This is a genomic window from Paraburkholderia acidipaludis NBRC 101816, assembly GCF_000684975.1.
GTDB classification, from domain to species: domain Bacteria; phylum Pseudomonadota; class Gammaproteobacteria; order Burkholderiales; family Burkholderiaceae; genus Paraburkholderia; species Paraburkholderia acidipaludis.
Genome location: NZ_BAXZ01000006.1, coordinates 168,746 through 221,549, shown reverse-complemented (window position 1 = coordinate 221,549; position 52,804 = coordinate 168,746). Strand labels below are relative to the sequence as shown.

Here is a 52,804-nt window from a genome sequence, read left to right as displayed (position 1 = left end):
GAGGATCGCGCCCGCGCCCGCGCACACGCCATCCACCGCGGCGATGACGGGCTGCGGGCAGTGGCGCATGGCTTTCACGAGATCGCCCGTCATGCGCGTGAACATCAGCAGTTCGGGCATCGGCAGATCGACCAGCGGCGCGATGATGTCGTGCACGTCGCCGCCCGAGCAGAAATTGCCGCCCGCGCCGTGCAGCACGATGGTCTTGATGTCGGTTGCGTAGGCCAGCTGACGAAAGAGATCGCGTAGTTCTGCATACGATTCGAATGTGAGTGGGTTCTTGCGCTCGGGGCGGTTCAGCGTGATGGTCGCGACGCGGCCTTCGACGGACCAGCCGAAGTGCTGCGCACGATAGTCCGCCAGCGTGACGCGGTTGCCCGCGAAGAGCGCTTCGGCGTTGGAACGTGTCGTCAAGATAAGTCTCCGGTGTGGCGGGAGCCGGCGCTTTGGCGCCCGGTGCCCCATGCCTGAATTGCGGTGCGCCTCAGCCTTCCAGGCTGTCGCGCAGATGCTGCTTGAGCTTGCCTAGCCGCTCGTGCATCCTCGACTTGTCGTCGAGAGACAAGCCGCCGAACATCTCGACCACCCATTGCTCGTGGGCCGCCGCCATGCGGTCGAACAGCTTGCGGCCTTCCGGCGTGAGGCGCACGGCGATCGAGCGACGGTCGGCCGGGTCCGCATCGCGCACGACGAGGCCTTCTTTCTCGAGCTGGTCGGTGATACCGGTGACGTTGCCGCCCGTGACCATCATGCGGCGCGACAGCTCGGTCATGCGCAGCCCTTCCGGGTGGCGTTCGAGCTGCGCCATCAGGTCGAAGCGCGGCAGCGTGGTGTCGAATTCGGCGCGCAGGCGGCGGCGCAGCTCGGCCTGCACGAGGTTCGTCGTGGTGAGCAGGCGTAGCCAGAGGCGCAGGCCCATGTGGCTGTCGGCGCCGGTGCTCATCTCCATGTCGACCACGTTCCCGGCCGGGTTCGCTACCCCCTTGCGCGGCGTTTTCGGGGCGGCATTCTTGCGCGCGGGCACGGGCGGGCTCATGTGATTTCTCCACCGGAAACGGAAAGGGATTGCCCGGTGATGGCGGCGGAACCGGGCGCGCAAAGCCACAGCACGGCGTTGGCGACTTCGTCGGGCGTAACGAAGCGCTGCTGAGGATTGTGGCGAACCAGGAGGCTGCGCGCCTCCTCGGCGCTGCGCGAAGTCTTGCGCGTGATCTGTTCGATCGAGGCCTGCAACAGCTCGGTTTCCGTGTAGCCCGGGCAGACCGCGTTGACGGTCACGCCTTGCGTTGCGACTTCGAGCGCGAGGGCGCGCGTCATGCCGATCACGCCATGTTTCGAGGCGCAATAGGCGGCGACGTAGGGATAGCCGACCTGGCCCGCCGTGCTCGCGACGTTGACGATGCGTCCGTGCTTGCCGGCGAGCATGGCGGGCAGCACGGCGCGCGTGCAGAGGAACGCGCCGGTCAGGTTGACGTCGAGCATGCGGCGCCACAGCGCGAGATCGGTCTGCGCGAAGGGGGCGGCCTGTGCCTGGCCCGCGTTGTTCACGAGGATGTCGACCAGGCCGAAATGTTCGGCGGCGCGGGCGAATGCTGCGTCGACGGCATTTTCGTCCGTCACGTCGACGCTCTCGCAGGCGACATATTCAGTACCGCCAAGCGCCGCGCGTTGCGCTTCGAGGCGCGCTGCGTCGCGCCCCATTAGCGTGACGCGCGCGCCGGCGCGCAACAGGGCCGCCGCCGTGGCGGCGCCGATGCCGCTGCCGCCGCCCGTGACGACCGCGTGGCGGTCCGCAAGCGTGTTCTGTGCGCTCATCACACGGTTCCTTCCGCACGCTGGGCGCGTTCGAGCGGCGAGAGCCCCGCGCTCGCGGCGGCCGCGGCCCGCTCGCGCTCGATATTGCGTTCGAGCTGGGTCTTGGCCGCCGTGTACTGGCGCGGCCACATGACGTCGAGATAGCCGATCTTCGCGGCTTCGGTCAGCGTCCACGAAGGGTTCGCGAGGTGCGGCCGCGCGACCGCGCAGAGGTCGGCGCGGCCCGCCGCGATGATGCCGTTCGCGTGGTCCGCTTCGGAGATCGCGCCCACCGCGATGGTGGGGATGTCCGCTTCGTTGCGGATGCGGTCGGCGAAAGGCGTCTGGAACATGCGGCCATAGACGGGGCGTTCTTCCTTGCTCACCTGGCCCGACGAAACGTCGATCATGTCCGCGCCCGCCGCCTTGAAGGCGCGCGCGATCTCGACCGCGTCGTCGGGCGTATTGCCGCCCTCGACCCAGTCGTGTGCGGAGATGCGCACCGAAATCGGTTTGTCGGCCGGCCACACGGCGCGAATCGCGGCGAACACCTCCAGCGGGTAGCGCAAGCGGTTCTCCAGCGAGCCGCCGTAGGCGTCGCTGCGCTGATTGGTGAGCGGAGAGAGGAAGCTCGAAAGCAGGTAGCCGTGCGCGCAGTGCAGTTCGAGCCAGTCGAAGCCCGCTTCGACCGCCAGTTCCGTCGAGCGTACGAACTGCGCCTTGATTTCCTGCAGTTCCGCGGAGCTGGCTTCCTGAGCCCACTGGCTCACGCCGCGCAGATACTGCTGCGGCGAGGCGGAAACGAGCGGCCAGTTGCCGTCGGGCAAGGGCTGGTCGATGCCTTCCCACGCCACGCGCGTCGAGCCCTTGGCGCCCGAATGGCCGATCTGGATGCCGATCTTCGCGTCCGACTGCGTATGCACGAAGTCCACGATGCGCCGCCAGGCGTCGCGCTGCTCCGTCGTATAGAGGCCCGGGCATCCCGGCGTGATACGCGCCTCGGGCGAGACGCAGGTCATTTCGGTCATCACGAGGCCCGCGCCGCCCATGGCGCGCGCGCCAAGGTGCGTCAGGTGATAGTCGCCGGCCACGCCGTCGCGCGCCGAGTACTGCGCCATCGGCGAGACCACGATGCGGTTCTTCAGCGTAACGCCGCGTACCGTGTACGGCGTGAACATGGGCGGCACGGCGCGTTTGCCCGCGCCCGCCCGCGCGGCCAGCCATGATTCGAAACCGCCGAGCCAGGCCGCGTCGCGCTCGCGCAGATTCTCGTGCGAAATGCGCTGCGAGCGCGTGAGCAGCGAGTAGGCGAACTGCTCCGGCTCGAAGTGCGCGTAGCGGTCCACGTGCTCGAACCATTCCGTCGAGTTGCGCGCGGCATTCTGGATGCGCAGCACGTCCACGCTGCGCACGCTCGTGTAATGGGCGAGCGCGGCGCGCAGATCGCCCGGACACGCGTCCATGCTGTTGGCGAGTTCGATTGCGTCCTCGAGCGCGAGCTTGGTGCCCGAGCCGATCGAGAAGTGGGCCGTGTGCGCCGCGTCGCCCATCAGCACAACGGGCGTTTCGCTGCCGCCGGCGTCACGCTTCCAGTGCACCCACTCGCGATTCACCACGCGCGGAAAGCGGATCCATTGCGAGGAGCCGCGCAGGTGCGACGCATTCGAGCGCAGCGCGTGGCCGTCCAGATAACGCGCGAAGAGCTTCTCGCAGAACGCGATGCTGTCTTCCTTGCTCATGGTGTCGAGACCCGCCGCGCGCCAGACGTGCTCGGGCGCTTCGACGATGAAGGTGGAGGTGTTCTCGTCGAAGCGGTAGGCGTGCGCCTGGAACCAGCCCCACTCGGTTTCTTCGAACGCGAAGGTGAACGCGTCGAAGAGCTTCGACGTGCCGAGCCACACGAAGCGGCAATCGCGCAGGTCGATATCGGGCTGGTACGTCGCGGCGTATTTCTGGCGCGTGGCGCTGTTCAGGCCGTCGCTGGCGATGACGAGGTCGGCTTCGCCGATATCGTCGTCGGTGATCTGCGACTCGAACACGAGCTTCACGCCGAGTGCTTCGCAGCGCGCCTGCAGGATGTTGAGGAGGCGCTTGCGGCCGATGCCGCAGAAGCCATGCCCCGAGGACCGGATCGCGCGGCCGCGGTAGTTGACCTCGATGTCGTCCCAGTGATTGAAGGCGTCGAGGATTTCCGCCGCGCTTTCGGGGTCGGCCGCGCGCAGGTTGCCGAGCGTCTGGTCCGAAAACACCACGCCCCAGCCGAACGTGTCGTACGGGCGGTTCCGCTCGATCACGGTGATGTCGTGTTCAGGGTGGCGACGCTTCATCAACAGGCTGAAGTACAGGCCCGCCGGACCGCCACCGATGCAAACGATGCGCATGCTCGCTCCTTGTTCTCGCTTCGGAATCAATTTAGGTTGAAATATTTCATATGTCAAGTAAATTGCCGAAGGAGGACGGTCTTGCCCAAGGCGAGGCGCCGGGGTTAGTCCGCCGCCAGTCGCTGTCGCGCGCTCATGAAAGGGCCAGTGGGCCGGCGCTCCGGCGCGAAGCGGCCGAAGCCCACGGGGCCGGGCATGTCGACATAGACGGCTTCCATGCCCTGCCGGCTATAGCTTTCGTGCCAGAAGCCCGCGCCGCCGCTGTCGCGCAGGAACTCGCGCCACCAGCGGGAATGCGGCTCGCTGCGGGTAAACGCCTCGAGGCTTTCGAGGTCGCGCCAATATTGGCGGATGCCGACGTGGTTGAGCGCGAAGAGGAACTGCTCGTTCGAGAGCAATCCCGGTGGCGGGTCCGATTCGATCTGCCGCAGGCCTTTGCCGATGCCGAGCACGGTGGCGATCCCCCGCAACCGGCGAACGCGAAAGCCCAGAATGATGACGACAAGGTTTGGATAGGCGCTGAGATCGACCGATCTTCGGGAGACGGAGGCTTGCATGGCGGCTCCTTGCTGTTGACGCTGTAAGCATAGTCCCAGGCGCTGAGGGCAGTACCGCCCGTCGTCACCGGTTCCCGATGCGGCTTCGCGTTCGCTGAACAGCGGGAGTTCGGAGCTTTACCAGCGTTGGTGAACGTGAGGCGCTATGTGGTGCCGATAGATCTCCCGGACGCGTTGCATTGCCTCATCCGGGAGTGGCGCGAGGCCCGCGGCCGCAGCATTCGACGCCGCCTGGGCTGCGTTCTTGCTGCCCGGAATGATGACGGAGACCGCTTCTTCCATGAGAATCCAGCGCAGCGCCAGTTGCGCCATGGAAGCGTTCACGGGTACCAGGCCGCGCAGCTCGTCCACCGCTTTCAACGCGACGTCATAGGGCACGCCGGAGAAGGTTTCGCCCACATCGAACGCCTCGCCATGACGATTGAATGCGCGATGATCGTCTGCCGCGAAAACGGAATCCGCCGACATCTTGCCCGTTAGCATGCCGCTGGCCAGCGGCACCCGCGCAATCACCGCAACATCTTTCTTGCGGGCCTGCTCGAAGAACAGCTCGGCCGGGCGTTGGCGGAACATGTTGTAGATGATCTGCACCGAAACCACGTTGGGATAGTCGATCGCCTTCAGCGCTTCCTCCACCTTTTCAACCGAAACGCCGTAGCAGCGGATCTTGCCGGCGGCGACGAATTCGTCCATGGCGTCGAATACTTCGGGACGGTAATAGACCTCCGTCGGCGGGCAATGTAGTTGCACCAGGTCGAGCGTGTCGACGCCCAGATTCTCAAGGCTCCGGTCGATGAAACCCGCGAGCGCGCGCCGGTTCAAATAGCCGCTGGTGACGTGCGGGTCGAGCCGGCGCCCGAGCTTGGTGGCCACGATGGGACGTTCGCCGCCTCGTTCCCGCAGCACGTCCCGGATGATCCGTTCCGAGCGGCCGTCGCCATAGACGTCCGCCGTGTCGATGAACGTCACGCCGCTATCGAGCGCGGCGTTCAGCGCGGCCTTCGCGTCGTCCTCCGCGACGCTGCCCCACGCGCCGCCAATCGCCCATGCCCCAAAGCCGATTTCGGACACCTTCCATCCCGTGCGACCGAATTTTCTCGTTGCAAGCGCCATTCAAGTGCTCCTCGAATACTGTGCGAAGTTATGTGGTTTGCCCATCAATGCCCTCGTGCAATAGGGCCGGTGACGTGGTGTTCGAAGTGTAGCAAGCCGGCGAACGGGGGGAGATTCGACGGCGATGCTCTGCCGGTTGTGTTGCTTGCTCTTTTCTTTGTCGGTGGCCGACGCGGGGAACCCCGGCGATGGGCCGGCGTCAACGCAGGATGCGTCACTTTTCCAGCTTGCGAAAGACTTTCCGCAAGGCGAGACCGACTGTGCATGATCTGGCACCGCGAACGTGCGCGCCGTTCTTCGCTGTGCGGCGTGCGCACCGAACCGGCGCGCAAGCGCCGGCGACTCTCGCGGACCGCAGGCGGTGCGGCTGGGGTGGGTCCGTCGCCTGGCCGAATCTCTACCGGCCGTCGCCAACGTCGGGCAGCAGGGGCTCGTGTGCTTCGTGGGCGGCGCCGTGGCATCGAACGTGGTCGATACCCTGCTGCGCGCCACGCATCTGGACACCTACTTTCCTGCGCGTCTCGCAGGTGATCTGCTCGCCATCGGCGCGCTCGTCACGCTGGCCGGCGGCGCACGCTGGCTGAAGACGGCGCGCCCGCGCCTGGCGCTCACCTGAGCTGGCGCGTGGGGGGCTTCGAAGGTGAGGGTTTGCGGGCGTGTTGTTACGCTTTCGGGAGTTCGCGCACGTCGGCGGTGGGTGTCGAGCCGAAGGCCTCGCTCAGCGCGTAGTCGATGAGTTGCCGGGCAGCCGCTTCCGGCGTTGCGAGCTGACCGTTCTGCTTCAGTTGTTCGAAGCGTTCGCGCGAGGGGAACTGGTGGGGGGCCGTGGAGCGAATCGTCGCCTGCATGTCCGTATCGACGACGCCCGGCGCCACGCTGCAGATGCGCACGGCCTGCGGCGCATCGAGCGCCACGGCGCGCGCATGATGATCGAGCGCGGCCTTGGTCGCGCAATAGACGCTCCAGCCCGCGTAAGCATTGCGCGCCGCTCCGCTCGACACATGCACGATGCGGCGTTCGGCTGCAGGACTTGCGGTCTCCTGCGAAGCGATGGCGTTCGCGAGCATGAGCGGGGCGGCGATGTTGAGCGCGACCGCTCGCGCGATCGCATCCGCTGCCTGCGCGCCGCACGGCGCGATCGGCTCCACCGTGCCGGCGTTGTTGAAAAGCAGCACGCAACGGGCCTCGGCAGTGAAGCGCCGCAGCGCGTCAGTGGAGAGCCAGCGTTCGAGGGCGGCGGTATCGGAAAGATCGAGCGTCGTCTGGGAGAGCGCGGCGGCGTGGCGGGCGGCCAGCGCCGCGTTCGTGCCCCTTCCGAGTCCCAGTACACGTATGCCGCGTGCCAGCAGGAGTTCGGCTAGCGCGGCGCCCAGACCGCGGGTGTGTCCGGTGACGATGGCGCAGATCGAGGCGTGGGAAGAGGGCAATGCGGTCATGGATTCAGGGGGGATCGAGGGGCGGGGGCGGAAAGGAAACGGGAGCTTGTGCCGTAAGAGCACGGCAGGCGGGCTATCGAAACACGGTGCAAGCCAGAAATGCCGCTCGCGATTCGGTATCATAGCGTCCGATCCAATAAGGAAAGAGATCTGGACGTGAAAGCCGCATCGCAACAACGCCGCACCCTGAGCTTCAAGGAAGGTCTGCTGGAAATCAAGAAGAGCATGGGGAAGGGCTCGGGGCAAAGTCCCGAAGAAACGCCGCCAGCGCCGGAAAGCAAGCCCGCACGCAAGGGCCCTCCCGCTCAGGCGAAGGATGGGCGCCCCCGCGCACGGCCGCAGCAGCCGGGCGGCCGGCCGCAAGGGGCCAAACCCCGTGTGCCGAAGGAGGCGCGCGAAGGGCGGGAAGGGCGCCCGCAGCAGCCCAGCCAGCGCCCGGCCCAGCAGCGTCAGCGACCCGCGCGGGCGGCGCAGCCGGCGGCCAACCTGACCGAGGAAGAAAAGGCGCGCATCGAACGCAACCGCCAGCTCAACACGGTCTGGAATGTGTTTGCGAAACAATATCCGGCGTTTCGCGATCGTCTGCCGTTGAAGATCGGCGTGGCGGAAGACCTCGTCTCGCGCCATCCGGAGTACGAGCGCACGCTGATCGTCGCGGTGCTCAAGCGCCACGTCAACCACCCGCGCTATCACGAGCGCGTCGCGGCCGGCGGTTCCCGTTACGAACTGGACGGTAGCGCTTCGGCGGGCCCGGGCATCGATCCGTCGCACGTCGGCCGCGCCAACGCGGCGCTGGCGCGCCAGAAGGCGAAAGCCGAGGCGCAGGCCAAGGCCAAAGAAGCGGGAGCCGAACAGCAGCAGCCCAAGGCCGCGGCACAGCCGCAACCGGCTACCCAGGCGGAACCGAAGCAGCCCGATGCGCAAGCACCGGTTCAAGTCGCGCCGACGGCGCCCGACCAGGCCATGCCGGCGTCCAGCGAGGCCGCGTCGGCATCCAACAATCCGCAGGAACCCCCGGCCGCCGAAGCTTGAGCGTTTGGGTGTGCCATGCCGGGCCATCGCGTGCCCGGCATGTTGGCGATGCGATAAGCCTTGGTCCGCCTCGCCGTAGCGGCACAGGCGCGTTCAGTGCATGGACGGTGCGGCGGTGGCCGTCGTTGCATCCGTAGCGGCCGAAGCCGCAGAGGCGGACGAAGCGCCGAAGCCGGCCGGAACCACGAACACAGCCGGCACCGCCGACGCTTCGGCGCTGTCTGATGCGGTCTGCGCCGCGGCCGGCGTCTCGAACAGGCGGTTGAATTCCGCCGCGCGCGACTGGATCTTTTGCGCGTAGGCCATCGACCCGCCGTAGCTCTTCATGGCCGCGTTCAGGTCGCCGCCGGCAGACTGGCGGTAACCGTAAAGGATCGACGAGCCGATATCGATATTCACGTCCGGATTGGTGAGGTCCTTCACGTGGCGCAGGAGATTGCGGTGTGCCGACGGCACGACCTGCATCAGGCCTGTTGCGCCGTTGGCGCCGTGCGCCTTTTCACGAAAGCGCGATTCGGTCGAAATGATCGCAAGCAGAATGGCAGGGGGGAGGGAGTATTTTTCGGCGGCCGTGGTGACGGCCGCGGAAATCTGCGCCGCCTTTTCCTTCGCCACGCCGAACCGGTGCATCAGGTATGCGGAGATCGTGTCGGCGCCGGCGCCGGGACTGCTGCCGGTGCTGCTGCCACTGGCGACGGGGCTTTGCTGAGCCCACGCTTGCGCAAGCAGACCCGGCAACAGGACGATCAGGCAGAGTAATCGCCTCATGGCCAGTGCGTGTCGAGAAACGGGGAAGCAGCAAGTATAACCGCGTCGGCGGCCGGGTCCCCTGTTGCGTGCGCAGGCACCCTGGTGCGGCGCAAAAGAATATCGCGGGAGCGGACGCCCGGCCCGCTCCCGCCGCTGCCGGCTTGCCCGGCAGGAGAAAGGTCGCGTCAGTCTTTTTCGACCGACGCCTTCCAGATCTCGTCGATGCTCGCGGCGAGGGCGGCGTCGAATTCGGCGTCGCTCATCGACTTCGTCAGGTCGTTGATGAGCGCCCGCGAGAAGCTCGCGATCATGCCGTGGTTGGCCGCAAGGCGCCGGCATGCGTCACTGCGCGAATAGCCGCCCGAAAGCGCCACCACGCGCACCACGCGCGGATGCTCGATGAGCGGCAGATAGAAGTCGGGCGTGCTCGGGATCGTCAGCTTGATCATGACGTCGCGCGAGGCCGGCAGCGCATCGAGTCCCTTGAGCAGTTCGTCGCGCAGCAGCGCTTCGGCTTCGGCCTTGTCGGGAATCTTGATGGAAACCTCGGGCTCGAGAATCGGGACGAGGCCGTGCGCGCCAATCTGCTCGCCCAGTTCGAACTGCTGTGCGGCGATGGCCGCGATGCCCTTGGGCGAAGCCTGTTCGATCACCGAGCGCATCTTCGTGCCGAAGATGCCCGCTTTCACCGCGCGCGCAAGCAGGGTATCGAACTCGGGAATCGGCTTCATGAGGCGCACGCCATCGGCTTCCGCGGCAAGGCCCTTGTCGACTTTCAGGAAGGGCACCACGCCGCGGTCGTGCCACAGAAATTCCGGCACCGGCTTGTCCTGCGCCTTGCCGTCCATCGTCGCCTCGAACAGGATCGCTCCGATGATTTTTTCGCCCGTGAAGGCCGGCGCGGTGACGATGCGCACGCGCATCTCGTGCATGAGCCGGAACATTTCGGCATCACCGTTGTAGGCATTTTCGGGAATGCCGTACTGGCGCAGCGCGCCAGGCGTCGAACCGCCGCTCTGGTCGAGTGCGGCGATGAATCCGGGCTTCGAGCGCATCTGCGCCAGCATTGTTTCGTTCGGCATGGCCGTTTCTCCGTAAATGGGCGCCGATCCGGCGCGATCGAGCGGCCCGATCTCGACGAGTGTACTTGCGTCTATGCCAGCCGTCCGTTTTGCTGCGCAAGAACCGTGCGCGGCGATCCCGGTTGGCGGAAACCGCGTTCTGCATAACGGAATATACTTTCGTCGACGCCAGGCGCCGGGTCGCGTGGGATGCGAGACGGACCGGAAAGCCGTGGCGCGATTCGAACGCTTATTCCTATTTCATGATGGCTGACATCGACCACAAGACAGACCGGCCCGTGCCCCACAAGGAAGACCGGCATTTCGTGACTGCGCTGGCCCGGGGGCTCGAGGTGCTGGCGTCTTTTCGCGGCGGCGTGACGACGCTGACCAATCAGGAAATTGCGCAGCGCTGCCGGCTGCCGCGCTCCACGGTTTCGCGTCTGACCATGACGCTCACGAAACTCGGCTATCTGATCCACCTGGAAGACAGTGGGCGCTACCGCCTCGGCACCGCATGTCTCGCGCTCGGCAGTTCGGTTCTTGCGCGCCTCGACGTGCGCAAGATGGCGCGCCCGCTGATGCAGGAGCTGGCCGAGTTTGCGGGCGGCACCGTGTCGCTCGGCATGCGCGACCGCCTCTCCATGCTCTACATCGAAAGCTGTCGCGGCCCCGGGGCGCTCGCGCTCACGCTGGACGTGGGTTCGCGCATTCCGCTCGCCACCTCGGCGATCGGCCGCGCCTGGCTGGCCATGGCGCCGGCGCGCGAGCGGGCCGACGTCATGGGGCAGGTCCACGAACTCGACGACGTAGCCTGGCCGCAGATCCGCCGGGGCATCGAGCAGGGCATGGAAGACCATCGGTCGCTCGGCGTGACCTGCTCGTTCGGCGACTGGCAAAAGGACGTCAACGGCATCGCACGCGCGTTCGAACCGGGCGGCGGCCTGCCGGTCATGGCGATCAACGTGGGCGGTCCATCCTCGTCGCTTTCGAAGGCGTTCCTTCTTGAGGAGGTGAAGCCACGGCTGCTGCGCCTCGTGGCTCAGCTCGAAGAGGGTGCCGTTTCGCCGCGCGAGGGGGACGAGCCCCAGGGTTAGCCCCCGCCGATCTGTCCGCGCCGAGGGTTATTCCTGGGGAAAAGAACGAATCTGCCGTTTGCATCGCGGCCGCCGAGACGCTAGGATTTCTGCAATGCAGAATTCGAGTTCTGCTTTGCAGAATTATCCCGGCGGCTGGCAAGCCGCCCGCTAGACGAGGATGCGTCGATGGGCACAAGGGATCGGTTCAGTCTGCACGGGCGCGGCGCGCTCGTGTGCTTCGCCTCCGACGCCTCGCGGCATGTCACGGGCCAGTCTCTCGCTGTCGAGGGAGGCTGGTCCGCGATATGAAGATCGACTTCCAGAGCAGTTTTAGCGGCACGCGACCGGTAGCCGAGGCGCATGCATTCGACCTCGTGCGGCTGGCTGCGTGGATGCGCGCGCACGTGGAGGGATTCTCGGGGCGTTTGCGTGCCGAGCAGTTCAAGGGCGGCCAGTCCAATCCTACCTTCCTGCTCGAAGCGGACGGCCGCCGCTATGTGCTGCGCCGCAAGCCGCCCGGCACGCTGCTGCCCTCGGCCCATGCCGTGGAGCGCGAATACCGCGTGATTCGCGCCCTGGGCCAAACCGCCGTTCCGGTCGCGAAGGCCTACGCGTTGTGCGAGTACGCCGATGTGCTCGGCACGCCGTTCTACATCATGGAGTATGTCGAGGGGCGCATCTTCTGGGATCCGGCCTTGCCCGGCATGGCGAGCACTGAGCGTGCGGCGATCTTCGACGAAATGAACCGCGTGCAGGCCGAACTGCACGCGCTCGATCCCGCCGCCGTCGGCCTTGGCGACTATGGCAAGCCGGGGAACTACATTGCGCGCCAGGTGGCGCGCTGGACGAAGCAGTACCGCGCCGCCGAAACGGAACGCATCGAGGCTGCCGATTGCCTGATCGACTGGCTGCCGCTGCACATTCCCGCTGGCGACGAGAGCTGCATCGTGCACGGCGACTACCGGCTCGACAACGTGATCTTCCATCCGAACGAGGCTCGCATCCTTGCCGTGCTCGATTGGGAGCTCTCCACGCTTGGCCATCCGCTCGTCGATTTTGCCTATCACTGCATGATCTGGCACATGACGGCCGGCGCGCGGCGCGGACTCGTCGGACTCGATCTGCCAATGCTTGGCATTCCTTCCGAACGCGATTATCTGCGGCGCTATCTGGAACGCACGGGCGCACAAGCCGAGGTTTCACCAGCGGAGTGGGGCTACTACCTCGTCTTCAACATGTTCCGCCTCGTGGGCATTCTGCAGGGCGTCGCGGCGCGCGCGCTGCAGGGCAACGCATCGAGCGCGCTGGCGCTCGAAACGGGGCGGCGCACGCGCCCGCTCGCCGAACAGGCGTGGGCGCTCGCGCAACAGGTCGACGCGACGCGTTAGGCCCCGTTCCGGCGACCACCCGGCCTGGCGCGCGCTGTATCTGCCGCCGGCGCCATCACTGCCCGGCAGACGGGCGCGCACATTCAGTGAGGAGATCGAACGGTGAATTTCGAGCATTCAGACAAGGTCAAGGAACTGCAGAAGCGTCTGACCGCGTTCATGGATCAGTATGTGTACCCGGCCGAGGCGAAGTTCTCGAGCGAAATGGACGCGGCTCGCCAGTCCGGTAACGCCTGGCAGCCGGCGCCCGTGATGGAGGCGCTGAAAGAGCAGGCGCGCGCCGCGGGCCTGTGGAATCTGTTCCTGCCGGAGTCGCAGTATGGTGCGGGTCTCACCAACCTCGAATACGCGCCGTTGTGCGAAATCATGGGCCGCTCGGGCATTGGTGCCGAGCCCTTCAACTGCTCCGCGCCCGATACCGGTAACATGGAAACGCTGGTGCGTTACGGCACACCCGCGCAACAGGACGAATGGCTGCGGCCGTTGCTCGACGGCACGATCCGCTCGGGCTTCGCGATGACCGAGCCCGCGGTGGCGTCGTCGGATGCGACCAACATCGAGGCTCGGATCGAGCGCGACGGCGATCACTACGTCATCAACGCGCGCAAGTGGTGGACCTCGGGCGCCAACGATCCGCGCTGCAAGATCCTGATCTTCATGGGCAAGACGGATGCCGGCAACGCCGATCCGCACCGCCGCCAGTCGATGGTCCTCGTGCCCATGGACACGCCGGGCGTGACGGTTTTGCGGCACTTGCCCGTGTTCGGCTACGACGATGCGCCGCACGGCCACGCCGAGGTGCTGTTCGAGAACGTGCGGGTGCCGGACTCGAACGTGCTGCTGGGCGAGGGACGCGGTTTCGAAATCGCGCAGGGGCGGCTCGGACCGGGGCGTATCCATCACTGCATGCGGCTGATCGGCCGCGCCGAGCGCGCGCTCGAAGCGATGTGCCGGCGCGCCACGCAGCGCACCGCGTTCGGCCGCAAGATTGCCGATCACGGCGTCACGCGCGAACGCATCGCCAATGCGCGTATCCTTATCGACCAGGCGCGCTTCCTCGTGCTCCATGCGGCATGGAAAATGGACACGCTCGGCAACAAGCTCGCGCGCAAGGAGATTGCGATGATCAAGGTCGCGGCACCCCAGATGGCCTGCCAGGTGATCGACTGGGCCATCCAGGCGCACGGCGGCGGCGGCGTCAGCGACGACTTCGGGCTCGCGCGTGCCTATGCGAGCGCACGCACGCTGCGCCTCGCCGACGGTCCCGATGAAGTCCATCGCAACGCCATCGCCAAGATGGAACTTGGTGCCTATCTTTGAACTTGAAAGGAATCCGAATTCCATGAGCGGAACCTTCGATCCGGCTCTTCCGTCATTCGTCAGCCTGCCCGACCAGATCCGCCAGTGGGCCGGCAGCCAGGGCGACCGCGCGGCGCTCGTCTGCGAGGGCGAGACCGTGAGCTACGCGGCCCTCGATGCGCTTGCCGACCGCTGCGCGGCGGCGCTTCAGCGCGACGGCGTGGCGCCTCGCGACGTAGTCGCCATTTGCGCGACGGGCTCGATCCGCTATGTGGCGGCCTTCATCGGCGCGCTGCGCGCCGGTGCCGCCGTTGCGCCGCTTTCGCCCACGGCGCATGCGGACAGCCTCGCGGGCATGATCGAGAACGCCGGCGCGCGGCTCCTGTTCCTCGACGAAGCCGTCGAAACGGCGCTCGCGGCAGCAACGGCGCTGCCCGCCGTCCGCGCCATTCGCCTCGACGTGAAGGAAGGCGGCAACGCATTCGACACGTGGCTCGCGCCGGCGGGTACGACGCCGCAGCCTGTCGCGATCCAGCCGGAGTGGGCGTTCAACATCATCTATTCGTCGGGCACGACGGGCACGCCGAAAGGCATCGTGCAGTCGCATGCCATGCGCTTCGCCTACGCCCATCGCAGCACTTCGCGCGGCTACGGACCCGAGGCCGTGACGCTGACCGCCACGCCGCTCTATTCGAACACCACGCTCGTGAGCTTCTTTCCGACTCTAGGACTAGGCGGCACTGTGGTGCTGATGCCGAAGTTCGATACCCGGCACTATCTGGAGCTCGCGCAGCGTCACCGCGCCACGCACACGATGCTCGTGCCGGTGCAGTACCGCCGGCTGCTCGCCGACCCGGATTTCGACCGCTACGATCTCTCGAGCTTCCAGTCGAAGTCGTGCACGAGCGCGCCGTTTGCCGCGGATCTCAAGGCCGAAGTGGTGCGGCGCTGGCCCGGCACGCTCACCGAGTTTTACGGCATGACGGAGGGCGGCGCTTCGTGCGAGCTGCGGGCCGACGAAAGCCCCGGCAAGCTGCACACCGTCGGCCAGCCGATGCCCGGCCATGAAATGCGCCTGATCGACGCCGAAGGCAACGAGCTGCCGCGCGGCAGCATCGGCGAGGTGGTGGGGCGCTCGCCGACGATGATGACGGGCTACTACCGGCAGCCGGACAAAACGGCCGAGGCCGAGTGGCACGACCGCGAAGGCCAGCGCTTCATCCGCACCGGCGACATCGGCCGTTTCGACGAAGACGGCTTCCTCGTTCTCATGGACCGCAAGAAGGACATGATCATCTCGGGCGGCTTCAACATCTATCCGAGCGATCTCGAGCAGGTGATCGGGGCGCATCCCGACGTGATCGAAGCGGCGGTGGTCGGTGTCGCTTCGGAGCGCTGGGGCGAGACGCCGGTGGCTTTCGTCACGTTGCGCGAGGGCGCGGCGACTGACGCGCCCTCGCTCATGGCCTGGACCAACGAGCGGCTCGGCAAGATGCAGCGCCTCGCACAGGTGGTGGTGGTCGAAGCGTTGCCGCGCAGCGCGATCGGCAAGGTGCTCAAGCGGGACTTGCGCGACCGCTTCGGGGCTGCGCTCGCATAGGATTCGCTTCGATAACGTGACGCGGCGCCTGCTGCGTCAGTGCTTTCCCTAGACCGCTGTTGTTACCAATAGAAATGTGTTGATATAGCGAAAATAATACGGTCGGACGGAAATTTCCCCCGCAATAAAAGGGTGCCCACACCAAGGAGACAATTGATGAGAATGTTGCGTTCGTTGTTGGTCAGCACGGCCGTATGTTCAGCGTTGATGTCTGGCGCCGCAAACGCGGAGACCGTCAAGATCGCCTTTATCGATCCGCTGTCCGGCTTGATGGCGTCACTGGGAACGAATCAGCTGCACAGCTGGCAATACACGGCCGAATGGGCCAACGAACATAACTGGGCAGACGGCACGAAGTTCGAAGTGGTCGGGTTTGACAACAAGCTTTCGCCGCAGGAAAGCCTGACGTTGCTGAATCAGGCGGCCGACCAGGGCATTCGCTACATCGTGCAGGGCAATGGTTCGTCGGTGGGCATCGCGCTGGAAGATGCGGTGGCGAAGTACAACGAACGCAATCCCGGCAAGGAAATCATTTACCTGAATTACGCCGCGGTGGATCCGTCCATGACCAACGCTCGCTGCGACTACTGGCACTTCCGCTTCGACGCGAACGCGGACATGAAGATGGATGCGCTGACGACATTCCTCGCGCGCGACAAGGACGTCAAGAAGGTCTATCTGATCAATCAGGACTACTCGTTCGGCCACGATGTTTCGCGCGTGGCGCGCGAGGACCTGAAGGCCAAGCGTCCCGATATCGTGATCGTCGGCGACGACTTTCATCCGCTTGCGCGCGTGAAGGACTTCTCGCCTTACGCGACCAAGATCAAGGCGTCGGGCGCCGACACGGTGATCACGGGTAACTGGGGCAGCGATCTCGCGCTGCTCGTCAAGGCCAGTAAGGACGCCGGCGTGACGGCCAACTTCTACACCTATTACGGCGGCACGACCGGCGTGCCGACCGCCATGGGCTCGTCCGGCGCCGATCACGTCAAGTACGTGGGCGTGTTCGGCCCGAACAGTGCGGACAACCCGCCGGTGGTCGGACAGATCATCGAAGGCTACAAGAAGAAGTACAACGACGACTACTACCTCGCCACGGCCTATACCGCCATCACGATGTTGAGCAAGGCGATCAAGGAAACGAAGTCGAGCGATCCGGTCAAGGTTGCCAAGGCTCTCGAGGGGATGACGGTCGACGGCATGAACGGTCCGGTGACGATGCGCGCCGCCGATCACCAGGCGCAGCAATCGCTGGTGATCGCCACGTGGACGAAGGTGGACGGCAAGAACGTGAAGTATGACCAGGAGAATACCGGCTATGGCTGGCGCACCGACGTCCAGCTTGGACCGACCGCGGCAACGCAGCCGACCACGTGCCAGATGAAGCGGCCGAACTAAACGCTTTCCCGCCGGGGCAACTTCACAAGGATGATCGGGCAGTGGAATTTCTGACCATCTCTCTCTTGAACGGCATCAGCTACGGGCTGCTGCTGTTCATGCTTTCGTCGGGCCTGACTCTGATCTTCAGCATGATGGGCGTGCTCAACTTCGCGCATGCCAGCTTCTACATGCTCGGAGCGTACTTTGCCTTCACCATCGCCAGCAAGATAGGCTTCTGGCCGGCGCTGGTGGCGGCGCCGGTGTTTGTCGCCTGTGTCGGCGCGCTCGTCGAACGTTTCGGTCTGCGTACGGTGCACAAATACGGGCACGTGGCGGAGCTGCTGTTTACCTTCGGGCTGTCGTATCTGATCGTGGAGGGCGTCAAGCTGGTCTGGGGGCTGGAGGCGGTGCCGTATGCCATACCGCCCGAGCTCAACGGCACGCTGTTCAAAGTGTTCAGCTCGGACTTTCCGAAGTACCGGGCTTTCATGATGCTGGTATCGATCTCGATGCTCGTGGGGCTGTATCTGCTGTTGACGCGCACGCGCATTGGCCTCGTTATTCAGGCGTCGCTGACGCACCCGGAGATGGCCGAAGCGCTGGGCCATAACGTGCAGCGCGTTTTCATGCTGGTGTTCAGCGGCGGCTGCGCGCTGGCCGGGCTGGCCGGCGTGATCGGCGGCAATGCGTTCGTCACTTCGCCGTCGATGGCCGAGTCGGTGGGGACCATTGTGTTCGTGATTGCGGTGGTCGGCGGAATGGGCTCGCTGCCGGGCGCATTCATCGCCTCGCTCCTGATAGGCATCATGCAGACATTCGCGGTCACGATGGATACTTCGCTATCCGATCTATTTGCGCTGGTTGGCATGAAGGTGACGGACAGCACGGTCCTGTCGTCGCTGTGGCGCATACCGGTGTCGCAGGTCGCGCCGATTCTGCCTTATCTGCTGATGGTGCTCATGATGATCCTGCGACCGCGCGGTCTGCTCGGCAAGCGGGAGGGCTGAACGATGAAACCGCTCATTCAGGCCGGCGCCGGTTCGACGGCGCATCACCGCCGGCTGTTTCATCCCGCTCATTCGCTGCGCTGGGTTATCTGGGGCGCTACGATACTCGTGATGCTGGTCATGCCGCTCCTCTTTTCCAGCGGCTTCGCGATGGCGCTGCTCTCGCAGATGGGCATCATGATCATCTTCGCGCTGTCGTACAACATGCTGCTAGGCCAGACCGGCATGCTGTCGTTCGGACACGCGGTGTATTCGGGGCTCGGGGCGTTCGTTGCCGCCCATGTGCTGAACATGATCGGTGCGGGAGAGTTCCCGCTGCCGGTTTCGCTGCTGCCGATTGTCGGCGGCCTGGGCGGGATGCTGTTCGGCGTGCTGTTCGGCTATGTGACCACGCGCAAGTCGGGCACCACGTTCGCCATGATTACGCTCGGCATCGGCGAAATGGTGGCGGCCAGCTCGCTCATGTTTCCCGGGTTCTTCGGCGGGGAAGGCGGGGTGCCGACCAATCGCACGGTCGGCCATGCGGTGCTTGGCATTACTTATGGTCCGGCAATCCAGGTCTACTACCTGATCGCGGCCTGGTGCCTCGTTTCGATGATTGCGATGTACGCGTGGACGCAGACGCCGCTCGGACGCATGGCCAACGCCGTGCGCGACAACCCCGAGCGTGCCGAATTCGTCGGCTACAGCACGCAGCGCGTGCGCTACCTCGTGATGATCCTTTCGGCGTTCTTTGCCGGGATCGCGGGCGGCCTTTCGGTGATCAACTTCGAGATCGTGACGGCGGAGAACGTGGGCGCCGCACAGTCCGGCGGCGTGCTGCTCGCAACGTTCATCGGCGGCGGGGCGTTCTTCTTCGGGCCGATCATCGGCTCCATCCTGTTCGTGCTGTTCGCGGTTGCGCTGTCCAACCTCACGCATGCCTGGCTGCTCTATCTGGGGCTGTTCTTCGTATTGATCGTGATGTATGTGCCGGGCGGCGTATCGAGCCTGCTCATGAAGCAGGTGCCCCTGATCGCCGCACGCAAGCTGCATCGTATGCTGCCGTCCTATGCGGCCGCGCTGGGCGCGGGGCTGATCGTTCTCGGCGCGCTGGTGCTGACGGTGGAACTCGTCTACAAGATCCAGATCGATAGCGACAACGGCACGGCCATGGCGCTCGCCGGCTTGAACTTCGATGCCGCTTCGTGGGTACCCTGGGCCGTCGCGGCGGTGCTGTGGGTGCTGGGCGTACTGGCCGGGCGGGCGGCGGCCGCACGGGTGAGCAACGCGTGGGATCAGGTGCAACGGGAAATCGCGGGGAGCAACGCATGACGGCCGCGTTGGAGTTACGTGAAGTGCGCAAGAAGTTCGGGCGCACGGAGATCATTCGCGGCGTCAATCTGGACGTCGCGAAGGGTGAGCGTCATGCGCTGATCGGTCCCAACGGCGCGGGCAAATCGACGACGTTCAACCTGATTTCGGGGCGCTTTTCGCCAAGCTCCGGGACGGTGAAGCTCAACGGTGTCGATATCGGCGGGCTGCCGCCGTACAAGATCAACCGCATGGGCTTGTCGCGCAGCTTCCAGGTGACGAACATCTTTCACCGACTTTCGGTGTTCGAGAACTTGCGCTGCTCGGTGCTGTGGGCGCTCGGCTACCGGTATTCGTTCTGGCATCGATTGGGACAACTACGCGATGCGCGGGAGCGCGCCGACGAGGTGCTCGAACTGATCGGCCTGCAGGGCCGGCGCGACACCCATGCCGGACTGCTGACCTATGCCGAGCAACGCGCGCTCGAAATCGGCATCACGATTGCCGGCGGCGCCGAAGTCATCCTGCTGGACGAACCCACGGCGGGCATGAGCCGTTCGGAATCGGATCATGCGGTCGAGCTGATACACCGGGTCACGATTGGCAAGACACTGGTGATGGTCGAGCACGACATGAGCGTCGTTTTCGGCCTCGCAGACCGCATTTCTGTGCTGGTCTATGGCGAGGTGATCGCCACCGACACGCCGGAAGCCATCCGCAACAACCGCAGCGTAAAGGAAGCCTATCTGGGCACGACGCTGGACGAACCCGCAGGTGCACATTGATGGGACCCTCCACTCCGATGATCGAAGTGCGCGACCTGCATGCGTACTACGGCAAGAGCCATATCCTGCACGGTGTCGAGATGCAGGTGGGTGAGGGCGAGATCGTCGCGCTGCTTGGACGCAACGGCGTGGGCCGCTCGACGCTGGCCAAATCCATCATGGGGCTGGTGAAGTGTGAGGGGCAAATTCTGCTACGCGGCGACGACGTGCGCGGGCTGCGGACCTTCGAGGTCGCGCACCGGGGGATAGGCTACGTACCGGAAAATCGCGATATTTTTCCCACGCTGACGGTTCGGCAAAACCTGCTGCTCGGCGAAAAGCGCAATCCGACCCAAAAGAAGCCGCGCTGGCAGCTCGACGACATGTACCAGATGTTCCCGCGCCTGAAGGAGCGGGCGGATACGCCTGCGGGTGTGTTGTCCGGCGGTGAGCAGCAGATGCTGACCTTGTGCCGCACGTTGATGGGCGACCCGGATTTCATCATCATCGACGAGCCAACGGAAGGGCTGGCGCCTCTCGTCGTCGCGCAGGTGGGCGAGTACCTCAAGACGCTCAAGGCGCGCGGGATTTCGGTGCTGCTCGTCGAGCAGAAACTGGCCATCGCGCTCGATATTTCGCAGCGCGTCTACGTCATGGGCCACGGGCAGATGGTGTTCGAAGGGACGCCCCGGCAGCTCAAGGCCGATGCCCGTGTCCGGCAGGAATGGCTGGAGGTGTAAGGCACAACATAGGCCGTCGCTCTGGCCGTTGTCTTTTTTCTGCGCATGCGCTGGAGATTGAGCAGGATTCCTTATTGTTATCGGGAGGCCGATTCGTGAAAGTCTACGAGCAACTCAGCGAACTCCAGGCCTGCGTGGGCGAAGCGCTCGGCGTGGGCCAGTGGATGACGATCGACCAGCAGCGCATCGACCTGTTCGCCGAAGTCACACACGACCATCAGTGGATCCACACCGATCCGGAACGCGCGGCAGCGGGCCCGTATGGCACGACCGTCGCTCACGGATTTTTGACCCTGAGCCTGCTGCCCGCCCTGTGCGCCAGCGCCTTCGGGGTGTCCAACATACGCATGGGCGTCAACTACGGGCTCAACCGCGTGCGCTTTCCGGCGCCTGTTGCTGCCGGCAGCCGAATTCGGGCCGCTTGTCGGCTGCTGGAATACACGCCGCTCGAGAACGGGGCGCAACTCACGGTTGAAGCCACTGTGGAGTGCGAAGGTTCGCCCAAGCCCGTCTGCGTCGCGGAGATGGTGTCGCGACGCTATGCCTGAGCGAACAACGCGACATAGACGATCGGGATTCCAAATGGAGAAGGCGCTATGCGTTTCAAGGACAAGGTAGCCATCGTGACCGGCGCGGCCAGCGGGATCGGCCGGGCGACAGCCCGACGGCTCTACGACGAAGGGGCGACGCTCGCACTGATCGACCGCAATGCCGACGCCCTCGCGACCGTGGCCGACAGCATGGAGCGGGCACGCGTCTGGTGCACAGGCCTCGACGTCGCACACGAGGACGACGTGGCGAGCTGCGTCGATCAGGTACTGCACCAGTTCGGCGCGATCGACGTGCTCTGCAACAACGCGGGTATCGCAGGCGGCGACTACTCGCCGGTCAGCGAGACCAACACCGACGTCTGGCAACAGATCCTCGCCGTCAATCTGATGGGTGTCGTGCATTTCACCAAGTGGGCCTCGCGCCCGATGATCGAGCGCAGCCGCGGCGCCATCGTCAATACCGCATCCGTGGCCGGCGTGCGTTCGGGCGCGGGCGGGAATGCCTATAGCGCCTCGAAGGCGGCGGTCATCAACCTTACGATGACCAGCGCGTGCGATCTTTCGCCCTGGCATATCCGCGTCAACGCCGTCTGCCCCGGACTGATCGAAACCGGCATGACGGCTCCGGTGTTCGAGCGGGCGCGTGCGCAGAACAAGGAAGACCGGCTTGGCTACCGTTGTGAACTGCGGCGGCCGGGACGCCCAGAGGAAGTGGCCGCCGCCATCGCGTTTCTCGCAAGCGACGATGCAAGCTATGTGACCGGCCAGGCGCTGCCGGTGGATGGCGGCAATACCGCATCGCTGAATTTGCCGGGGATGAAGGTCTGAGGCCGGTGCGGGAAAGCGAGTGGAGACGGTTGCGCTGAAATCCCTGCAGCAGCGGATTTGAAAGGTAGGGGTGCGAAACTGACGACCAGCGGCATGGGACTCGATGCCCATAGGGGTGCCGCCGTGTCTACAGGGAGATTTTCGGTGACTGGTGCGCCTGACTATCCCATCGAAGGCGGTTGCGACTGCAAGTTCGTTCGCTATCGTTTGCTATCCTCACCGCTTTTCGTGCATTGCTGCCATTGCCGCTGGTGCCAGCGTGAGACCGGGGCGTCATTTGCGCTCAACGCGATGATCGAAAGCGACCGACTCGAACTGCTGAGCGGCGAGCTTGCCTGGATCGATACGCCTTCCGAAAGCGGGCACGGGCAGAAGATTGGGCGCTGCCCGAAGTGCTCGGTGGCCCTCTGGAGTCATTACGCCGGTGCGGGGCTGCTCATCGCATTCGTTCGGGTTGGCACGCTCGACAATCCGGATCTGCTGCCGCCGGATATTCATATCTTTACCGCGTCGAAACAACCGTGGGTCGTGCTGCCCGAGTCGATGCCTGCGGTGCCGGTTTATTACGATCGCACGAAGTATTGGCCAGCGGAAAGCCTGGAAAGACGCCGGGTTGTAATGACCCGGCGAAAACCCGCTCACGTCATAATGGACGGAAAGACGATGAGCACGAAGATGGATGAAGACATCAAGTGATGGACGCCTCACGCGAGCGTGCGAGCCAACCAGGGCAGGAATCGGACATTTCTAATGAGCCAGAGCCGGACATTAGGATATAGCTGCTACAGGAAAAACTTCGATAATTTATCGGGGGTTAAGTGCTCACTGACGCACCTGTCAGGCGGCGGAAACGCGCGCTAGCAGGCGACTCGCGGCATCAGTGAGCAGGCGAAAACCCGTTGCGAACACATCCTTCAATCCTTTCAATTCCTCCTCTTTGGCGATCATCACTGCCATGACTTCGCCGAGTGAGACGTTGGCTTCGCGAGCGATCAGGGCTGCGGTTCGGTAGTCCGGGACGTGCGTTCCATGGACGTACCTGTTCAGCGTCATTTTCGTGAGACCTAGGTCACTCGCCATCGCGCTCACAGATCGGCCCTTTCTGGCTTTCGCTATCAGTTCGTCATAGTTCATACAAATCTCCAATTGACGTAACAGGTCTGTTACAGGCACCATGCGTAACAGTCGTGTTACGCGTAACTGCATTGTTACGCAGTCTATCCAGTGTCACCGAAAAGGTAAACCGGTGGAAGTGGGGCGGCCCGTTCGGGGCTACAGCCAGAAGCGGCTCCACGGAAACTATCTGAGGCGTTTATGACCAAGTGCGCAGCTGACGTTGTGACGCCCGATCTGTTCGACGGTCATCTGTCGGTGCCGGTCGTCGTTCGCGCGGCTGATGTGCGTCGTAGGGACTATCAGTCGGTGCCGGTCGCAGTCGTCGCGGAGTTGTGTGAATGGTGCGGTGTTGACCGTGCGGGCGGTTGTGGTGCCTGTAGTGATTTGAAGCATTCAACGCGTTAGGCGTTTTTGGCGGTGGCTAGTCTGCCGCTCTTTCTTGCCCCGGGTGGGCTTATCCAGTGTGCATAGCACTACTAAGGAAAGGTGATTGATATGAACAAGCAAAAGCTGACGATTCTCGATGTTGCGCACCGTTCGGGTATCGCGAAAAAGACCGGTAACGCCTGGGCGATCCATGAAGCGCAATGCATTCTGGAGCAGGAGAACAGCGAGGGTAAGGCGCTGCTCGTCGGCACGCTCAACCTGCCGGATACGTTGAAGGATTCGACGCCTGGCGACTACCTGGCCGAGTTCTCGTTCTTCCGGTCGATGGACGGCAAGCTTGAGCCGCGTGTCGTGTCGCTGGTGCCGTTCGGCATGCCGGTGGCGAAGGCGAAGCCGGGCGCGGGTGTGGGGGCGTGACGGCATGGATTTCGCGCGGCTGTCGTCGTATGCGGTAGACCCGGTTTCATCGCAGCTCGCGTATCTGAACGTGCTGCTGACGGTTTATCTGATTTGCAAGGGACTGAACTATGTGGCTCGCACGCTGTTGCGCCGCGATCCGCCAACGAAGTCGAATCGTTCGAAGCTGGCCCAAGCGGACGGTTCCAAATCAACGGGCCGTGTTTCCTGAGAGGTTCGCTATGAAGAAGGTGTTGCAGAAGGTGGTGATGGTTGGTTCGGTGGGCGTGGCGTTCGCGGTGGCTTCGGTCGGTGCGTTCGCCCAGGCGTCGGGGGCGTCGATCAACGATTCGGCGATCGTGGCGTCGATTTCGGGCGTCTCGACGAACGTCCAGGACGTCGGCGCTGCGGTCTTGGCGGTGGTGGCTGTGGTGTTCGGCTTCCGTCTGCTGAAGGGCTTCATCGGGCGTTGATCGCTGCGTCTGTCGTGTTAGGGCGGTGTCCGGTGTGCGTCGGGCATCGCCCTTTTTCTTGGGGGGGCATCGTGGCTGTGGTGCGTGAGGCAATGAGGGAGTGGGCGTGGTTCATTCGGCTGGTCGTGGGGCTGCTGGTTGCGCTGCTGTCGTCAGTTGTTTTTGCGCAGGCCTCGGGCGCGCAGTTTTCGGGTGTGGTGTGTGGTCCGCAGAATCTCGCGGGCGTGACTTACGTGCAGGCGGCGGGCCAGTCGGTGAGCTGCGGCAGTGATTCGTCGGGTAACGGGCTGGTGTTGCAGGTCTCGACGTTGGCGGACGATCAGCCGGTTGAGGGTGGCGAGCAGGTTGGGCTCGATATCGGTGCGGCTGTGCTGTCGGTGATGGCGGCGGCATGGTGTGTTCGGGTGTTGCGGCGGTTGGTCGATAGCGGCGGCGAAGGGGAGGCGTGATGGTCTGGTTTTATGAGTGCGTCGCTGCGGTCGTGGCGACGTGTTGGGCGGTGGGCTTGATCCTGTTTTTGTGAGGGGGGGGGCTATGCGACTTCGTGTGTTCGTGCCGATGGTTGCGGTGCTGCTGTTCGGAATCGTGTATACGGCGCCGCGTGAGCATGCGTATGCGCAAGCGGCGGCGGCGGCTCCGGGGATGGGGGCGGCTCTTGCTGAGGTGGTCGAGTCTACGCTTGAGGCGGCGGGATATAGCGCGACTGATGCGGTTGTCGAAGCGACGTTGGCAGCGATTAGCAGTGAGGCTGCGGCTGCGGCTGGGACGGCTGCGGTGGCTGCTGGTGTGACGGTCGCGGCGTTGCCGTGGGTTGCGGTGGCTGCTGCTGTGGGTATGGCGGCGTTTCTTGGGTCTGATTCGGTGCCGTTGGGTAGTGGCGGTTCGCAGTTGTGGCAGTTCAATAGTGATGGGACGGTGACGGTTTCTCCGTCGGCCGGGGCGTCTGCTGCTTCTGGTGCGTCGTCAACCACTGGCTCTACCACTGGTGAGCAATTCAGTCCGTTGGTGGCTGGTGCTACGCAGTGGTGGGGGGATTCGGCGGGCGATAACAATTCGGGCGGCAGTACGCCGTTAGCGGCGGCGATTGCTTATACGGTGTATTGGACTGCGTCGGCGGTGGCAGCGGGGCTGAGTGAGTCCTGGCAGGTTACGGCCACTTCCGATTCTCAATGCACGTCGGTTTCCGGTGGAGATATGAGTTGCCCGGCGGTTATGACGAGTAACGGTACTCAGACGAGTCATCCGGTTACGGTCTCGCCGCGCTCCTATGCGTCGCCTTTTGGCTGCGATTCGGGTATTGCGACGACGGCGGGGTGTCAGGCTGATCCTTATGCACCGCCGCCGCCTACGCCTGTCACCGGGTCGGCGTCGTCTGCTGCCGCCAGTACACCGGCAGGTGATGACGGCGATTTGTTGAGTCCGACTATTCTGGCTGCGTTGGCAAATGCGCTCTGGCAGCAAGCTTCGGAGCAGAGTGGCTATTCGGGTGTGCCTTATCCGGCGAGCTCGCCGGTAACGTCGTCGCAGGCGAGCGATGTGGAAAGTTCGCTCGGGTCGTCTGCACCGACTATCGGTAGTGCGGTGACCGGTGCGGGGTCTTTGACGGGGGCAACCGGTTCGTCGCCGTTTACCGTAACTGCGCCGAGTGGTACGTCTACGGGTACGTCGACGGGCAGTAGTGGTACGACTGGCGGCGGCACAGATGGGACGCCAGATCTGTGTCAGCTTGATCCTACGGCGTCGGCGTGCGCGCAGTTGGGTTCGCCTCCAGCATCGGGGGTGATTCCGTCAAGTTCGGTATCCGTATCAATGTCGCCGTGGTCGATAGGTCCGGCGTCTGGCACGTGTCCGTCACCGATTACGGTACAGGTGTTTGGCACTTCGTTGTTGTTTGATTACTCGCCGATGTGTACGTTTGCGGGTCGAGTTGAGCCGGTGGTGCTGGCTGTATGTGCGTTGGCGGCGGCGCTGATCGTCGTGGGAGGGTTCAAGTCATGACCTGGGCAGCGTGGCTGCTGGCGCTGGTGCAGCCGCTTATCGTGCAGGCATTGGTGGCGCTGGGCGTCGGCGTGTTGACGGTTTCGGGTATTGATGTGGCCGTCAACCAGGCCATGAGCTGGTGTACGTCTGCGGTCGGGGGCATTCCCTCGGACATGCTCAATGTGATGGCGCTTGGGGGCCTGTTTCAGGGTATGTCGTATATCGGCGGCGCGATCAGCGCGCGTATCGCGATGGCCGGTGTGGCTGGCGTGCTTAAAAAATTCTTCCTGGAATAAACGATGATCACGTTGATCACGGGGACACCGGGCAGCGGCAAGACGCTGTACGCGGTGTGGCTTTTACAGCGGGAGCTGAAGGCGGGTCGGCGGCTGGTTGTCGATGGGATAAAGGATCTGGCGCTGGATCATGAGCTGGTTGATGAATTGTGGGTTCGTGACTGGTGGAATCGTTGTGAAAGCAACGACATTATCGTTGTTGATGAAGTGCAGCGCATCTGGCCGCCGCAGTCGATCAGTGTGAAGCCGGGGGAGGACATTGAGAAGTTGCACGTTCATCGGCACAAGGGTGTCGATTTCATTCTGATCACACAGCATCCGCAGCGGCTTCACAAGACGATTCGCGATCTGGTTGGGCGTCACGTTCATGTGCGGCGGTTGTTCGGTCTGAAGCAGGCGATGGTTTACGAGTGGGACCATTGCCATAACCCGAACGCTGGCTTTCGCGATGCGGTCAAGTCGCGGTGGGGTTATCCGAAAAGCGTGTTCAAGCTATACACGTCGGCCGAGGTTCATACGAAGCAGAAGGCCGTTATTCCGAAGGCGCTGTACATGATTCCGGTGGCGCTGGTGGCGGCTGTTTTTTTCGGCTGGCGCGGCCTTCATGAAGCGTTTCCGAACACGTTTGGCGATAAAGGCGCTGGCAAGGCGTCGTCGCATGATGCGGGTGGCGGTGTGAAGGGGGGTGATGCTGTGGATTCGAAGGCCGCTCCGTCGAAGGTTTGGCGGGTTGCTGGTACGTATGCGGTGGGTGAACGTGGCTTTGTCTTGCTTGCGGATACTGAGGGACGCTTTCGGGCAGTGGCGAGTGATGGTTTCAAGGGTGATTCGCTGCGCGTTGAGGGTGTGGTTGACGGTGAGCGGGTCGGTGGCTGGACGGGGGGTAGCGAGCGTGCTGAGCCGAAGGGGGCGGGCAAATGAAACGGTTGCTGGTGTGTCTTTCGGCGCTGCTGGCCGTGTCGTCTGTTTCGGCGGTGGAGGCGGTGCCGTCGTTGCCGCCGTTGCCGGTCGTGGCCTCGGGTGCTGGTGAGCCAGCTCCGGTTTCTCCCCCGTCGCTGCCGCTTGCCCCGTTGCCGCGTGTCAAGGGTGGGGCGTTCGATCTGCGTTTCGTCAACGTCGGGCAGTTAGTCGATCTGCTCTATGACGACGCCATGCAGGTGCCGCATGTGATCAGTTCAGATGTACTGAATGATCAGCGGGTCGTGTCGTTTCAGTATCGTGGTAAGCCTGATGAGCTGCGGGAGTTCGTCAAGGTGTTTCTGGACTCGCTTGGGTTCAAGGTCGTGACAAAGGATGGTGTTGACTTCGTGAGTCGCAAAGACGCGCTCGACGGGAGTGAAGCTGAGCGGCGCGCGTTTGTCTATCGGCCCAGGTATCGCAGTGCGGCGTATCTGGCGAAGCTGGTGCAGCCGTTGTTTGCTGGCCGTATGTCAACGCAGGAGCAGGGCGTGGGTTCCCCGGAAGCGGCGGGGGCGGATGGCGCGGCTCTGGCGGGTCCGTTGGTTGCGTCGGGCGCTGCTGTTTCTGGCGTAGCGCAGGAGGCGGGTGTCGGGCGTCCTGTGGGTTTGCCGTCGTCTGTTTCGTCGGCTGACGAGCTGGTGTTTTTTGGCAAGCCTCGGGAGATACACGATATTGCGAAGGTGTTGCCTGAGCTGGATACGCCTCCGGGTGAGGTTGTGGTGCGCGGGTGGGTCTATGAGGTGTCGGACACGCAGGGCACGAATTCGGCGTTCCAGATTGCGGGCAAGCTGCTGAGCGGTGTGTTGAATGTGTCGAACGGTTCGACGGACGTTGATCCTAATGCGCTGACGTTTGGCGCGTCGTATCTGAAGCTGGCGATCAGTGCGCTGTCGAGCGATTCACGGTTTCATGAGGTCAGTGATCCTAACGTGCGTGTGCTGTCGGGCGAAAAGGTGGAGCTGAATGTCGGCAGTCAGGTTCCTACGCTTGGGGCGGTCAGTTATCAGGGGGCCAGTGGGACACCGGTGCAATCGGTCGATTATCAGGATGCGGGCGTGATCTTCGAGGTGCAGCCGACTGTTCTTGATGACGCGATACAGGTCAAGCTCGATGAGCAGATTTCGTCGTTTGTGGCGACTACCACGGGCGTTAACAATAGCCCAACCAAGAATACGCGTGAGATGACGACGACCGTGAGCATGAAGGATGGGGAGGTGATCGTCCTGGGCGGGCTGATGCAGGATTCGACTGCGGCAGCGGTGAGCCATGAAGGCTGGTTGCCGCATTTCCTTGACGGCAAGTCCAGTTCGAAGGCTCGAACTGAGGTCTTGCTGGTGTTGCAGGTTCGGAAAGTGGATCGCGTGGAGGGGCTATGAGCCGTGCGTGGGCAGTGTCTAGTGCTTACCGGCGAACGTGAACGCGGCGTATAGCGCTGCTGCAAAGGCGATCCAGGCTAGTGCCGCTAGTGGGCCTCTGAATTTTCTTCGCCTGTCGGTTTCTGTGGCGATTGATTCCAGAAGGTTTGGCCTATGTTGTCTCTGCGCTGTTTGTTGTGCTGGTTTGCGGTGTTGATCCCGATACCAGTCACGGTCTTCGATGCCCATGTTGTTCCCGGGTTTGATTTGGTCGTCGCTGATTCTAGCAGTTCGTTTTAAAGATGCCCTTTGCATTGGGCGTCTAGCGTCGGGAGTGTCCGGCCGGTGATCGGCGCTGCTGGTACGGCTGCGGCGTGTCTGCGGTAGTCGTGGCGGTTGTCGCGCGGCTTGGCGCGGCCTGCCGGGCCGAGTAGCGGGTAACGGCGCGGCGGCGTAACGCAGACGCGGGCCGTGAGCGCGGCAACCCCTCACTGCAAAGCCGCTTTTGGTGGGCGTGTGAATGGCGTTGCGGCTCGCGTAGGGCGTCTGTGGAGGGCTGGCCGGTGGTGGGTAGGGGGAAAGTATGGCAGGCGCGCGCGGGCCGCACGCGAGCGCTTGCGCCGCAGCGGCCGGCGCGCGAAGCGCGCCTAAACTTGAATCAGGGACACTTAACGTACAGCCAGCACAGACAAGGCTTTGCGGGCAGTGACACTCTGGTTTGAATGGGTTGGGTGGCGAGGTCGAGCTACAAAAAAAGAAACCCCGGTTGTTTGCAGCAACCGGGGTCAACGCAGCAGCATTACAAGGGGTGCTTGCAATGCCGAGTGACATTGTAGGGGATTTTTCAGCGTTCCGGCGTGAGTGGGTGGTGCGCGGGCGCAACTTCGGCGACGGCCAGGTCGAGATCACGGCGACGCGCTTTGACCGCTACATGGGTGCGCAGCGCCTTGGCCTGATGCCCAGGGCGAAACGTGGCGAGTCGGAGAACAGCGAAGACAACCTGATGGACGCGGCGAAGCGCGCAAAGCAGCAGGTGCGTTTGCGGTGCAAGGCTATCGGCTGTGATCGCATGATCACGCTCACTTACCGTGAGAACATGCAGGACAAGGCGCGCCTGAAACGCGACTTCGATGCGCTCAGACGGCGGCTGTCACGGCTCGGCGACTTTCACTACGTGGCGGTGGCTGAGCAGCAGCAGCGCGGCGCGTGGCATCTTCATGTGGCCGTGCGTGGCCGTCAGAACTACCGGGTGCTGCGGTCGATCTGGCAAAGCATCGTCGGCGCGGATAACGGCAATATCCACGTGCGCAATCCGTTCCGTGAGAAGGGGCTGCGGCACAAGCTCGCGGGCTATCTGGCGAAGTACATAACGAAAGACTTCGCGGCGCACCAGTTGAACGAAAAGCGGTACTGGACGAGCCGTGGCGTGGTCGTGCCGGAGCGTATGCCGATCGATCGCATTCTGAGCGATGACCCGGCGGTCGCCCTGAAAATCGCGTTTGACGCTGCGCGGCGTGTCGGTGCGCCGCTTGACCGGTGCCAGGTGTTCTGGCGGCAGGAGCTGGGCGTGTTCTGGCTATCGACGCGTGAGGCTGCGTAGCGGCTTCCTCGTAGCGGCTGTCGTTGGCTGCGGGCGTCTGGCGTGGGTCGATCACCTCGAGCTCGTGCTGCGGGCGCTCGTGGCCCATCTGGTCGAGCCGAAGTTCGTACTCGAGTGCCTGTAGCCGGAGCACGGCCACGGCCCAGGGCGGGATGACCTTGTTACCGGCCAGCCAGTCGCGGATCGTGCGTTCGCTGCGGTTGAGCATCTGTTTCAGGTGCCGCATGGGGTATCGGGCGGCGTAGTATGCAAATTCTCTCGGTGACGCGCAGTTGTGGCGCGTCAGTATTTTTCTGGTGGTTGGAGTCATCTTGGTCACCTCGGCGGCTCGCCAGTGTCTGGCGGCGGTCGAAAAAAAAGCCGCTTGAATGCGGCTTTTCGTTGCGAATTGCGAAGTGAGCACTCAACCTTTCGTTTTTCTTATCACCGATCAAAACGGTTGATAATTTATCTTATGTAAAATCGTAGGGGCTAGTTCGAACAAGCCGTAGCGCTTTCGACAGCTAGAAGTTAACTGTTTGTAATAATACTTACAAAAATTTAACAGTTAGCCTCAACTGCACTGCCCATGAATGCTGTAGCACCCCGTCACGGCGAGTTGTCCGATTTCCTCGCGCTCTCAAACGGCCTGTCAATCGCGCGTATCGCCGATGTTCTCCGCTGCTGCACGCGAACCGTCCGGAATTATCTCGCCGGTCGTTCGCCGATCCCGTGGCACCGAATCGAGCTGATGCGTTTGCTCGTGCGCGAGGCGGCCGCGGCATCCTCCCAAGCCCAGACACAGCCTGAGCTCGACGAAACCGGCGTCGCCGCCAACATCGAGCCCGATCCCGATGCGCCTGACGTGCCGCCGGCGGAAATGCTGGCGTGGGTCGGCGTCCACGCTCCGCATTACCTGTCGAGTCAGCGCAGCTTCGAGCAATATGTCCGGGGATGGCGAGTCGTCGAAAAAATCCGCCGCGCGAAACACGAAGGCTCATTTGCCGACGTGCTGGCTCGCTGGCGAGTGCTCGCCGTCGAGTTGCCAAAGGCTTGGCGATCCGGCCGCCTCTGGCGCGACCTGGGACCACCCGCTTACCACAAGGCCTAAACCAGCAGGCTAATTGGCATCGGAACCAAAGAGGTCGTCGACGATCTTGCGCGCCGCGCTGTACCCGCCCATCAGCGCATCGGACTCGGTGGCGAATGGACGGCCGGCGACCTCACCGAATCGCAATGGCGAAAATGCGGCAACTGTCGCTCCCGCCCGAAATATTCTCACTACCGCGACGAATCCCGAATCGGTCGGCCGGGGTTGGGGCGCCCGCGTCTTGAATTCCGTTTCGGTAGCGACTTCAAGCGTATAGCCGTGGTATTCGTAACTGCGCATCATCTCGGGGCTTGATTCATTTCAACAGTCGAACGATTTCGTGCGTCGGCACGCTTGCCGCGAGCGTCAAGATTTTCGCAGGTTTAAACCAGCGACATTGCACGATCTCGTTTTGTGGTTCTGGTCTCGTGTCTCGCGGGAGTTCGGCGAAAAATACATGATGGCGCTTGTTGATCCCGCCGAACTGGAACAGATAGGCCAGTGCATGACCGGCAATTGTGGTCTCTTCCGCAAGTTCCCGGTAGGCGGCCTCAAGCGGCGATTCTGAACGCTTGATCGTACCACCCGGCAAGGACCAACGCGATCGCCCCCGTGCGACAAGCAGCACCTTGTCGCGTTGAAAGCACACGATGGTCGCCCTTTCTCTCATCTCGTTCCCTGTTTCAATTCGGCGCCCTATTCTTTAATCAGGCATGATTCGTTGGCACAGGACTTAAGCCTTCGGCCGCCCCCTATCCGATGTCATTGCTGGGCGTCTGCAGTTCAGGGAGAGAACACAGATGAAAACCCGGTCCTCATGCAACATATGGCTACCCATCGGAGGCTTCGCGGTGGCTTGCTTGCTTTCCGTCCCTACACTTGTCCTCGCCCTGGCATGGCTGAGTATTGGCGTCTGTGCGATCGGCTACCGCTCGCTTGATACCTTCCCTGTCGAGGGGTTCTCAGTCAAATGGTTGTGCGGGCGACGTCGCGCCTGCCTTTGGTTTCATCACCTGCTCTACTGGCCGCGCCACATCGAGCCGGGGCTACAGGAAATCGCCACCCGCACCGCCAAACACGTCGCCGAAAGCTGCACGCGCTCACGCATCAAGTCGCGGTCCTCCGCGGACTTACCGTCCGGCAACCGCAAACGATGACAGCCGGCGAACGCTATCTTGCGGGCGGCCGTCGTCAGAAATCTAGTTGCGCGGCCGTGATGCCAAGCGCTGCCGCAATCTTTTCACGCGACGATTTCCGCAGACGCGCACTTGCTTCCTGCTGCGCGTAAGCCGATTGGCTCACGCCAAGGCGTGCCGCGATTTCAGCCTGGGTCAGCCCAAGGTGTTCGCGCCATGCCCGCGCCGGCGGCACATCGTCGGCCAGCGTCCGGCGCACGACATCATGCGGGATCAGGTCGCTGTCGCGCGCGTGCTGCGCCACATAGTCCGCATACGGGATGACGACAAAGGCCGGCTTGCCGTCCGGTCCCATGATCGTTTGAATGTTAGTAGGTGCGTTCATCGCGTTTCCTCACTTCCTGAATGTCGACGATCTTGATTGCCCCATCCCAATCGAACAGGATCCGATAGTTCCCTACCCTCAACCGGTAGCCGTATTCGTGGTTGATGAGCGCCTTCACGTTCGAAACATTAGGCATTGTGGCCAGACCTTCTACGGCATCAAGAATCTGCAGTCGCACGGGGCGGTCGAGCTTGCGCGCCTGCTTCGCGGCCTTTGGGCTCCAGTTGATCTTGTTCATCGGCCAAATTATAAGCAAAATATAAGTTATTGCAACCGATGAGGCCAGCTTTTTATAAGGTTCAGGCCGGCCGCCGGAAATGCGACCGGTGCCGGTCTGTCGTCGGGTCGTCGCGCACTTCGAGCTCGAGCGCGGTTGTGAACCCGCCATCGCCTAGCGTATGCGTCGCCTTCTTTACGAGCCAGGGCGTTTCATCGATCTCGGGTTTGAAGCCGGAAACCGTCACGGGCAGCTCGGGGAATACTTCCGCCTGCCCGCGCGCGAGCGTGTAGTCGAGCGTGGCCTGGCTGCGCTGCGTGCGCGCGAACTCCGCTTCGGCCGCAGCGCGTGCTTCGGCTTCGCTCGGGTAGTCCTCGGGCAATACCTTGACGTTGTGATTGTTGTCGCCGCCCACGACGACAGATTTGCGCTTGCCCTGCCCGTTCGAATGGTAATGGGCACGCACGGCCGCATAACTCTCGCGCTGTGAGACGTGGTAACGGTGCTGGTCGCCGCTTTTGCGCGTGATATTCAGCACATCCAACGCCTTGCCGCTCACCGTCTTGCCGGTGCCGATCGGCGTGAACAGAAGGCGCAGGTCTTTCACATTCATCACGGCATCGTACCGGCGCGCGAGTCGCGTCAGAAACGACATGTCGCTCTCGTGCGTCTGGTCGATATGGGCGATCGCAATCTGTGCAAGCGCATCGGCGACGGCCGGCTTGAGAGCGTGCCGGCCGGCGATCGCGTCGACGATCGCGCCGAGCGTCTGCGCGTGCCAGCTCTGTTCCCGCCGCTCGTGCATAGCATCGGTCATCGAGGCCGACCGCGCGCGGATCGTGATGATATCGGGCGCCCCGCTATGCTCCACTTCGTCAACCGTGAATGTTCCCTTGTCCACAAGGGGCTCGCCTACCCATCCGAGCGCAACCTTGATATCGGCGCCGCGCTTCGGAATCGCAAACGTGTTTTTCGAGTCGTCGAGAACAATGTCGAGCGTGTCGGCTTCGTCGGCGCGCGATTCGGAAAGTGACAGGCTGATGAGGTACGGCGCCATTGCGCCCGACAGATCACGACCGTCGAGCGTCACGCGGTAGTCGGCCTGCGGCTGCGAGCGGCCGGCGCGCGAGTGGTCAATATCCGTCATTTCACGGCCCGCTCGTTGACGGCAGAGAGCGCGTCATCGTCGACGCGCTTGAGGGTCAGCGTGAATTCGATCTTGCGCGCGACGCCTTCGGCCGTGTGGTACGTCTGCGTTTCGTCGAGGCCTTCGATGACATAGGCGCCGTACACGTTGCCTGTGCCGTCGACGAGCACCCAGGCGTCGCCCGTGTCGCCCATGTCGGCGAGCTGCTTGAGCGAAGCGCGCGAGCCGATCGACTCGCCCTGCGCGACGGTTCCATTGAGGGTGATCGAGTCGTCACCGGGGCCGGTGTACTGGCTCGCGTCACGGGTGCCCACGCGTGAGCTGGTCCGGTGCTTCCAGTTACGGCGACGCTGCAGCTCGCGGAAAGGCGCGGTGGCGAGACTGAAAACGAATTGGTCGAGGGCCATCATCATGAGCCGCTTTCCTCCTGGTTCAATGATCGGACAGGCTGGAAACCCGGCGAGAACGCTGCGCGCGCTCGCGGCGGTCCAGCTCGGCCGCGACGGCGCGCGCGATCGCCTGCGGATCGGCGCCGGCCTGCGGGTAAATGTTGATGATGGGCGCCGCCGCGCCGCTCGCGCCGGCCGCCCGCCCCGCCGGCGAAGCGACGACAGGCGGGCGGGAGTCGATCGGTACGGTCGGGCGCACGAGCGGGACCGTCGCGGCGCTCGCGCCGGTGGCGAACGCCGGTGCGCCGAAAGCGGTCGTCGCGACAGTCGCCATAGCGACGGCGGCCCTGGCGACGCGCCCCTGCTCGCCCTCCATGCCGATTGCCGCGCCCTGCGCGACGAACCCGCCCAGCTCGGCGAAAACCCGGCTCGGGCTGTGAATGCCAAGCTTTTCCTTGAACCATCCGACCGTCGAGCTGGCGACGTTGACAATCGCATCCTTGACCGTGCCGAGGCCGTTCGTGATGCCGTTCACGAGCCCCGAAATCAGGTGCGTGCCGAATTCGGCGAACTGCGCCGGCAGCGCGGCAAACCATGCCATCCCGCCCGCGAATGCGCCGCGAATGCCATCCCACGCCCACGAGGCGCCGGCGCGAATCTGGTCCCAATACGTGTAAATCAGGTACGCGCCGCCGGCGATGACTGCGACGGCCGCGGTGATCGCAAGGCCGATCGGGTTCATGAGCATCGCGCGGCCGGCGAACATCGCCGCGGTGCCGAACATGCGGAATGCGCTCGCGCCGAGGCCGAGGCCGCGCGCGAGCAAACCGCCCTGCATGCCGAGCGTCTGCATGCTGAATTTAACGACGGCCATCGGGCCGAGGATGCCGGCGAGCGCAATGGTCAGTGTGCCGATGACAACGAGGATCGCAGCGAGCGCGGCGAGTGCCGTGAGCATCACTTTCGCGGCCGTGCCGTGCTCCCTCATGAACCCGACGACCTTCGAGGTTGCGGCCGCCGTTGCCTGCAGTGCCGCGTTGTAGAGCGGTGATATCTTCTCGCCGATTTCGAGCTTGAGGTCACGGAGCTGCGTCAGCGCGGCAATCTCGCGACCCTGCGTGAGCTGTTCGCCCTTCGCGGCCGCTGCGTCGATGCCATCGGCGCCGGCATTCAGGCGCTCGTTTTTGTGAATCTGGTCACGCTGCATGTACATCGTCGTGAACAGGTTCGCGGCCGTCCGGTTGGTAAAGATCGTCGAGATCATGTCCTTTACCTTGTCCGGGTCGGTGATGCCCTTGGCCGCGAGCTTCGGCAGCAGCACCTTTTCGAGCCATTCGAGCGGCGAGGCCTTGAGCTGGTCGCCACCGGCGAGCGCGCCCGGTTTGACCTGCCTGATCGTGCCGATCTTCGTGTATTCGACCATCTTCGGATCGAGCAGGCCGAGCGCCATCATCTGTTTCGCGGCCCGTACCGTGGTTTTGCCCTGGTATGCGTTGCTGTAGGCCGACATCAGGCCCGTGCCTACGGCGTGGCCGCCCATCTCCTGAATAAGCGGCTCCATCTGGTAGTAAAAGGCATCCTTGCGCATCTGCTTGGCCGCGACGCCGCCCGTCTGGATGAAATCGCGCCACTGGTCGCCGCCGACACGGCCGCCGGTCGCCGTGATGACTTTCTGCACCATGTTCGCCTCGTCCTTGAACGTCGCTTCGTTTTTCGTGCCGCCGCGCAGCTCGATCACTTTCAGCATGTTCATGAACTTTTCTTCGTTCGCGTGGGCGTCCTCGGCGCCATACATCGAATCGTTGGCGAACTTCATTTTCGAGAGCGTCGGCATCACCATTTGCGCGTGATGCTCGTCGGCGAAGATGCTCAGGGCGTCGCGCATCATGAGCACGTTGTCGGTCGTCGCGACGCCGTACTGTTTCATCGCGCGGGCGTACTTCACGGCATCGGCCGACGCGTGATCGCCGAGGCCGAGCGCCTTGATACGCATCGCCTCGCGCTCGAACTCCTTCGACTCGTCGAGCGATTCGCGCAGGTCGCCGAAAATGTGAGTGCCGGTCGAGCGCGCAGCGTAGCCGCCCACGGCCATCCCGGCGGCGACGCCCTGCATTTTCTCCATGCTCCTGCGCGCGGCCGCGACGCGTTTCTCGCGATCGCCGATCGCCTCGAGCTTCGCCATCTGGTCTTTCATGGTTGCCGTCGTGGCCGCGATGTTGCCGCGCAGGTCGCGCTCGTGCTGCGACAGGTTGCGCGTGTTCACGCCGGCGGCCGCGAGTTGATCGCGCAGCTCGCGCACGCGGGTCGATTGCCGCTCGTGTTCGGTGGTGAGGCGCGCGGCCGCCTGCTTCGCCTTCTCGAACCCGGCCGCCATCTGGCGCGACGGGTTCGAGGTCGAGCGCATCGAGGCGGCCAGCTCGCCCACGCGGCCCCGTGCCGCGTTGAGCTGCGTGGCGGTCGCGGCGAGCCCCTTGCGCACCTCGCGGAACTCGCCGACGGTCTTCTGCGTCTTGCCCATCTCGGCCAGCTCGCGCCGCGTTTCCTTGAGCGAGCCGGCGAGCCCCTTGTTACCGGCGAGTATGTTTTTCAGGGGCTTCGTCAGGTTGTCGATCGCGTCGAACATGACGCGAAGTTTCAGGGCGTTATCCATCGTTTCCGGTTCCGCTTCGCACGCGCGCACGCTCGCGCCAGTCCATCAGTTCAGCCAGGCCGAAACTGTCCATCAGCGGCGGTTCCCATCCGAAAACCGTCGCGATATCGGCCATTGCGTCCTCTACGCGGTCAGGGAGGCCATGCTCGCTTTCACGGCCTTCGGCATCAAAAAACCGGCGAAGATACCTCCCAGCTGCACGAGGTCGGCGGGGTCGAGCTGGGCGACATCGTGCTCGGTGAGCGTCGGCGAACTGATACGCGGCAGCACCTTCGAGAGCGCCGACACGTCGAGGCTCACGAGGTCGGAGAGCGAGACGCCGCGCAGCTCGCCTGATTGCGGCTTGCGCAGCGTGATTTCAGTGATGGTCTGCTTGCCGCGCACGATGGGCGTGTCGAGCGTGAGCGTGTTCGGCTCAGCAGCGGACAGCGTGGAAACTGCGTCGTTTTCGTTCGTGGTTTTCATGGTATCCAGCTATGGGAGGTTGTGACCGTTACAGACCGATCGCCGTGCGAAGCGCTTGCATCAGGTCGGTGCCGTTGATGTTCTCGATCATGTTCACGAAGTCGATTTCAATGATCGTTTCGCCGTTCACGGTCAGCTTGTAGTAACTAGCCACGGTCGTCACCTTGAATGCGGTGTCTTCCTTGGCCTTCGCGGTGCCGGGGTCGATTTCCATGTGGCGGCCGCGCACGACGACTTCAATTGCGTCGATCGAGGTCGAATCTTCGGCCTGATAGCCGCCCGCGAAGCGCAGCAGCACGCCGTCGTGCTTGAGCGTGCCGTAAGACTGCAGGACCGATTTGAGGAAGCCGGCGGCGGTCCATTCCATCTGGATACCTTCCTGGCCGAAATCGATCTTGATCGGGCCGCTCATGCCGCCGCCCTGATAGTCCTCCATCTTGCGGGTCAGCTTCGGCAGCGCCACTTCGGCGACCTTGCCGGCGAAATTTTCGCCGTTGTGAAAGAGGTTGAACCCCTTCAGTTTGCTCGGGAGAGCCATCGAATTTTCTCCTTTGTTGTGCGATCGTTACGCGGTAACGCGCGAGGCGAAGTCGGCGAGGTAGCGGTCGGTGATGCGCTGGCGCAGCATCAGGTTTTCGAGCGGCGGCACGGGCGTATAGTCGAAATCGATATAGGCCTTACCGGACTTCAGCACGTCCTGCGTGTTCGGTTCCGAATCCCACCACGAGCTGCCGCCGATCAGGTAGCCGTTGCTGGTCTGCTCGCGGAACCACCGGTTGATACCTTCGATGATGTCGCGCGGCAGCGAGGGATTGAGCGGCCCGTCGACGACGGGCATTTGAGCGTCGGCGATCGAGTCGGCGATAACCTGCGCGGTGCGCGTGTAGTTCTCGAACATGAACAGCGGATCGTCGGAACAGGTGCGCGAGCCCCAGAAGCGATAGCCGTCGCGGTTGATGAGCGTCGTTACGTCGGCTTCGTTCAGATAGCCCGCATCAGTGGCCGGGTCCTGCAGATCCCAGAAAACGTCCTGGCTGATGCCTGTGACGCCATTCACGCCGACATTCGAAATCGTCTTGTGCCAGCCCGTATCGTTGTCGATCTTCGCGCGCAGGCCGAGGGCGTAGGCCGTCGCCGGCACTTCGGCCGTCGCGTTGGTCGTTTCGTCCCATGCGAGGAAATTCGGCCAGATCACCATCACTTCGCGCTGGATGAACTGCTTGCGGTACGTCGTCGCCTCTTCCTTCGTCCTGCAGCCGTAGGCGTACACGTAGGCGAAGGCGCGCAGCGATTGCGCGGTGCTGGCGAGCGCGGTCGCGACGGCCTGAGAATCGAGGTTCGGCGCACCGATGATGCGAGGCTTGACGCCGACCTTCGCCTGCGCCGCGAGCAGGGCCTTCATGCCGGTGTATTTGCCGTCAGCGGTCACGGTGCCGATCACGTTGCTCGTGGTCTCCGCATCGTCCTTGCCTTCAGCGACGCGCACGACAACCGTGATCGGCTTCGTCTGCTTGCCGATGCCGTCGAGCGTCTTGTACAGCGTGCCCTTCGTGCCGGCCTTGCCGAGCGCCGATACGACGTTCGTGATCAGCACGGGCGTATCGAGCGGGAACGTCGCCGCGTCGGCGTCCTCGGCCGTGCAGACGATGCCGACGATCGCGGTCGATACCGAGCGGATCGGGCGCGTGCCTTCGTTGATTTCGGTAACGCGTACCCCGTGGTGATAGTCCTGCGGCATGCTTTGTACTCCTGAGGTGAGAGGAAACGGGATGTCACCCGGTTTCAGGTCGAACTGCGGGTCGAATTACAGGTCGAGCACTTCGGCGCCGGCGAACGCGTAGCGGTCGGCGCCGAATTGCGTGACAACCGGATTGACCGTGACGTCATCCGGCGCCGGCGCGGCCAGCGCTGCCTCTGCGAAATCGAAGGCGTTCTGCCCGTTCGCCGGGATGCCGTCGAGCTGGATCGAAACCTGTGCGAGCGGGTTGAGACCCTGCTTGAGTGCGTCCTCGCTGTAGAAGCACGAGACGACGGCAAACGTCGAGCTGGTGAGCTTGTTGAGCGTGACGTTGTCGACGCGGTGGACCGTAGCCGGTGCGCCGTTCAATGCGACGAGAATCTGCTTCCTGAGTGCCATGTTTGCGGCTCCGTTTCAGAGATAGATGGATGGGTGTGTCAAGCGGACCTAGATCAGCGGGCCGGGCGCCGAAGGCCACTCAACATCAATCGGGAAACCCGGATGCTCCGTAATGTCCCGTAGCGCCTGCCGGTACGCTTGCCACTGCGCGGCCTGCGCCTTGACTGGATCGGGTGCATCCGGCGGGACGATCACCCGAGCATCGGTCAGCCGGAGCATGTTGTCGCGCACGCGCCGCATGACGATGCCGCGGATCTCGGTCCGGTTATTGCGGAAGTGCCGGGTCACAGCCAGCATGTCGGGTTGCGGGACCGTCGCGCTGTACCAGGCTGCGATCGCCGGCTCGCCGGTCTGTTTGCCTGATGCATCGACCGGATGCCCGACGCAGAAGTCAACGCCGGATTGCACGCCGAGCATGTGCGTCAGCGTGGCAGCCAGCAGGTCGTGAGAAAACCGCTTGCAACTGATGCCCATAGATGCCCCCTTTAGTTGTTGCGCAGGACAATGCCGCGCATGTGCCAGTAGCCGCCGGGGTCGAGAAACTGCCCGACCATGACGTAGGGCGACGGGCAGTCCTGACGCTGGTTTGCGCCGGTGAAAGCAGCGCCTTCCCATGCTCCGGAATTCCATTGGCAATTCGCATTGCGGTCGGCCTTGCCGGCGTTCAGGTTGTCGCGCCACGCGTAGAGGTCGCCGATCACGTCGCTGATCCACTGGCCGCGGAACGGCATGTAGATGTTGCCGTCGTTGTTGAACTGCGCCCCGCCCGCCTGGAAGCCGCCGTTGCTATACAGGCGGCCGCTGTTGTCGAACCACGCCGTAACGGCGCTGTAGCCGTTGTTGATGACTTCGAGGCCGCCCCCGTTGCGAGCTCGGATATACGTCCACCATCCATCACCGGACCGCATGCCGAAGTCGCCCTGACTTCCGGTCGGCGCGATGGAAAGCCGGGACGTCATCGTGTCACCGCTCCTGTTCACCTTGGCGCTGACCTGGCCATTGGTCGCGTCGCGGTCGGCGGTCGTCGCATAGTTCGCGGGGTTGAGATTGGCGGTATCCCACGGCGTAGCTCCGTTGAACACGGGGCGCTGGTTGAACGATGCGACCTGCGAGGCGCGAGAAACCGTCAGGACACTCGCCTGTGTACCGTCGTCTTTCCAGGCATTGAGGAAGAATTCACCGCCGGCGTTGTTGCCCGTTTCGGCGGTATCGCGCTTGCCGAGCGTCCAGCGTGCTTTACCGTTATTCGAGAGGTACAGGCTGCTCAGGCCTGCGCCGCCGTCGATAGTCGAGCTGACCTGTTTCACGCCGCCCGCGACCTGCAGCGCATTTGTACCGTCGTCGGCGGTCGTGCCGATCAGTACGCGGCCGGCGAGCTTCGGTGAATTCTTCGGCGCGTAGCGCGCGGCCGCCTTCTTCGGCGTGACAGCGCGCGCGTCATCGGTGCCGGCGTCGACTTCGGCCTGCGTGGCGAGCTCGATCACGCCCTGCATGTCCTCGCCCGCCGGCGGATTCAGGAACGAAGCGGACGGAAAGGACAGCGCCGCGGCATCGATCGATGCAAACTGAACGTCGACGGAAAGTAGCAGCTGCGCCGCCGGCGACTTCTCCATGATCGGGCCGTCTGCGGCCTGCTGGCTGTAGTACGCCGCAAGCGTGCCGTCTTCGAGATAGAACCCGAAGCCCCAAAGCGTGTACTGCTCGGCGGTGCTGTCCTGCAGCGTGACGTGAATCGTGTCGGCATCGATGTTCTGCCCGCCAAACGTGTCGATACGCTTGAGCTCGTTCGGGAGCGCGGTCAGCTTCCTGTTCGACGCGTCAAAGGCGGCATTGCACAGGCCGATCTTTGTGACCTTGTGGGCGTTCGTTCCGGTGTTGCCCGAGGCGACGAGCGCCGCGCGAAAGGCGTCTGAAATCGTGATGAGGGTTCCGGCCATGGTCAGATTCGTCAGATATCCGAGAGGGTGAGGCGGCGATACAGGGCGGCCCGTGCGGCGGCCGCGACGCCAAAGCGCCCCTGCATCGAATAGCCCTGCGTGAACGTGTAATGCGCGCGGACGGGCTTCGTGCGTTCGATTTCCGCGATGATGTCGGCGACGTATTCGGCCGTTGCGGGCTCACCGTTGCGCGCGGTGACAGTCATCACAATGTCGAACGTGCCGGGCGTGCCGCGAGGCGTCATCTCGAACCACTCGCGCAGCACGAGGTTGGCGCCAAATGTGGCGACGACTTCGCGTACGGCCGCCGCGGTGCCCTTCCTGCGTGCGATCGGAATGGCCTTCCTGACGCGATCGCGCTTCACGCTTTCGGGCCAGTAGTCTTTCCACGTATCGACGCCGAGGTGCCACGCAAGCCACGGCAGCAGATCGAGCCGGATGGTTGCCGGGTTCATGAGCGAGCGCAGCGGTACGTCGATATCGCTGATTGCCGCGTTTGTCGCCGCGAGATTGCGCTCGTGCTTGCTCGCGTTTGGCGGAAGCAACGAGTTCGGACGATTACTCATTGCTGTACACCCCGCCGTCGAGCAGGTTGATACCTGTGCAGAACGGCGCCTGTTGTTTCGTCGACGGCATATCCGCGGCAGGCGCACGCAGAATGACCTTCTGCACGCCGGGCTGGCGCGCGGCGGCAAAAATCCCGTCGCGGGTAATCTCCATGCCGAGGCGATGCATGTCGTCGGTGTACTTTTTGACCGCCTTGTTTGCCTGTGCGAGTACGACAGAACGATCGGGGCCGGCGAAGAAAATGAGTGTCGCGTCGATGGCGTAGCCATTGATTTGCGCGCCCTGCACGAGCACTTCGTCGGTGAGCGGGCGCACGTCGTCTTTCGAAAGCGCGTCGCGCACGGCATCGAGAATGCCGTCGCCGTCCTGCACGGAGCCGTCGCCGATGCGCGAAAGCACGGTAACGAGCACCTGACACGGCGACGGGCTCGCGGCCGTTGCATCGAGCACGCGGCCGTCTGCGTCGCGTGCGTGCTTGATGTATGCGCTCTCAGGGCCGGCGACAGACAGACTCGACGGCGCGAGCTGCGTGCGATAGCGCAGATCGCTGTCGCTTTCCATCACGGCCGCGGTGCCGTGCACCGGGTCGGCCGGCGTGATCGTCAGGCGCTCCAGATCGAAGAACGCGGCGAGCTGTTCGAGGTCGCCGTTTTCTGCATAGGCCAGCATCACGGCGCGCGCTGCGTCGTTCACACGCTGACGAAGCACAACCTCGCGGTACGCGTTCTCCTGCAGGAGCTTCACCATCGGCTCCGATTCGAGCTCAAGCGTCGCCGCGACTTCGGTCTGTTCTTCGGCCGGATAGAGCGACACGAGCCGCGCCTTACGTTGCGCGAGCAGCGTCTCGTAGTCGATCAACTCGACGATATCGGGAACCGGGAGTTGCGAAAGGTCGATCGGCGTCGCGCTCATGCTGCGGCCCCGTTTGCGATTGGGACGCTTGCCTTGACCGTCTCTCCGGTCTCGGTGGTCGTGCCTTCAATGTCGACGACCTGCACGCCCTGCCCTGCATCGTCGATATCGGTTCCGAGCTGGACACGCGAGAGCGTCAGGCGCGGTTCCCATCGCATGAGGGCGGTCGCGATCGCGGCATACACGCGGGTACGCGTGGCGCCATTGTTCGGGGCGTCGATCAGGTCGGGAATGTCCGAGCCAAACGTGCGGCGCTTGACGCGCGAGGCGAGCGGTGTCGACAGGATTTGTCCGATCGACTGATACAGGTGATCGAGCCCGCTGATCGCGCGGCCGGTGGTGACGTTCAGGCCTTTCATTGCGGTTCGCTCACGAGCTGACCGTCACCCTGCTCACGGTGCGTGTGGTGCGCGGAGCTCTTGCCGCCGGCAATGAGGTCGTCGCTCACGACGACGGTGCCGGAAATTACCGCTGTCGGGCCGCCGCTTTTGCCGGCCTGGCCGCTCATGCCGTTCTCGAACGCGAACGCACCCTTGACGAGCATCGCGCCCGTGACGGTGGTTTGTTTGGCGTCGAGCGTGATGGCGTCAGCCTGCACACTTGCAGTTTTCGTCTGCACGTTCACGGCGCCCGGTGCGACGATCAACACGGTCGCGCCGGCCGGCAGCGTCGCTTTGAGGGCGTGCGCCGCGTGGTCGTATTCGATCTCGGCGCCGTCAGGGTAGCGGCGTAGATGCTTGTCGGGGCTGTTGCTCGGCGGGGGCGTGTCGTCGGAATTCAGGCCGGCCACGGCGACGCCCTGGGCGGGGTCGCCCATCGGGCAGAGAAGCAGAACCCTTTCGCCCTTCGTAAGCGGGCTCCATTCGCGGGTTGTACCGGCGCGCACCGTGGCGAACGGAATCCAGTTCGTGGTGAGACCCGGATTGTCGGCGTCGGCAGGGTCGCCCACGGATACCCGGCACGTCGGCGGGTTGGTTGTAAGGTCAACGTCGGCGACCGATCCCTTGCGGACCAGGTTGACGATAAGGCGGCGGAATTCGTTGGCATCCATACCGCTCATGCTGCCCGACGCGCGCGGGCGGGGCGAGCGGCGATCTGCGTTCCCCGGCCGGGTACAAAAAGCCGCCACAAACGTACGCGAAACGGTTCTTATCAATCCCAAACCGCCGCACAAGCCCGTGGGCTTCAGCGACCCTTTCAAGAGTGCAAAATCATTTCGTACGGCAAGGTTAGCAAACGATTGGTCGACGCTATCGGTCTTCAGTTCAGCAGTTCCCACCCCGAGGTGAGCCGTGAAACAAGCCCGGGATTGATCAGCAAAACGCTATACTGCAGCGACAATCCGTCTACTGGTCAGTCGAGGTCGCGATGCCAATCGAACTCTCCCGCCTTGCGAATGAGTTGATTCCGGAAAAGACCGTGCTGTTCTTCGGTGCGGGTGCGTGCGTATCCTCACATGCTCCGTCCGTCACGAAACTAATGGAGTACTTTCAAGCTACCTTTGGTGTGTCGACTGATGGATACTCCTTGCGAGAATACGCAGGGATCATCGAAAACAAATTTGGGCGAAAAAAACTGATTGACGCGCTCAGAGTTCCGTTCAAAAAACTTCACCCGACCGGCAGTCTATCCAACATTCCGCTTTATCAGTGGAAGTCCTTGTTTACAACGAACTATGACACGCTGATCGAGCAGGCCTATGAGGCGAAAAACGTAGATTTGATTGTATATGAATCGAATTTCGATTTTGCTGCACACGAAAACCCATTATCAGTTAAATTATTTAAACTTCACGGGACTATCGATAAGGATATTACAAATGGTCACGCAGCCAGAATTATAATAACCGACAACGATTATGACTACACCAGCGTTTACCGGGATGGATTGTATGCTCGTTTGAGATCGGATCTGTATGGCGCCAATCTTATTATTATTGGCCATTCATTGGCGGACGAGGACATTAAATCCATCGCGAATCATGCTGCGGGGATTGTAAGTCAAACTGGCGGGGTCGGTAGTATCGCATTGTTGATGTACCGCCAAGATATTGATCGTGCAGAATTATGGGAGCGTCGCGGCTTTCGCGTCTGCTTTGGTGGCATAGACGATTTTTTTTCTGCGCTGGCGCCGAAGATTCCCGCGACAGCGATTGCCTATGTCGACCCCGTGGAGCCGTTGGATCACGCACCTTCATTAAGACCAATCACCGTAGATGTAGCGCACGCCTCCACCGGAAGTTCAGATGTAAGTGGAATGTTCAACGGTTGGCCTGCCACTTATGCCGACATTGAGGCTGCCCTCACGTTCGACAGATTGGCGACAGGAGATATTGTTTCAGAAATCAAGAGTGACGGGCTTGTATGCGCAGTCATTTTGGGACCCAGTGGCGTCGGAAAAACAACCAGCGCGCGACAAGCTCTATTGCGACTCGTCAAAGAGGGATATTATTGCTGGGAGCATAAAGATGATTATGAACTCATTCCGGAAGATTGGCTGACAGTCGCTCGCATTCTGCCAAAATATAACGCTAATGGCGTCCTGCTGATCGACGATGCGCATCACCATTTGTTCGCTATTAATCGGATTTTGGACGCGATTCGGGCCGAGAGAATTCTTAATTTTAAAATCGTGCTAACGAGCACGAGAAATCACTGGAATCCCCGTATAAAATCGATCGCTTTCTATAAAATTGGAAAGACATTCCACATGGAGCGTCTCAAGTCGCAAGAAATTGAGTGGCTCTTAAATCTCCTTGAATCCAATCAGCACATCAAGCACTTGATCGGAGATTCGTTTAGTGGATTTTCCCGCTACGAACGCCGTCGCCGCTTGATTGATAGATTCGAATCCGAAACGTTCGTTTGTTTGAAGAACATATTTGCCTCAGAGAAGTTTGACGATATTATTCTGAGGGAATATGCGTCACTGGAGCCGGATCTTCAAGAAATATATCGAATTGTTGCTGGCATGGAGAGCGCAGGGATCCGGGTTCATCGACAATTGGTTATCCGGTTGTTGGGGATCCCCGCCGACACAATTGCCGCGGCGTTACTCAATTTAACCGACATAATTCGCGAATACACCGTCAGTGAGCGAGAAGGATTGTATGCGTGGAAATGCCGCCATGATGTGATTGCGTGGATTTTGGCAAAATACAAATATCAAGATATTGGAGAAATCGTCCAGCTCTTTGATGATGTAATTGATTGCATTTCGCCAACCTACGATATTGAGGTGAGGAGCATAAGAGAGCTTTGTAACTTGGAGACCGGGTTGCCACGGATAACTGACAAGGAAACCCAAAATAGGTTGCTTAGGAAAATGATGTCCGTAGCGCCTGGTGAGCGAATTCCTCGGCACCGGTTAGTGCGCAATCTCATTCAAATGGGGATGCATGAAAAAGCCGAGACTGAGATAAGAATATTTGAGAAAGATTTTGGCGCTGACGCTCCGATAGCGCGTTATAAAATTAAAGGGATGGTTGCGCGAGCTGTTGATGCCCCCGGTTTGCTCGACGAGGACCGCGTTGCAATTCTTCTTCAGGCTAGGGATTTTTCTATTTCAGCTATTGAGCGCTATCCTGAACATAAATTAATCCTCGGCGCTTACTGCGATGTGGGGGTTGAATATTATCGAAAGACTGGTGATTTTACCATTTACGACGACGCAATGCGGAAGTTGAAATTTGCCGAACAGCAAGTTGGAGACCCCGAAATCAGCACGATCGTCCGCCAGTATGAAATTCGTATGGCCGGCCACAACGAAAGTCGCGTCGGCGACGAGGGTGCTTCGGTTAGCAAATGAAATGCAAACTTGCGGCAGAGCGTTGGCAATCCCACTATTGATTGTCAGAAATCTGTCCCAATTGAGCCGGCTTTGTGTATGCCGAGATTCAATGACATAGTTGCAAGATCCGGAATCCAGATCGATCGTCGAATATCACGCGGTCCGAATTGCAAGCACCATCGGCATGTAAAAATGCAACGAGCTTCTTAAGAATTCTGGCATTCAGAGGCCCCGTGTGATGTGCTGAACCAGCTGGTCACGTATCAGCCCGCGATCGGCATCGGTAAGCCCAAGCAGTACGCGTGCAGGATAGCGAACCTCCGGGCCGCCCGATGAGACACGATCCACTTCGCCGAACTGGTGAACGCGAGCGATCCGCGCAACGCGGCCGGCAAAGCCGATCGCGAGTCCGGTCGGCGTCGCTTCGACCTGCATGTAACGTGCCGTGCGCAGCTTCGCAAACATTGCTGCGCGCTTGATGCGCCCGCGCTTGCCGCGAAGCTTTTTCCCGCTCTTCTGTGCCTTGACCTTGCGCGGCGTGTAGGCGGTGCCGTCCGGCTCTCGCTGCGCCGCTATGCGAGTCTGTTGGCTGCGCCGCAGCTCACGCGCGATATCGAGCATGACCTTTCGGCGCGCAGCCGGCGCGAGCTGGGCGAGCAGCGCACCGGCCCATTTCTCAACGGCCTGCAGCTCGTCCGTCATGCCGGCCAGCCCTGCGAGGCGTCGCCGAGCGTGTACGTGTTGGGCGCCACTCGTGAATCGTCTACGTGCTCAATCGTGCGCGTGCCGTCGTCGGCCTGCCTGACGACGACGCTCTCGGTGAGCTGCAGCTTGACCGATACGTCGGCCGTTGCGTTGTCGAGAATGTCGACTTCGTAGGTGATGCCGTTTGCGCGTTCGTCGGGATTCAGGAAAAGATCGGCCTGATAGGCGCGCGCCCATTCGACGATCGCGACGAACAGCTCGTCGGAGTCACCCGCGAAATCGAGCAGCATCACGTTGCACGTATAGCGATACTCGAACGAGAGCGAGCGTGCGCTCGTCGCCGCAATCGACCCGGCGTCAATGAACACGGTCAGCTTGTCCGGGTTGGCCGCGAGAGAGGGAATCGCCCTGACGATCGCCGCGCGCAGGCTCGCCGGCTTAATCATGCGCCGCGCTCCCCTGCTCTCCCTTGTGCTGGCAATCAAAAATCATGTCGACGATCGCCGCGCAGGATGCCCAGGCCGCCCGCGCGATGGTGAGCGCGTCGTCGAGCTCGCCGTTAGTCCGCGGCGCCATCGCTGGGAGCGCGCAGCGCGGCACGGTCTGACACTGCTGCAGCGTAATCGCCGGCGCCGGTCTGGGCGGGGGTGTTGTGCAGGCGGGCAACATCAAAAGGCAAAGGCGTATCAGCCCATGCGCGAACCTCGGCATTTTCATCCCTGAGTCTCCGGTTTTCCTGCAGTGCGGTGTCGAGCTGTGCGGCGATCGCCGATCGCGCGCGGTCGAGCTGCTGCTGTTGCTTCGCCTTGTCGGCGGCGTCGGCCTGCAGGCGGTTGATGGTGTCGTCACGGTCGACGATGCCCTGCCGTGCGTCGTCGAGCTGCTGCGTGCGTTCATCGAGCTCCGTGTGCAGCGCGCGCACGTACACCACGCCGAGGTCGATCGCGACTAGCACAAGCAGGCCGGCGAGGATTTTCGCGGTGAGGCTCATGCGGCCGCCTGTTCGGGGCCGGCGTAGCGGTCATACGCGCGGGCGAGCTTCACGTCGTACAGATTGGCCGCATAGTTCGTGCCGTTGTAGCCCTTGGCGAAGGTCGCCCACTTCCGGGCCTTGAGCGCCGCGACGAGCCCGCTGTCGGCCGCCACGAAGCGCACAAACGCGTCGAGCTGGTCGGCTTCGCTGTTCTCCATGCGGGCGACGAAGTTGTCGACGCTGGCATAGCCCAGGCGCTGCCAGTTCTCGCCCATCACCTGAAACGCGCCCCAGCTCGCCGACTCGTATGCGGCGGCTGGGTCGATCAGCTCGGCCGTTGCGAGCCGCGTGTATTCCGCCGCACCGCCCTGATAGCCTCCCGGCGTCTGCGAAACGATGTTCGGATACTTCGCAGCGAGCGGCGCCGGGTCAATGCCGTGCGCCTTCAGGCGACGCCAGAAAACATGCCGCTCGAACAGGATTTTCGGGCGGCCGTCGACGAGGTAGCCCGAGCCGGTCGACTCCACTTCGTTCACGGCCCGCACACACGCGAGCGGCACGCCCAGGGTGTCGGCCGCACGCACGAGGTCGGCGTCGGCGAGGTGCTTCGGGTCGCGCTGGCCGGTGGCGAGCGCGGCGTACGTCTTGGGGCCGGCGATCCCGTCGACCACGAGGCCCGTTTTCGTCTGCAGCGTGCGCACCGCGGTTTCGGTGGCGACGTCGTAGACGTGCGTAATGGCCAGCACGAAGCCGGCGCGGTTCAGGCGCGACTGCAGCAGGCCAACGTCGGCGCCAATATCGCCGAGGCGATGCGTTTTCATGGGGCGTCACTCCGCAGAAGGCGCGCGACGTTACCGCGCGCGCAGAAGACAAACAGGGCCAGCAGAACGGCCTTGCCGGCTTCAAAAAATCCGACCTGCTTCGCGTGCAGCGCGAGCTCGATCGACGAGCCGCCCAGCACGACCACGAGCAGCCAGGCGAGCCAGGAGACGTGATGCCGGTGGCGCGCGCCGTTGCGGCGGTACGTGAGCAGGAGCAGCACGGCCGCGAGCTGCGCCACGAGCGCGATCGTCGCGAGGGTGATGTGCATGTCAGCCCCCTTTCTTCAGGAACGCGAGCAGGTCGACGGTCTTGATGCGCTCGATCAGCTGCAGCGTGACCGTGATCACGAGCGCGGCCGCGAAGAACCCCGCGACGCCAGTCGAGCGGATCGGCGTGGCGTTGACGATTTCCGGAGCGGCGAGATAGCCCATCACGAGCGAAATCAGCAGGTAGGCGGCGCGCTTCGCGAGGCCAAGGTCTTTCGAGGTGACGACCACAAGCGCGGCGCCCGTAAATGCCCCGATCAGGGCATTGCCGTCGATACCGGGCGCGAGGCCTGCGAGCCCGATCGCAGCCGACACGGCTGCCGCGGTGGTGGTGTTCGGTTCGGCCATGCGTGCGGCTCCTGGGGTCAGTCAAACAGTTGCAACAAGGGGGCCGTGCTCGGCACGGTGTCGAGGTCGGGCAGATAGACCACCGTGCCAATCGGCAGCACGGCGCCTAAGTCTGCGAGGCCGGCATTCGCTTCGAGCACCGCCTCAACCGTGGCGTCGGTACGGCCGTAGTAGCGCCAGCAGATCGCGTCGACCGTATCGCCTTGCTGTGCGGTGACGTTCATCAGATCAGCTCGACGGTCGTGCGGCGGATCCCGCGAATGTCGGCGAGCGCGATGCGCACATTGCGACGGGCTTCGCAGATCGTTTCTTCGAGCGCTTCGGCGGCCTGGCCGCCCGACTTCGTCGAGTCGTAGCCGCGATACTGCTCGGTGAGATCCGCGCGCACGAGGTTGAACACGGCGCGGCGATAGCGGATAACGTGCGTGCTCTGGCTGCCGAGCTGCGCCGCCGGCACGCTGGCGAGGTCGGAATGGCCGGCCGCAACTTGCGAGGCCTGCCACGAGCCCAGCTCGGCGTTACAGCTCGCCATCGCATCGAGCGCGGCAGCGCGCAGGCGCGTATCGGTCACGGTGCCGTCAAGGCGCGTTTCCTCGCGCAGCTCGGCGAGATCGATGTCGGGAAACCATCCGTCGTTTTCGAGCGTGGTCGACGGCGCCGGCGCGGTGCCGGTGGTCGTGTCTGCGGTGGCGAGAAAGCTGCTCATGTCCGGGCCGTTGAATAGGTGGCGGTGGACCGGCGTTCAAATCCCGTTGCCGTCAGGTGTTGGGAGTGAACGCCGGTGCCGCCATTGCCGGGGGGCTCTTTACACGCGGGCGGCCGATCGGCGGCCGTCCGCTTCGCCCAACATCTTTTCCAGTCGGGCGATGGTCTGTTTCACGCCGGCGCGGGCATCGAGCCGCAGCGACGTTTGAAGGTTCTGGACGGCCTGCGCAGCGCGCGCCCGGTCGTGCGCGTCGTCGAGCTGGTCGTCGCCGATCAGCTGCATCGAGGCCAGGCCGAGCGCCTTGTGCAGCTTCGCGCGTATCGGGTCGTGCATGTCGGCCGACTCCGTGAGCTCGCGCACTTCGTTGAGCTGGTCGGCGTCGAACGTACCGCCGTCGCGCAGCGCCGCGAGCGCAGCGTCGGCGAATTCTTCGGCGATCGCGGCAGCCGCCGAGCGCTCATAGTGGTCGGGCAGCGTCAGGCCGTGGCGCAGCGCGTAGCGCGCGATATCCAGCGCGCCGGCGTAGTCGCCCGCGTCGATACGCCAGATCAGCACGGTCATCAGCACATCATCCTGACCGCCCCGGCCGCCTTCGAGCGTGCCGGTCACGTAGTCGGCATATTCGGGCAGCACTTCGCGCTTGACTTCGATCTTGCGCGCGACGGACTGCACGGCCTTCAGGCGCCGCCGGTCGGCAGTGAGCTTCACGAGCATCAGCTCGTAATTGCTCGCGCCGGCGGGCAGCTTGCCGGGCTCGGTACGGGCCGCATCCTTCGCGGCCCGCACCTGCTCGTAATGGCGGCGTGCGGGGCTCGTCATGCTCAGGCCGCGATCGCGATGTTTTCGACCACGCAGCCCGAGCCGAAGTCTTCGACCACGTAGGCGTCGTTGGACGATTCGTAGTTCTCGATCCGGTCGCGCTTCGGGTTGTCTTCCACAGCGCGCCGGCGGCCGCCCTCCTGCCAGTAAATCGACAGGTGATCGAGGCGCTGGATCATCAGGGCATTGGCCGGGAAGTACGGAACCGACACCGCCGGCAGGCCGCCGATGCGCTTCTGGCTCACGATCATGTCGGCGGCCATCTGCTCGGTCGGTGCCTGCTGCGTGTTCAGGATCGGGAAATACTTGTCGTGCAACAGGCCGCGGCCGCAGATCACGACAAGGCCCGTGTCGTCGCGATACCAGGGCTCAACGAGGCTCGACAGCGCGTCATACACGAGCGCGTCGAGCGTTTTGTAATCGCCGCCGGCGCCGATCGTCACCTTGCCCGTGCCCTTCGCGACCTCCTTGAGCACGCGCTCGGCGGCCTGCTCGCGGTACTTCTGCAGCCAGCCCTTGTTCACGTCCTGCAGGAGCGGATTCGCATTGCGGTCCGAGCTCGGCGCGCGGCTCGTGCCGTTGAAGCCGATACAGATGCGGTCGAGCGCCTGACGCTTCACGATCGCATCGCGAATGCGCGTCTGGAAGTCGGGAAACTTCGCCCACGCGTCGAGCTTCGCGTACGTGAGATGCGTGTCGAAATTCGTCTGCGTGCAGAAATAGCCGTTCGGATCGAGGTCGCTGGC

The 52,804-nt window shown here is 63.2% G+C and carries 66 protein-coding genes (2 of these 66 cut by a window edge); 27 read left to right on the top strand and 39 right to left on the bottom strand.

What is annotated here, in order from left to right:
- From BAC01S_RS09835 to BAC01S_RS09810, 6 genes are all read right to left on the bottom strand, one after another.
- Positions 1–414, bottom strand: partial view of an enoyl-CoA hydratase family protein gene (locus tag BAC01S_RS09835; protein WP_027794612.1) — the 5' portion only. Its footprint begins 441 nt before the window's first position; the window shows 414 of its 855 coding nt (coding positions 1–414); the start codon lies at positions 412–414; its stop codon lies beyond the left edge, outside the window.
- 70 nt (positions 415–484) lie between these two features.
- Entirely contained in the window at positions 485–1,036 is a 552-nt protein-coding gene (locus BAC01S_RS09830) for a MarR family winged helix-turn-helix transcriptional regulator (protein ID WP_027794611.1), read from the bottom strand.
- Positions 1,033–1,815: an SDR family NAD(P)-dependent oxidoreductase gene (locus BAC01S_RS09825; protein WP_084168454.1), complete on the bottom strand. Its 783-nt coding sequence runs from the start codon at positions 1,813–1,815 to the stop codon at positions 1,033–1,035. The genes BAC01S_RS09830 and BAC01S_RS09825 overlap by 4 nt, the downstream gene beginning before the upstream one ends.
- The gene (locus tag BAC01S_RS09820; RefSeq protein WP_027794609.1) at positions 1,815–4,175 is read right to left on the bottom strand and encodes a bifunctional salicylyl-CoA 5-hydroxylase/oxidoreductase; all 2,361 of its coding nucleotides are present in this window, start codon (positions 4,173–4,175) and stop codon (positions 1,815–1,817) included. Before BAC01S_RS09820 ends, BAC01S_RS09825 begins: the two co-directional genes overlap by 1 nt.
- Positions 4,176–4,279: 104 nt before the next feature.
- Positions 4,280–4,732 carry a monooxygenase family protein gene (locus tag BAC01S_RS09815; protein WP_027794608.1) on the bottom strand — a complete coding sequence of 151 codons (453 nt, stop codon included), beginning with the start codon at positions 4,730–4,732 and terminating at the stop codon, positions 4,280–4,282.
- Between the two features lie 117 nt (positions 4,733–4,849).
- Entirely contained in the window at positions 4,850–5,845 is a 996-nt protein-coding gene (locus tag BAC01S_RS09810; RefSeq protein WP_027794607.1) for an aldo/keto reductase, read from the bottom strand.
- 283 nt (positions 5,846–6,128) lie between these two features.
- On the opposite strand from BAC01S_RS09810, the gene opgC reads away from it, so the two are divergent.
- Positions 6,129–6,461, top strand: a complete 333-nt coding sequence (opgC, locus tag BAC01S_RS09805; RefSeq protein ID WP_027794606.1) for an OpgC domain-containing protein — start codon at positions 6,129–6,131, stop codon at positions 6,459–6,461.
- Positions 6,462–6,507: 46 nt separating this feature from the next.
- Here opgC and BAC01S_RS09800 read toward each other — a convergent pair whose 3' ends face one another.
- Entirely contained in the window at positions 6,508–7,281 is a 774-nt protein-coding gene (locus BAC01S_RS09800; protein WP_027794605.1) for an SDR family oxidoreductase, read from the bottom strand.
- 156 nt (positions 7,282–7,437) lie between these two features.
- Between BAC01S_RS09800 and BAC01S_RS09795 the strand changes: the two genes are divergently transcribed.
- Positions 7,438–8,313: a ProQ/FINO family protein gene (locus BAC01S_RS09795; protein ID WP_027794604.1), complete on the top strand. Its 876-nt coding sequence runs from the start codon at positions 7,438–7,440 to the stop codon at positions 8,311–8,313.
- A 93-nt stretch (positions 8,314–8,406) separates the two neighbouring features.
- Here BAC01S_RS09795 and BAC01S_RS09790 read toward each other — a convergent pair whose 3' ends face one another.
- Entirely contained in the window at positions 8,407–9,081 is a 675-nt protein-coding gene (locus BAC01S_RS09790; protein WP_027794603.1) for a transglycosylase SLT domain-containing protein, read from the bottom strand.
- Between the two features lie 167 nt (positions 9,082–9,248).
- Positions 9,249–10,145: a fructose bisphosphate aldolase gene (locus tag BAC01S_RS09785; protein WP_027794602.1), complete on the bottom strand. Its 897-nt coding sequence runs from the start codon at positions 10,143–10,145 to the stop codon at positions 9,249–9,251.
- A gap of 242 nt (positions 10,146–10,387) precedes the next feature.
- On the opposite strand from BAC01S_RS09785, the gene BAC01S_RS30830 reads away from it, so the two are divergent.
- From BAC01S_RS30830 to BAC01S_RS30825, 12 genes are all read left to right on the top strand, one after another.
- Complete coding sequence (locus tag BAC01S_RS30830; protein WP_043201819.1) at positions 10,388–11,221, top strand: IclR family transcriptional regulator; 834 nt, start codon at positions 10,388–10,390, stop codon at positions 11,219–11,221.
- A gap of 287 nt (positions 11,222–11,508) precedes the next feature.
- Positions 11,509–12,591: a phosphotransferase gene (locus tag BAC01S_RS09775; protein ID WP_027794601.1), complete on the top strand. Its 1,083-nt coding sequence runs from the start codon at positions 11,509–11,511 to the stop codon at positions 12,589–12,591.
- A gap of 102 nt (positions 12,592–12,693) precedes the next feature.
- Positions 12,694–13,911: an acyl-CoA dehydrogenase family protein gene (locus BAC01S_RS09770; protein ID WP_027794600.1), complete on the top strand. Its 1,218-nt coding sequence runs from the start codon at positions 12,694–12,696 to the stop codon at positions 13,909–13,911.
- A 22-nt stretch (positions 13,912–13,933) separates the two neighbouring features.
- Positions 13,934–15,490 (top strand): class I adenylate-forming enzyme family protein, encoded by a 1,557-nt coding sequence (locus BAC01S_RS09765; protein ID WP_027794599.1) that lies wholly within the window; start codon positions 13,934–13,936, stop codon positions 15,488–15,490.
- 156 nt (positions 15,491–15,646) lie between these two features.
- On the top strand, positions 15,647–16,891 hold the full coding sequence (locus tag BAC01S_RS09760) for a branched-chain amino acid ABC transporter substrate-binding protein (RefSeq protein ID WP_027794598.1): 1,245 nt from the start codon (positions 15,647–15,649) through the stop codon (positions 16,889–16,891).
- 41 nt (positions 16,892–16,932) lie between these two features.
- On the top strand, positions 16,933–17,880 hold the full coding sequence (locus tag BAC01S_RS09755; RefSeq protein WP_027794597.1) for a branched-chain amino acid ABC transporter permease: 948 nt from the start codon (positions 16,933–16,935) through the stop codon (positions 17,878–17,880).
- Between the two features lie 3 nt (positions 17,881–17,883).
- Positions 17,884–19,194: a branched-chain amino acid ABC transporter permease gene (locus tag BAC01S_RS09750; RefSeq protein WP_027794596.1), complete on the top strand. Its 1,311-nt coding sequence runs from the start codon at positions 17,884–17,886 to the stop codon at positions 19,192–19,194.
- On the top strand, positions 19,191–19,958 hold the full coding sequence (locus BAC01S_RS09745; RefSeq protein ID WP_027794595.1) for an ABC transporter ATP-binding protein: 768 nt from the start codon (positions 19,191–19,193) through the stop codon (positions 19,956–19,958). Before BAC01S_RS09750 ends, BAC01S_RS09745 begins: the two co-directional genes overlap by 4 nt.
- Positions 19,958–20,677 carry an ABC transporter ATP-binding protein gene (locus BAC01S_RS09740; protein ID WP_027794594.1) on the top strand — a complete coding sequence of 240 codons (720 nt, stop codon included), beginning with the start codon at positions 19,958–19,960 and terminating at the stop codon, positions 20,675–20,677. The genes BAC01S_RS09745 and BAC01S_RS09740 overlap by 1 nt, the downstream gene beginning before the upstream one ends.
- Positions 20,678–20,772: 95 nt before the next feature.
- On the top strand, positions 20,773–21,225 hold the full coding sequence (locus tag BAC01S_RS09735) for a MaoC family dehydratase (RefSeq protein ID WP_027794593.1): 453 nt from the start codon (positions 20,773–20,775) through the stop codon (positions 21,223–21,225).
- A gap of 48 nt (positions 21,226–21,273) precedes the next feature.
- A complete protein-coding gene (locus tag BAC01S_RS09730) occupies positions 21,274–22,056 on the top strand; it encodes an SDR family NAD(P)-dependent oxidoreductase (protein WP_027794592.1) in 783 nt (260 codons plus the stop codon).
- 93 nt (positions 22,057–22,149) lie between these two features.
- A complete protein-coding gene (locus BAC01S_RS30825) occupies positions 22,150–22,752 on the top strand; it encodes a GFA family protein (RefSeq protein WP_043201725.1) in 603 nt (200 codons plus the stop codon).
- Positions 22,753–22,893: 141 nt separating this feature from the next.
- On the opposite strand, the gene BAC01S_RS09720 is transcribed toward BAC01S_RS30825, so the two are convergent.
- Entirely contained in the window at positions 22,894–23,190 is a 297-nt protein-coding gene (locus tag BAC01S_RS09720) for a helix-turn-helix domain-containing protein (RefSeq protein WP_027794591.1), read from the bottom strand.
- A gap of 477 nt (positions 23,191–23,667) precedes the next feature.
- On the opposite strand from BAC01S_RS09720, the gene BAC01S_RS09715 reads away from it, so the two are divergent.
- The 11 genes from BAC01S_RS09715 to BAC01S_RS09670 all read left to right on the top strand — a co-directional run bounded on the left by BAC01S_RS09715 (position 23,668) and on the right by BAC01S_RS09670 (position 31,709).
- On the top strand, positions 23,668–23,976 hold the full coding sequence (locus BAC01S_RS09715) for a hypothetical protein (RefSeq protein WP_027794590.1): 309 nt from the start codon (positions 23,668–23,670) through the stop codon (positions 23,974–23,976).
- Positions 23,977–23,980: 4 nt separating this feature from the next.
- Positions 23,981–24,187: a hypothetical protein gene (locus BAC01S_RS09710; protein WP_027794589.1), complete on the top strand. Its 207-nt coding sequence runs from the start codon at positions 23,981–23,983 to the stop codon at positions 24,185–24,187.
- 10 nt (positions 24,188–24,197) lie between these two features.
- The gene (locus BAC01S_RS09705; RefSeq protein ID WP_084168441.1) at positions 24,198–24,428 is read left to right on the top strand and encodes a major capsid protein; all 231 of its coding nucleotides are present in this window, start codon (positions 24,198–24,200) and stop codon (positions 24,426–24,428) included.
- 71 nt (positions 24,429–24,499) lie between these two features.
- Positions 24,500–24,877, top strand: coding sequence for a hypothetical protein (locus BAC01S_RS30820; protein ID WP_156954370.1), 378 nt, complete (start codon positions 24,500–24,502; stop codon positions 24,875–24,877).
- Positions 24,878–24,962: 85 nt separating this feature from the next.
- Positions 24,963–26,426: a virulence factor TspB C-terminal domain-related protein gene (locus BAC01S_RS35925; RefSeq protein ID WP_156954369.1), complete on the top strand. Its 1,464-nt coding sequence runs from the start codon at positions 24,963–24,965 to the stop codon at positions 26,424–26,426.
- On the top strand, positions 26,423–26,704 hold the full coding sequence (locus tag BAC01S_RS09695; RefSeq protein ID WP_027794586.1) for a DUF2523 domain-containing protein: 282 nt from the start codon (positions 26,423–26,425) through the stop codon (positions 26,702–26,704). Before BAC01S_RS35925 ends, BAC01S_RS09695 begins: the two co-directional genes overlap by 4 nt.
- A 3-nt stretch (positions 26,705–26,707) precedes the next feature.
- Complete coding sequence (locus BAC01S_RS09690; protein WP_027794585.1) at positions 26,708–27,625, top strand: zonular occludens toxin domain-containing protein; 918 nt, start codon at positions 26,708–26,710, stop codon at positions 27,623–27,625.
- Positions 27,622–29,040, top strand: coding sequence for a type II secretion system protein GspD (locus BAC01S_RS09685; RefSeq protein WP_027794584.1), 1,419 nt, complete (start codon positions 27,622–27,624; stop codon positions 29,038–29,040). Before BAC01S_RS09690 ends, BAC01S_RS09685 begins: the two co-directional genes overlap by 4 nt.
- 796 nt (positions 29,041–29,836) lie before the next feature.
- A complete protein-coding gene (locus tag BAC01S_RS09680) occupies positions 29,837–30,619 on the top strand; it encodes a rolling circle replication-associated protein (protein ID WP_027794583.1) in 783 nt (260 codons plus the stop codon).
- Complete coding sequence (locus BAC01S_RS34540) at positions 30,606–30,743, top strand: hypothetical protein (RefSeq protein WP_156954368.1); 138 nt, start codon at positions 30,606–30,608, stop codon at positions 30,741–30,743. The genes BAC01S_RS09680 and BAC01S_RS34540 overlap by 14 nt, the downstream gene beginning before the upstream one ends.
- A gap of 444 nt (positions 30,744–31,187) precedes the next feature.
- Positions 31,188–31,709, top strand: a complete 522-nt coding sequence (locus BAC01S_RS09670) for a hypothetical protein (protein ID WP_027794582.1) — start codon at positions 31,188–31,190, stop codon at positions 31,707–31,709.
- Between the two features lie 9 nt (positions 31,710–31,718).
- Here BAC01S_RS09670 and BAC01S_RS09665 read toward each other — a convergent pair whose 3' ends face one another.
- A complete protein-coding gene (locus tag BAC01S_RS09665) occupies positions 31,719–31,991 on the bottom strand; it encodes a hypothetical protein (RefSeq protein WP_027794581.1) in 273 nt (90 codons plus the stop codon).
- A 13-nt stretch (positions 31,992–32,004) separates the two neighbouring features.
- A complete protein-coding gene (locus tag BAC01S_RS33770) occupies positions 32,005–32,358 on the bottom strand; it encodes an NUDIX hydrolase (RefSeq protein WP_156954367.1) in 354 nt (117 codons plus the stop codon).
- A gap of 130 nt (positions 32,359–32,488) precedes the next feature.
- Between BAC01S_RS33770 and BAC01S_RS34535 the strand changes: the two genes are divergently transcribed.
- Positions 32,489–32,845, top strand: coding sequence for a hypothetical protein (locus tag BAC01S_RS34535; protein ID WP_156954366.1), 357 nt, complete (start codon positions 32,489–32,491; stop codon positions 32,843–32,845).
- 34 nt (positions 32,846–32,879) lie between these two features.
- Here BAC01S_RS34535 and BAC01S_RS09655 read toward each other — a convergent pair whose 3' ends face one another.
- The 16 genes from BAC01S_RS09655 to BAC01S_RS09580 all read right to left on the bottom strand — a co-directional run bounded on the left by BAC01S_RS09655 (position 32,880) and on the right by BAC01S_RS09580 (position 44,681).
- Entirely contained in the window at positions 32,880–33,209 is a 330-nt protein-coding gene (locus tag BAC01S_RS09655) for a helix-turn-helix domain-containing protein (protein WP_027794580.1), read from the bottom strand.
- Positions 33,193–33,447 (bottom strand): type II toxin-antitoxin system RelE family toxin, encoded by a 255-nt coding sequence (locus BAC01S_RS09650; RefSeq protein WP_027794579.1) that lies wholly within the window; start codon positions 33,445–33,447, stop codon positions 33,193–33,195. Before BAC01S_RS09650 ends, BAC01S_RS09655 begins: the two co-directional genes overlap by 17 nt.
- Positions 33,448–33,508: 61 nt before the next feature.
- Positions 33,509–34,573: a phage late control D family protein gene (locus BAC01S_RS30815; RefSeq protein WP_043201720.1), complete on the bottom strand. Its 1,065-nt coding sequence runs from the start codon at positions 34,571–34,573 to the stop codon at positions 33,509–33,511.
- Positions 34,570–34,986 (bottom strand): phage tail protein, encoded by a 417-nt coding sequence (locus BAC01S_RS09640; protein WP_027794578.1) that lies wholly within the window; start codon positions 34,984–34,986, stop codon positions 34,570–34,572. Before BAC01S_RS09640 ends, BAC01S_RS30815 begins: the two co-directional genes overlap by 4 nt.
- A gap of 19 nt (positions 34,987–35,005) precedes the next feature.
- A complete protein-coding gene (locus BAC01S_RS09635; RefSeq protein ID WP_027794577.1) occupies positions 35,006–37,612 on the bottom strand; it encodes a phage tail tape measure protein in 2,607 nt (868 codons plus the stop codon).
- Positions 37,605–37,727, bottom strand: coding sequence for a GpE family phage tail protein (locus tag BAC01S_RS33765; protein ID WP_027794576.1), 123 nt, complete (start codon positions 37,725–37,727; stop codon positions 37,605–37,607). The genes BAC01S_RS09635 and BAC01S_RS33765 overlap by 8 nt, the downstream gene beginning before the upstream one ends.
- Before the next feature lie 8 nt (positions 37,728–37,735).
- Positions 37,736–38,077, bottom strand: a complete 342-nt coding sequence (locus tag BAC01S_RS09625) for a phage tail assembly protein (protein ID WP_043201718.1) — start codon at positions 38,075–38,077, stop codon at positions 37,736–37,738.
- A 28-nt stretch (positions 38,078–38,105) separates the two neighbouring features.
- Positions 38,106–38,615 (bottom strand): phage major tail tube protein, encoded by a 510-nt coding sequence (locus tag BAC01S_RS09620; RefSeq protein WP_027794574.1) that lies wholly within the window; start codon positions 38,613–38,615, stop codon positions 38,106–38,108.
- Positions 38,616–38,642: 27 nt separating this feature from the next.
- Positions 38,643–39,815, bottom strand: coding sequence for a phage tail sheath protein (locus BAC01S_RS09615; RefSeq protein WP_027794573.1), 1,173 nt, complete (start codon positions 39,813–39,815; stop codon positions 38,643–38,645).
- A gap of 66 nt (positions 39,816–39,881) precedes the next feature.
- Complete coding sequence (locus BAC01S_RS09610) at positions 39,882–40,214, bottom strand: hypothetical protein (protein ID WP_027794572.1); 333 nt, start codon at positions 40,212–40,214, stop codon at positions 39,882–39,884.
- A gap of 48 nt (positions 40,215–40,262) precedes the next feature.
- Positions 40,263–40,688, bottom strand: coding sequence for a phage tail assembly chaperone (locus BAC01S_RS33275; RefSeq protein ID WP_052408724.1), 426 nt, complete (start codon positions 40,686–40,688; stop codon positions 40,263–40,265).
- An 11-nt stretch (positions 40,689–40,699) separates the two neighbouring features.
- On the bottom strand, positions 40,700–42,151 hold the full coding sequence (locus BAC01S_RS35050) for a hypothetical protein (RefSeq protein ID WP_052408723.1): 1,452 nt from the start codon (positions 42,149–42,151) through the stop codon (positions 40,700–40,702).
- Between the two features lie 11 nt (positions 42,152–42,162).
- Positions 42,163–42,717, bottom strand: coding sequence for a phage tail protein I (locus tag BAC01S_RS09595; protein ID WP_027794571.1), 555 nt, complete (start codon positions 42,715–42,717; stop codon positions 42,163–42,165).
- Complete coding sequence (locus BAC01S_RS09590) at positions 42,710–43,630, bottom strand: baseplate J/gp47 family protein (protein WP_027794570.1); 921 nt, start codon at positions 43,628–43,630, stop codon at positions 42,710–42,712. Before BAC01S_RS09590 ends, BAC01S_RS09595 begins: the two co-directional genes overlap by 8 nt.
- The gene (locus BAC01S_RS09585) at positions 43,627–43,989 is read right to left on the bottom strand and encodes a GPW/gp25 family protein (RefSeq protein WP_027794569.1); all 363 of its coding nucleotides are present in this window, start codon (positions 43,987–43,989) and stop codon (positions 43,627–43,629) included. Before BAC01S_RS09585 ends, BAC01S_RS09590 begins: the two co-directional genes overlap by 4 nt.
- Positions 43,986–44,681 (bottom strand): phage baseplate assembly protein V, encoded by a 696-nt coding sequence (locus tag BAC01S_RS09580; protein WP_027794568.1) that lies wholly within the window; start codon positions 44,679–44,681, stop codon positions 43,986–43,988. Before BAC01S_RS09580 ends, BAC01S_RS09585 begins: the two co-directional genes overlap by 4 nt.
- Positions 44,682–44,998: 317 nt before the next feature.
- Here BAC01S_RS09580 and BAC01S_RS09575 point away from each other — a divergent pair, with 317 nt between their 5' ends.
- Positions 44,999–47,437: an SIR2 family protein gene (locus BAC01S_RS09575; protein ID WP_043201715.1), complete on the top strand. Its 2,439-nt coding sequence runs from the start codon at positions 44,999–45,001 to the stop codon at positions 47,435–47,437.
- Positions 47,438–47,641: 204 nt separating this feature from the next.
- On the opposite strand, the gene BAC01S_RS09570 is transcribed toward BAC01S_RS09575, so the two are convergent.
- The 11 genes from BAC01S_RS09570 to BAC01S_RS09520 all read right to left on the bottom strand — a co-directional run.
- Positions 47,642–48,121 (bottom strand): phage virion morphogenesis protein, encoded by a 480-nt coding sequence (locus tag BAC01S_RS09570; protein ID WP_027794566.1) that lies wholly within the window; start codon positions 48,119–48,121, stop codon positions 47,642–47,644.
- Entirely contained in the window at positions 48,118–48,570 is a 453-nt protein-coding gene (locus BAC01S_RS09565; protein ID WP_027794565.1) for a phage tail protein, read from the bottom strand. The genes BAC01S_RS09570 and BAC01S_RS09565 overlap by 4 nt, the downstream gene beginning before the upstream one ends.
- Positions 48,563–48,793 (bottom strand): Rz1-like lysis system protein LysC, encoded by a 231-nt coding sequence (gene lysC / locus BAC01S_RS35360; protein ID WP_245616557.1) that lies wholly within the window; start codon positions 48,791–48,793, stop codon positions 48,563–48,565. Before lysC ends, BAC01S_RS09565 begins: the two co-directional genes overlap by 8 nt.
- Positions 48,684–49,115 (bottom strand): Rz-like lysis system protein LysB, encoded by a 432-nt coding sequence (gene lysB / locus BAC01S_RS34530; RefSeq protein ID WP_043201713.1) that lies wholly within the window; start codon positions 49,113–49,115, stop codon positions 48,684–48,686. The genes lysC and lysB overlap by 110 nt, the downstream gene beginning before the upstream one ends.
- A complete protein-coding gene (locus tag BAC01S_RS09550) occupies positions 49,112–49,918 on the bottom strand; it encodes an N-acetylmuramidase domain-containing protein (RefSeq protein WP_027794564.1) in 807 nt (268 codons plus the stop codon). Before BAC01S_RS09550 ends, lysB begins: the two co-directional genes overlap by 4 nt.
- Positions 49,915–50,187 carry a phage holin family protein gene (locus BAC01S_RS09545; RefSeq protein ID WP_027794563.1) on the bottom strand — a complete coding sequence of 91 codons (273 nt, stop codon included), beginning with the start codon at positions 50,185–50,187 and terminating at the stop codon, positions 49,915–49,917. Before BAC01S_RS09545 ends, BAC01S_RS09550 begins: the two co-directional genes overlap by 4 nt.
- A gap of 1 nt (position 50,188) precedes the next feature.
- Positions 50,189–50,533: a putative holin gene (locus tag BAC01S_RS09540; RefSeq protein WP_027794562.1), complete on the bottom strand. Its 345-nt coding sequence runs from the start codon at positions 50,531–50,533 to the stop codon at positions 50,189–50,191.
- Positions 50,534–50,550: 17 nt separating this feature from the next.
- On the bottom strand, positions 50,551–50,757 hold the full coding sequence (locus BAC01S_RS09535) for a tail protein X (RefSeq protein ID WP_027794561.1): 207 nt from the start codon (positions 50,755–50,757) through the stop codon (positions 50,551–50,553).
- Positions 50,757–51,239, bottom strand: coding sequence for a head completion/stabilization protein (locus BAC01S_RS09530; RefSeq protein WP_027794560.1), 483 nt, complete (start codon positions 51,237–51,239; stop codon positions 50,757–50,759). The genes BAC01S_RS09535 and BAC01S_RS09530 overlap by 1 nt, the downstream gene beginning before the upstream one ends.
- Positions 51,240–51,338: 99 nt before the next feature.
- Entirely contained in the window at positions 51,339–52,064 is a 726-nt protein-coding gene (gpM, locus tag BAC01S_RS09525) for a phage terminase small subunit (protein ID WP_027794559.1), read from the bottom strand.
- A protein-coding gene (locus BAC01S_RS09520) for a phage major capsid protein, P2 family (RefSeq protein ID WP_027794558.1) crosses the window boundary here: on the bottom strand, positions 52,061–52,804 show its 3' portion. 267 nt of this gene lie beyond the right edge of the window; only the last 744 of its 1,011 coding nucleotides appear in the window; its start codon lies beyond the right edge, outside the window; its stop codon occupies positions 52,061–52,063. Before BAC01S_RS09520 ends, gpM begins: the two co-directional genes overlap by 4 nt.

Excerpts from the sequence above, each read along its gene's own strand:
- BAC01S_RS09745 (WP_027794595.1), top strand. The coding sequence starts at position 19,191 with ATGACGGCCGCGTTGGAGTTACGTGAAGTGCGCAAGAAGTTCGGGCGC.
- BAC01S_RS09580 (WP_027794568.1), bottom strand. The coding sequence starts at position 44,681 with ATGGATGCCAACGAATTCCGCCGCCTTATCGTCAACCTGGTCCGCAAG.
- BAC01S_RS34535 (WP_156954366.1), top strand. The coding sequence starts at position 32,489 with ATGAAAACCCGGTCCTCATGCAACATATGGCTACCCATCGGAGGCTTC.
- BAC01S_RS09825 (WP_084168454.1), bottom strand. The coding sequence starts at position 1,815 with ATGAGCGCACAGAACACGCTTGCGGACCGCCACGCGGTCGTCACGGGC.
- BAC01S_RS35925 (WP_156954369.1), top strand. The coding sequence starts at position 24,963 with ATGCGACTTCGTGTGTTCGTGCCGATGGTTGCGGTGCTGCTGTTCGGA.
- BAC01S_RS33765 (WP_027794576.1), bottom strand. The coding sequence starts at position 37,727 with ATGGCCGATATCGCGACGGTTTTCGGATGGGAACCGCCGCTGATGGAC.
- BAC01S_RS09625 (WP_043201718.1), bottom strand. The coding sequence starts at position 38,077 with ATGAAAACCACGAACGAAAACGACGCAGTTTCCACGCTGTCCGCTGCT.
- BAC01S_RS09670 (WP_027794582.1), top strand. The coding sequence starts at position 31,188 with ATGAATGCTGTAGCACCCCGTCACGGCGAGTTGTCCGATTTCCTCGCG.
- lysB (WP_043201713.1), bottom strand. The coding sequence starts at position 49,115 with ATGAGCCTCACCGCGAAAATCCTCGCCGGCCTGCTTGTGCTAGTCGCG.
- BAC01S_RS09545 (WP_027794563.1), bottom strand. The coding sequence starts at position 50,187 with ATGCACATCACCCTCGCGACGATCGCGCTCGTGGCGCAGCTCGCGGCC.
- BAC01S_RS35050 (WP_052408723.1), bottom strand. The coding sequence starts at position 42,151 with ATGGCCGGAACCCTCATCACGATTTCAGACGCCTTTCGCGCGGCGCTC.
- BAC01S_RS09615 (WP_027794573.1), bottom strand. The coding sequence starts at position 39,815 with ATGCCGCAGGACTATCACCACGGGGTACGCGTTACCGAAATCAACGAA.
- BAC01S_RS09620 (WP_027794574.1), bottom strand. The coding sequence starts at position 38,615 with ATGGCTCTCCCGAGCAAACTGAAGGGGTTCAACCTCTTTCACAACGGC.
- BAC01S_RS09685 (WP_027794584.1), top strand. The coding sequence starts at position 27,622 with ATGAAACGGTTGCTGGTGTGTCTTTCGGCGCTGCTGGCCGTGTCGTCT.
- BAC01S_RS09595 (WP_027794571.1), bottom strand. The coding sequence starts at position 42,717 with ATGAGTAATCGTCCGAACTCGTTGCTTCCGCCAAACGCGAGCAAGCAC.
- lysC (WP_245616557.1), bottom strand. The coding sequence starts at position 48,793 with ATGTTGCCCGCCTGCACAACACCCCCGCCCAGACCGGCGCCGGCGATT.
- BAC01S_RS09690 (WP_027794585.1), top strand. The coding sequence starts at position 26,708 with ATGATCACGTTGATCACGGGGACACCGGGCAGCGGCAAGACGCTGTAC.
- BAC01S_RS09830 (WP_027794611.1), bottom strand. The coding sequence starts at position 1,036 with ATGAGCCCGCCCGTGCCCGCGCGCAAGAATGCCGCCCCGAAAACGCCG.
- BAC01S_RS09585 (WP_027794569.1), bottom strand. The coding sequence starts at position 43,989 with ATGAAAGGCCTGAACGTCACCACCGGCCGCGCGATCAGCGGGCTCGAT.
- BAC01S_RS33770 (WP_156954367.1), bottom strand. The coding sequence starts at position 32,358 with ATGAGAGAAAGGGCGACCATCGTGTGCTTTCAACGCGACAAGGTGCTG.
- BAC01S_RS09570 (WP_027794566.1), bottom strand. The coding sequence starts at position 48,121 with ATGACGGACGAGCTGCAGGCCGTTGAGAAATGGGCCGGTGCGCTGCTC.
- BAC01S_RS09695 (WP_027794586.1), top strand. The coding sequence starts at position 26,423 with ATGACCTGGGCAGCGTGGCTGCTGGCGCTGGTGCAGCCGCTTATCGTG.
- BAC01S_RS33275 (WP_052408724.1), bottom strand. The coding sequence starts at position 40,688 with ATGGGCATCAGTTGCAAGCGGTTTTCTCACGACCTGCTGGCTGCCACG.
- BAC01S_RS09640 (WP_027794578.1), bottom strand. The coding sequence starts at position 34,986 with ATGATGATGGCCCTCGACCAATTCGTTTTCAGTCTCGCCACCGCGCCT.
- BAC01S_RS09550 (WP_027794564.1), bottom strand. The coding sequence starts at position 49,918 with ATGAAAACGCATCGCCTCGGCGATATTGGCGCCGACGTTGGCCTGCTG.
- BAC01S_RS09650 (WP_027794579.1), bottom strand. The coding sequence starts at position 33,447 with ATGAACAAGATCAACTGGAGCCCAAAGGCCGCGAAGCAGGCGCGCAAG.
- BAC01S_RS09715 (WP_027794590.1), top strand. The coding sequence starts at position 23,668 with ATGAACAAGCAAAAGCTGACGATTCTCGATGTTGCGCACCGTTCGGGT.
- BAC01S_RS09720 (WP_027794591.1), bottom strand. The coding sequence starts at position 23,190 with ATGAACTATGACGAACTGATAGCGAAAGCCAGAAAGGGCCGATCTGTG.
- BAC01S_RS09785 (WP_027794602.1), bottom strand. The coding sequence starts at position 10,145 with ATGCCGAACGAAACAATGCTGGCGCAGATGCGCTCGAAGCCCGGATTC.
- BAC01S_RS30830 (WP_043201819.1), top strand. The coding sequence starts at position 10,388 with ATGATGGCTGACATCGACCACAAGACAGACCGGCCCGTGCCCCACAAG.
- BAC01S_RS09575 (WP_043201715.1), top strand. The coding sequence starts at position 44,999 with ATGCCAATCGAACTCTCCCGCCTTGCGAATGAGTTGATTCCGGAAAAG.
- BAC01S_RS09750 (WP_027794596.1), top strand. The coding sequence starts at position 17,884 with ATGAAACCGCTCATTCAGGCCGGCGCCGGTTCGACGGCGCATCACCGC.
- BAC01S_RS09775 (WP_027794601.1), top strand. The coding sequence starts at position 11,509 with ATGAAGATCGACTTCCAGAGCAGTTTTAGCGGCACGCGACCGGTAGCC.
- BAC01S_RS09740 (WP_027794594.1), top strand. The coding sequence starts at position 19,958 with ATGGGACCCTCCACTCCGATGATCGAAGTGCGCGACCTGCATGCGTAC.
- BAC01S_RS09730 (WP_027794592.1), top strand. The coding sequence starts at position 21,274 with ATGCGTTTCAAGGACAAGGTAGCCATCGTGACCGGCGCGGCCAGCGGG.
- BAC01S_RS30815 (WP_043201720.1), bottom strand. The coding sequence starts at position 34,573 with ATGACGGATATTGACCACTCGCGCGCCGGCCGCTCGCAGCCGCAGGCC.
- BAC01S_RS09610 (WP_027794572.1), bottom strand. The coding sequence starts at position 40,214 with ATGGCACTCAGGAAGCAGATTCTCGTCGCATTGAACGGCGCACCGGCT.
- BAC01S_RS09565 (WP_027794565.1), bottom strand. The coding sequence starts at position 48,570 with ATGATTAAGCCGGCGAGCCTGCGCGCGGCGATCGTCAGGGCGATTCCC.
- BAC01S_RS09800 (WP_027794605.1), bottom strand. The coding sequence starts at position 7,281 with ATGACCGCATTGCCCTCTTCCCACGCCTCGATCTGCGCCATCGTCACC.
- BAC01S_RS09815 (WP_027794608.1), bottom strand. The coding sequence starts at position 4,732 with ATGCAAGCCTCCGTCTCCCGAAGATCGGTCGATCTCAGCGCCTATCCA.
- BAC01S_RS09530 (WP_027794560.1), bottom strand. The coding sequence starts at position 51,239 with ATGAGCAGCTTTCTCGCCACCGCAGACACGACCACCGGCACCGCGCCG.
- BAC01S_RS30825 (WP_043201725.1), top strand. The coding sequence starts at position 22,150 with ATGGGACTCGATGCCCATAGGGGTGCCGCCGTGTCTACAGGGAGATTT.
- BAC01S_RS09810 (WP_027794607.1), bottom strand. The coding sequence starts at position 5,845 with ATGGCGCTTGCAACGAGAAAATTCGGTCGCACGGGATGGAAGGTGTCC.
- BAC01S_RS09680 (WP_027794583.1), top strand. The coding sequence starts at position 29,837 with ATGCCGAGTGACATTGTAGGGGATTTTTCAGCGTTCCGGCGTGAGTGG.
- BAC01S_RS09655 (WP_027794580.1), bottom strand. The coding sequence starts at position 33,209 with ATGAACGCACCTACTAACATTCAAACGATCATGGGACCGGACGGCAAG.
- BAC01S_RS09820 (WP_027794609.1), bottom strand. The coding sequence starts at position 4,175 with ATGCGCATCGTTTGCATCGGTGGCGGTCCGGCGGGCCTGTACTTCAGC.
- BAC01S_RS09635 (WP_027794577.1), bottom strand. The coding sequence starts at position 37,612 with ATGGATAACGCCCTGAAACTTCGCGTCATGTTCGACGCGATCGACAAC.
- BAC01S_RS09710 (WP_027794589.1), top strand. The coding sequence starts at position 23,981 with ATGGATTTCGCGCGGCTGTCGTCGTATGCGGTAGACCCGGTTTCATCG.
- BAC01S_RS09665 (WP_027794581.1), bottom strand. The coding sequence starts at position 31,991 with ATGATGCGCAGTTACGAATACCACGGCTATACGCTTGAAGTCGCTACC.
- BAC01S_RS09760 (WP_027794598.1), top strand. The coding sequence starts at position 15,647 with ATGAGAATGTTGCGTTCGTTGTTGGTCAGCACGGCCGTATGTTCAGCG.
- BAC01S_RS09790 (WP_027794603.1), bottom strand. The coding sequence starts at position 9,081 with ATGAGGCGATTACTCTGCCTGATCGTCCTGTTGCCGGGTCTGCTTGCG.
- BAC01S_RS09765 (WP_027794599.1), top strand. The coding sequence starts at position 13,934 with ATGAGCGGAACCTTCGATCCGGCTCTTCCGTCATTCGTCAGCCTGCCC.
- BAC01S_RS09540 (WP_027794562.1), bottom strand. The coding sequence starts at position 50,533 with ATGGCCGAACCGAACACCACCACCGCGGCAGCCGTGTCGGCTGCGATC.
- BAC01S_RS09535 (WP_027794561.1), bottom strand. The coding sequence starts at position 50,757 with ATGAACGTCACCGCACAGCAAGGCGATACGGTCGACGCGATCTGCTGG.
- BAC01S_RS09590 (WP_027794570.1), bottom strand. The coding sequence starts at position 43,630 with ATGAGCGCGACGCCGATCGACCTTTCGCAACTCCCGGTTCCCGATATC.
- BAC01S_RS09705 (WP_084168441.1), top strand. The coding sequence starts at position 24,198 with ATGAAGAAGGTGTTGCAGAAGGTGGTGATGGTTGGTTCGGTGGGCGTG.